The sequence below is a fragment of the Methylocystis sp. sgz306128 genome, from assembly GCF_056032725.1.
Map to the genome: position 1 here is coordinate 1 of NZ_JBVYWO010000006.1, position 57,513 is coordinate 57,513.

General features: G+C 61.0%; 51 protein-coding genes, 1 tRNA gene and 1 other RNA gene (1 of these 53 only partly in view). 9 read left to right on the plus strand and 44 right to left on the minus strand.

The genetic code is table 11. From position 1 onward, the window contains the following. A partial coding sequence (locus AC0N03_RS10765) for a hypothetical protein (protein WP_474288748.1) occupies positions 1-264 on the plus strand: 264 nt, incomplete at its 5' end. A gap of 230 nt (positions 265-494) precedes the next feature. On the opposite strand, the gene AC0N03_RS10770 is transcribed toward AC0N03_RS10765, so the two are convergent. Continuing rightward, positions 495-570: transfer RNA gene (locus AC0N03_RS10770), tRNA-Lys, on the minus strand. Positions 571-851: 281 nt separating this feature from the next. Next, complete coding sequence (locus tag AC0N03_RS10775) at positions 852-2,420, minus strand: 2-isopropylmalate synthase (protein WP_474288750.1); 1,569 nt, start codon at positions 2,418-2,420, stop codon at positions 852-854. A 307-nt stretch (positions 2,421-2,727) separates the two neighbouring features. Here AC0N03_RS10775 and AC0N03_RS10780 point away from each other — a divergent pair, with 307 nt between their 5' ends. Then, positions 2,728-3,078: a hypothetical protein gene (locus AC0N03_RS10780; RefSeq protein ID WP_474288751.1), complete on the plus strand. Its 351-nt coding sequence runs from the start codon at positions 2,728-2,730 to the stop codon at positions 3,076-3,078. Here the strand turns inward: AC0N03_RS10780 and AC0N03_RS10785 are convergent. From AC0N03_RS10785 to AC0N03_RS10800, 4 genes are all read right to left on the minus strand, one after another. Then, a complete protein-coding gene (locus tag AC0N03_RS10785; protein ID WP_474288752.1) occupies positions 3,066-3,986 on the minus strand; it encodes a PhzF family phenazine biosynthesis protein in 921 nt (306 codons plus the stop codon). The two genes, AC0N03_RS10780 and AC0N03_RS10785, sit on opposite strands and share 13 nt — an antisense overlap. Positions 3,987-4,191: 205 nt before the next feature. Continuing rightward, complete coding sequence (gene ilvC, locus AC0N03_RS10790) at positions 4,192-5,211, minus strand: ketol-acid reductoisomerase (protein ID WP_474288754.1); 1,020 nt, start codon at positions 5,209-5,211, stop codon at positions 4,192-4,194. A 169-nt stretch (positions 5,212-5,380) separates the two neighbouring features. Continuing rightward, the gene (gene ilvN / locus AC0N03_RS10795; protein ID WP_474288755.1) at positions 5,381-5,932 is read right to left on the minus strand and encodes an acetolactate synthase small subunit; all 552 of its coding nucleotides are present in this window, start codon (positions 5,930-5,932) and stop codon (positions 5,381-5,383) included. A 146-nt stretch (positions 5,933-6,078) separates the two neighbouring features. Continuing rightward, complete coding sequence (locus AC0N03_RS10800; protein WP_474288756.1) at positions 6,079-7,833, minus strand: acetolactate synthase 3 large subunit; 1,755 nt, start codon at positions 7,831-7,833, stop codon at positions 6,079-6,081. Positions 7,834-8,455: 622 nt separating this feature from the next. Between AC0N03_RS10800 and AC0N03_RS10805 the strand changes: the two genes are divergently transcribed. Further along, complete coding sequence (locus AC0N03_RS10805; protein WP_474288956.1) at positions 8,456-9,313, plus strand: RMD1 family protein; 858 nt, start codon at positions 8,456-8,458, stop codon at positions 9,311-9,313. A gap of 6 nt (positions 9,314-9,319) precedes the next feature. Here the strand turns inward: AC0N03_RS10805 and miaA are convergent, their stop codons facing one another. Further along, entirely contained in the window at positions 9,320-10,231 is a 912-nt protein-coding gene (miaA, locus tag AC0N03_RS10810) for a tRNA (adenosine(37)-N6)-dimethylallyltransferase MiaA (RefSeq protein ID WP_474288757.1), read from the minus strand. Positions 10,232-10,254: 23 nt separating this feature from the next. Between miaA and serB the strand changes: the two genes are divergently transcribed. Next, positions 10,255-11,136 (plus strand): phosphoserine phosphatase SerB, encoded by an 882-nt coding sequence (serB, locus tag AC0N03_RS10815; RefSeq protein WP_474288759.1) that lies wholly within the window; start codon positions 10,255-10,257, stop codon positions 11,134-11,136. On the opposite strand, the gene AC0N03_RS10820 is transcribed toward serB, so the two are convergent. From AC0N03_RS10820 to AC0N03_RS10860, 9 genes are all read right to left on the minus strand, one after another. Further along, positions 11,133-12,602 (minus strand): DegQ family serine endoprotease, encoded by a 1,470-nt coding sequence (locus AC0N03_RS10820; protein WP_474288760.1) that lies wholly within the window; start codon positions 12,600-12,602, stop codon positions 11,133-11,135. The genes serB and AC0N03_RS10820 overlap by 4 nt on opposite strands. An 86-nt stretch (positions 12,603-12,688) precedes the next feature. Next, positions 12,689-13,600, minus strand: a complete 912-nt coding sequence (gene hflC, locus AC0N03_RS10825) for a protease modulator HflC (RefSeq protein ID WP_474288761.1) — start codon at positions 13,598-13,600, stop codon at positions 12,689-12,691. Beyond that, positions 13,597-14,655, minus strand: coding sequence for an FtsH protease activity modulator HflK (gene hflK / locus AC0N03_RS10830; protein WP_474288762.1), 1,059 nt, complete (start codon positions 14,653-14,655; stop codon positions 13,597-13,599). The genes hflC and hflK overlap by 4 nt, the downstream gene beginning before the upstream one ends. A gap of 96 nt (positions 14,656-14,751) precedes the next feature. Then, positions 14,752-15,258 (minus strand): dihydrofolate reductase, encoded by a 507-nt coding sequence (locus AC0N03_RS10835; RefSeq protein ID WP_474288763.1) that lies wholly within the window; start codon positions 15,256-15,258, stop codon positions 14,752-14,754. Continuing rightward, positions 15,258-15,809 carry a sarcosine oxidase subunit gamma gene (locus tag AC0N03_RS10840; RefSeq protein ID WP_474288765.1) on the minus strand — a complete coding sequence of 184 codons (552 nt, stop codon included), beginning with the start codon at positions 15,807-15,809 and terminating at the stop codon, positions 15,258-15,260. Before AC0N03_RS10840 ends, AC0N03_RS10835 begins: the two co-directional genes overlap by 1 nt. Then, the gene (locus AC0N03_RS10845; protein WP_474288957.1) at positions 15,802-18,780 is read right to left on the minus strand and encodes a sarcosine oxidase subunit alpha family protein; all 2,979 of its coding nucleotides are present in this window, start codon (positions 18,778-18,780) and stop codon (positions 15,802-15,804) included. Before AC0N03_RS10845 ends, AC0N03_RS10840 begins: the two co-directional genes overlap by 8 nt. Next, positions 18,777-19,076: a sarcosine oxidase subunit delta gene (locus AC0N03_RS10850; RefSeq protein ID WP_474288767.1), complete on the minus strand. Its 300-nt coding sequence runs from the start codon at positions 19,074-19,076 to the stop codon at positions 18,777-18,779. The genes AC0N03_RS10845 and AC0N03_RS10850 overlap by 4 nt, the downstream gene beginning before the upstream one ends. Before the next feature lie 266 nt (positions 19,077-19,342). Beyond that, a complete protein-coding gene (locus AC0N03_RS10855) occupies positions 19,343-20,596 on the minus strand; it encodes a sarcosine oxidase subunit beta family protein (RefSeq protein ID WP_474288958.1) in 1,254 nt (417 codons plus the stop codon). Positions 20,597-20,707: 111 nt separating this feature from the next. Further along, entirely contained in the window at positions 20,708-21,499 is a 792-nt protein-coding gene (locus AC0N03_RS10860) for a thymidylate synthase (protein WP_474288768.1), read from the minus strand. Between the two features lie 244 nt (positions 21,500-21,743). Here AC0N03_RS10860 and AC0N03_RS10865 point away from each other — a divergent pair, with 244 nt between their 5' ends. Further along, a complete protein-coding gene (locus tag AC0N03_RS10865) occupies positions 21,744-22,664 on the plus strand; it encodes a carbohydrate kinase family protein (RefSeq protein ID WP_474288770.1) in 921 nt (306 codons plus the stop codon). Positions 22,665-22,694: 30 nt separating this feature from the next. Here AC0N03_RS10865 and AC0N03_RS10870 read toward each other — a convergent pair whose 3' ends face one another. From AC0N03_RS10870 to AC0N03_RS10975, 22 genes are all read right to left on the minus strand, one after another. Then, positions 22,695-23,138 (minus strand): VOC family protein, encoded by a 444-nt coding sequence (locus AC0N03_RS10870; protein ID WP_474288772.1) that lies wholly within the window; start codon positions 23,136-23,138, stop codon positions 22,695-22,697. A gap of 88 nt (positions 23,139-23,226) precedes the next feature. Further along, entirely contained in the window at positions 23,227-25,305 is a 2,079-nt protein-coding gene (ligA, locus tag AC0N03_RS10875) for an NAD-dependent DNA ligase LigA (RefSeq protein WP_474288773.1), read from the minus strand. Next, positions 25,305-26,966 carry a DNA repair protein RecN gene (gene recN / locus AC0N03_RS10880; protein WP_474288774.1) on the minus strand — a complete coding sequence of 554 codons (1,662 nt, stop codon included), beginning with the start codon at positions 26,964-26,966 and terminating at the stop codon, positions 25,305-25,307. The genes ligA and recN overlap by 1 nt, the downstream gene beginning before the upstream one ends. A gap of 15 nt (positions 26,967-26,981) precedes the next feature. Further along, the gene (locus AC0N03_RS10885; RefSeq protein WP_474288775.1) at positions 26,982-27,887 is read right to left on the minus strand and encodes an outer membrane protein assembly factor BamD; all 906 of its coding nucleotides are present in this window, start codon (positions 27,885-27,887) and stop codon (positions 26,982-26,984) included. Between the two features lie 175 nt (positions 27,888-28,062). Continuing rightward, positions 28,063-28,986 carry a UDP-3-O-acyl-N-acetylglucosamine deacetylase gene (gene lpxC / locus AC0N03_RS10890; protein WP_474288777.1) on the minus strand — a complete coding sequence of 308 codons (924 nt, stop codon included), beginning with the start codon at positions 28,984-28,986 and terminating at the stop codon, positions 28,063-28,065. A gap of 241 nt (positions 28,987-29,227) precedes the next feature. After that, positions 29,228-30,946 (minus strand): cell division protein FtsZ, encoded by a 1,719-nt coding sequence (gene ftsZ / locus AC0N03_RS10895; protein ID WP_474288778.1) that lies wholly within the window; start codon positions 30,944-30,946, stop codon positions 29,228-29,230. Between the two features lie 100 nt (positions 30,947-31,046). Next, positions 31,047-32,363: a cell division protein FtsA gene (gene ftsA / locus AC0N03_RS10900; protein WP_474288779.1), complete on the minus strand. Its 1,317-nt coding sequence runs from the start codon at positions 32,361-32,363 to the stop codon at positions 31,047-31,049. Further along, positions 32,360-33,343 (minus strand): cell division protein FtsQ/DivIB, encoded by a 984-nt coding sequence (locus AC0N03_RS10905; protein ID WP_474288780.1) that lies wholly within the window; start codon positions 33,341-33,343, stop codon positions 32,360-32,362. The genes ftsA and AC0N03_RS10905 overlap by 4 nt, the downstream gene beginning before the upstream one ends. Next, positions 33,310-34,227, minus strand: a complete 918-nt coding sequence (locus AC0N03_RS10910) for a D-alanine--D-alanine ligase (protein ID WP_474288781.1) — start codon at positions 34,225-34,227, stop codon at positions 33,310-33,312. The genes AC0N03_RS10905 and AC0N03_RS10910 overlap by 34 nt, the downstream gene beginning before the upstream one ends. Before the next feature lie 61 nt (positions 34,228-34,288). Then, positions 34,289-35,209, minus strand: coding sequence for a UDP-N-acetylmuramate dehydrogenase (gene murB / locus AC0N03_RS10915; protein WP_474288782.1), 921 nt, complete (start codon positions 35,207-35,209; stop codon positions 34,289-34,291). After that, positions 35,206-36,618 (minus strand): UDP-N-acetylmuramate--L-alanine ligase, encoded by a 1,413-nt coding sequence (gene murC, locus AC0N03_RS10920; protein ID WP_474288784.1) that lies wholly within the window; start codon positions 36,616-36,618, stop codon positions 35,206-35,208. Before murC ends, murB begins: the two co-directional genes overlap by 4 nt. Positions 36,619-36,631: 13 nt before the next feature. Continuing rightward, positions 36,632-37,729 carry an undecaprenyldiphospho-muramoylpentapeptide beta-N-acetylglucosaminyltransferase gene (gene murG, locus AC0N03_RS10925; RefSeq protein WP_474288785.1) on the minus strand — a complete coding sequence of 366 codons (1,098 nt, stop codon included), beginning with the start codon at positions 37,727-37,729 and terminating at the stop codon, positions 36,632-36,634. Continuing rightward, positions 37,726-38,862: a putative lipid II flippase FtsW gene (gene ftsW / locus AC0N03_RS10930; RefSeq protein ID WP_474288786.1), complete on the minus strand. Its 1,137-nt coding sequence runs from the start codon at positions 38,860-38,862 to the stop codon at positions 37,726-37,728. Before ftsW ends, murG begins: the two co-directional genes overlap by 4 nt. Next, entirely contained in the window at positions 38,859-40,229 is a 1,371-nt protein-coding gene (gene murD / locus AC0N03_RS10935) for a UDP-N-acetylmuramoyl-L-alanine--D-glutamate ligase (protein ID WP_474288787.1), read from the minus strand. The genes ftsW and murD overlap by 4 nt, the downstream gene beginning before the upstream one ends. A 2-nt stretch (positions 40,230-40,231) precedes the next feature. Then, the gene (gene mraY / locus AC0N03_RS10940; protein WP_474288788.1) at positions 40,232-41,329 is read right to left on the minus strand and encodes a phospho-N-acetylmuramoyl-pentapeptide-transferase; all 1,098 of its coding nucleotides are present in this window, start codon (positions 41,327-41,329) and stop codon (positions 40,232-40,234) included. A gap of 22 nt (positions 41,330-41,351) precedes the next feature. Further along, positions 41,352-42,767 carry a UDP-N-acetylmuramoylalanyl-D-glutamyl-2,6-diaminopimelate--D-alanyl-D-alanine ligase gene (locus tag AC0N03_RS10945; protein WP_474288789.1) on the minus strand — a complete coding sequence of 472 codons (1,416 nt, stop codon included), beginning with the start codon at positions 42,765-42,767 and terminating at the stop codon, positions 41,352-41,354. Next, positions 42,768-44,201, minus strand: coding sequence for a UDP-N-acetylmuramoyl-L-alanyl-D-glutamate--2,6-diaminopimelate ligase (locus tag AC0N03_RS10950; RefSeq protein WP_474288790.1), 1,434 nt, complete (start codon positions 44,199-44,201; stop codon positions 42,768-42,770). It lies immediately after the preceding gene. Further along, positions 44,198-45,976, minus strand: a complete 1,779-nt coding sequence (locus tag AC0N03_RS10955) for a peptidoglycan D,D-transpeptidase FtsI family protein (RefSeq protein WP_474288791.1) — start codon at positions 45,974-45,976, stop codon at positions 44,198-44,200. Before AC0N03_RS10955 ends, AC0N03_RS10950 begins: the two co-directional genes overlap by 4 nt. Before the next feature lie 9 nt (positions 45,977-45,985). After that, positions 45,986-46,408 carry a cell division protein FtsL gene (gene ftsL, locus AC0N03_RS10960; RefSeq protein ID WP_474288792.1) on the minus strand — a complete coding sequence of 141 codons (423 nt, stop codon included), beginning with the start codon at positions 46,406-46,408 and terminating at the stop codon, positions 45,986-45,988. Continuing rightward, positions 46,408-47,388, minus strand: a complete 981-nt coding sequence (gene rsmH / locus AC0N03_RS10965; protein ID WP_474288793.1) for a 16S rRNA (cytosine(1402)-N(4))-methyltransferase RsmH — start codon at positions 47,386-47,388, stop codon at positions 46,408-46,410. Before rsmH ends, ftsL begins: the two co-directional genes overlap by 1 nt. A 272-nt stretch (positions 47,389-47,660) precedes the next feature. Next, positions 47,661-49,466 (minus strand): aminopeptidase P family protein, encoded by a 1,806-nt coding sequence (locus AC0N03_RS10970; RefSeq protein ID WP_474288794.1) that lies wholly within the window; start codon positions 49,464-49,466, stop codon positions 47,661-47,663. After that, positions 49,466-50,401 carry a 50S ribosomal protein L11 methyltransferase gene (locus AC0N03_RS10975; protein ID WP_474288795.1) on the minus strand — a complete coding sequence of 312 codons (936 nt, stop codon included), beginning with the start codon at positions 50,399-50,401 and terminating at the stop codon, positions 49,466-49,468. Before AC0N03_RS10975 ends, AC0N03_RS10970 begins: the two co-directional genes overlap by 1 nt. Before the next feature lie 115 nt (positions 50,402-50,516). Between AC0N03_RS10975 and AC0N03_RS10980 the strand changes: the two genes are divergently transcribed. Together AC0N03_RS10980 and AC0N03_RS10985 are read left to right on the plus strand one after the other, a co-directional pair. Beyond that, the gene (locus AC0N03_RS10980; RefSeq protein ID WP_474288796.1) at positions 50,517-51,383 is read left to right on the plus strand and encodes a hypothetical protein; all 867 of its coding nucleotides are present in this window, start codon (positions 50,517-50,519) and stop codon (positions 51,381-51,383) included. A 15-nt stretch (positions 51,384-51,398) separates the two neighbouring features. Further along, positions 51,399-52,379, plus strand: coding sequence for a glycosyltransferase family 2 protein (locus AC0N03_RS10985; protein ID WP_474288798.1), 981 nt, complete (start codon positions 51,399-51,401; stop codon positions 52,377-52,379). Between the two features lie 56 nt (positions 52,380-52,435). Here the strand turns inward: AC0N03_RS10985 and rnpB are convergent. Together rnpB and AC0N03_RS10995 are read right to left on the minus strand one after the other, a co-directional pair. Continuing rightward, positions 52,436-52,809, minus strand: an RNA gene (gene rnpB, locus AC0N03_RS10990) — RNase P RNA component class A. A gap of 41 nt (positions 52,810-52,850) precedes the next feature. Beyond that, complete coding sequence (locus AC0N03_RS10995) at positions 52,851-53,375, minus strand: lytic transglycosylase domain-containing protein (protein WP_474288799.1); 525 nt, start codon at positions 53,373-53,375, stop codon at positions 52,851-52,853. A gap of 361 nt (positions 53,376-53,736) precedes the next feature. Here AC0N03_RS10995 and AC0N03_RS11000 point away from each other — a divergent pair, with 361 nt between their 5' ends. Both AC0N03_RS11000 and AC0N03_RS11005 read left to right on the plus strand, forming a co-directional pair. After that, on the plus strand, positions 53,737-54,030 hold the full coding sequence (locus tag AC0N03_RS11000) for a hypothetical protein (RefSeq protein WP_474288800.1): 294 nt from the start codon (positions 53,737-53,739) through the stop codon (positions 54,028-54,030). A gap of 3 nt (positions 54,031-54,033) precedes the next feature. Then, complete coding sequence (locus tag AC0N03_RS11005; RefSeq protein ID WP_474288801.1) at positions 54,034-54,780, plus strand: N-acetylmuramoyl-L-alanine amidase; 747 nt, start codon at positions 54,034-54,036, stop codon at positions 54,778-54,780. On the opposite strand, the gene metF is transcribed toward AC0N03_RS11005, so the two are convergent. The 4 genes from metF to AC0N03_RS11025 form a co-directional block, all read right to left on the minus strand. Then, positions 54,781-55,686: a methylenetetrahydrofolate reductase [NAD(P)H] gene (metF, locus tag AC0N03_RS11010; protein ID WP_474288803.1), complete on the minus strand. Its 906-nt coding sequence runs from the start codon at positions 55,684-55,686 to the stop codon at positions 54,781-54,783. Further along, entirely contained in the window at positions 55,686-56,690 is a 1,005-nt protein-coding gene (locus tag AC0N03_RS11015; protein ID WP_474288804.1) for an ArsR/SmtB family transcription factor, read from the minus strand. The genes metF and AC0N03_RS11015 overlap by 1 nt, the downstream gene beginning before the upstream one ends. 162 nt (positions 56,691-56,852) lie before the next feature. After that, complete coding sequence (locus AC0N03_RS11020) at positions 56,853-57,293, minus strand: MaoC family dehydratase (RefSeq protein WP_474288805.1); 441 nt, start codon at positions 57,291-57,293, stop codon at positions 56,853-56,855. An 81-nt stretch (positions 57,294-57,374) separates the two neighbouring features. After that, a protein-coding gene (locus AC0N03_RS11025; protein WP_474288807.1) for a TIGR01459 family HAD-type hydrolase crosses the window boundary here: on the minus strand, positions 57,375-57,513 show its final stretch. The gene runs 767 nt beyond the window's last position; only the last 139 of its 906 coding nucleotides appear in the window; its start codon lies beyond the right edge, outside the window — the gene reads right to left on this strand; its stop codon occupies positions 57,375-57,377.

The following is a 57,513-nucleotide window of genomic DNA, read 5'->3' on the forward strand; positions in this document are numbered from 1 at the left end:
TTTAACCGCGTCCTGTTTGAATTCTTCTGTGAAATTGGCATTACCCATGACGATCTCCTTGCCTCATTTTTAAGGGACAAGGTGTCTACAATTCTAGGGGCTATTCAGCTCGACCCGCGCCTTGCGCGCGAAAAACTGCGCATCGCAGCACGAGAGGCCAAGAAATTTCCAGAGCTGGCGAAGGCGCACAGGCCGCGATCGGCGTGGGAATGGGTGAAGGGCTCAGAGGCGGAGATTCAAGCGCGGGCAGCGCTGTCTGCGTAGCCCCCTTGCCCATCAACAGCGAACAGGCGGGACCAGAGAGATTACCGGGGCGAAGAGAAATCCTCGCCCTTTTTGTTGGGCACGGTATCAGCTTGATCCTGGCAAGCTTCACCATTCCGCTTCAAAGCCTTTCAAATCAGCACAGGTTTTGTGAAACCCATATGACACCCAGGACAAGAACTTACCCCGAAGGGGTGAGCTTTCAAGATTTTGATTTTCAAAGGAGAAAATGGTGGGTGATCACAGGCTCGAACTGTGGACCCGCTGATTAAGAGTCAGCTGCTCTACCAACTGAGCTAATCACCCACGCCCTGTTTCATCAGGGTGCCGCTAGTTAGCAAAGCTGGAATCAGATGTCCAGCACAAAGCGCCAAAAAATCAGGCGCAAACAAAAATATCTTTCATAAATCCGGAATAAATTTTTTAAATCAATACATTGGAGACAAAATCAAAAAATGCCGCCCGGGCACATGCTCCGGGCGGCGAAATCCTTAAATTCCCCGAGAGAGCGCGAGGCTCCGTCGTCAAGCGCCCTCATCCTTCGACGAGCTCAGGATGAAGTTGCAGAGCGTGGCCCTTCGACGGGATCAGGGCTTCAGGCGCGCGGTGATCGGCTGCGGCGCGCCCTTCTGCCCGCGCGCCAGCAGCTTGTTGAGCGCGGAAATATAAGCGCGGGCGCTGGCCACCAGCGTGTCCGGATCGGCGCCCTTGCCGGTGACGGAATGGCCATTCTGCGACAGGCGCACCGAGACTTCCGCCTGCGCATCCGTGCCTGCCGTCACCGCATGCACCTGATAGAGCTCCAATGTCGCCTCATGCGGCACGGCTGTATGAATGGCCTTGAAAATCGCGTCGATCGGCCCGTTGCCAGTAGCCTGATGCGTAATGTGCTGACCGTCGATATCAAGCGTCAGGGTTGCCGATTGCGGGCCCATGGTGCCGGCCACGACCATCAGGGCGAGAACTTTGATACGGTCATGCGCCGAGACGATCTCGTCATCGACAATGGCCTCCAGATCCTCATCGTAAATGTGCTTCTTGCGGTCGGCCAGATCCTTGAAGCGGGTGAAGGCCACTTCCAGCGCATTGGGGCCCAGATCATAGCCCAGTTCCTTGAGCTTATCGCGGAAGGCATGGCGGCCCGAATGCTTGCCCATGACGAGCGAGGTCTTGGACACGCCCACCGATTCCGGAGTCATGATCTCATAGGTCTGGGCATTCTTGAGCATGCCGTCCTGATGGATGCCGCTCTCATGCGCAAAGGCGTTCCGCCCGACAATGGCCTTGTTATATTGCACCGGAAAGGACGTAACCGCCGAAACCAGCTTGGACGCGCGGGTCAGCATGGTTGTCTCAATGCGGTTATGATAGGGCAGCTTGTCGCGCCGCGTGCGGATGGCCATGACGACTTCTTCCAGCGCCGCATTGCCCGCCCGCTCGCCGATGCCGTTGATGGTGCATTCCACCTGCCGCGCGCCCCCTTCCAGCCCCGCCAGCGTATTGGCGACGGCCAGGCCGAGGTCGTTATGGCAATGCACCGAGAAGATGGCCTTGTCAGAATTGGGCACGCGCTCGCGCACCGTGCGGAACATGGCGCCATATTCCTCCGGCACTGTATAGCCGACCGTATCCGGCAGGTTGATGGTGGTGGCTCCGGCCTTGATCGCGGCCTCGACGCAGCGGCACAGGAAATCCATTTCCGTGCGCGTGCCATCCTCTGCGGACCACTCGACATCCTCAACGAGATTGCGCGCCCGCGTGACGGAGGCCGTCACCATGTCCAGCACCTGTCCCGGCTCCATCTGCAATTTATATTTCATGTGCAGCGGCGAAGTGGAAATGAACGTGTGAATGCGTGGGCGTCGCGCATGTTTCACCGCTTCGCCGGCACGGTCGATATCCTTGAACTGGGCGCGGGCAAGCCCGGCCACGGTCGCCGTCTTGACGCGGCGGGCAATCTCGCTCACCGCCTCGAAATCGCCGTTGGACGCAATGGGAAAGCCCGCCTCGATCACATCGACGCCCAGCGCGTCGAGCAGATCGGCCACCTCGAGCTTTTCCTCGAACGTCATGGACGCGCCGGGGCATTGCTCGCCGTCGCGCAAGGTGGTGTCAAAAATGATGATGCGGTTATTATCGCTTGGTGCCTGAGCCATCTGGCTCTCCTGAAAATTGGGATGAAGAGGGAAAACTGCTTGTCAAACCCCTGAGTGCCCAGGCAAAGCCCAGCCGACGCTCAGGGGCGGCTAAGAAGCAGGCCAGATAGCGAGAGGGCGGCAGCAGAAACCGGGGCGTAAACACCCTGATCGTTCTGAACAATAGCTGCCTGCTGCCTCAAAGGCCGGTTCCTTGCATATGACTATATCCGCTTATAGCGCAATATCGGCAAAGCTGACAAGCGCCAGTTGATTATAACGGCAGAAAGTCTATGCCTGACAGGGTTTGACGTCCATGGAGTTGACAATGCGTGCTTCCCCCCTGTTTCTGTCCGCAACTATTCTCGCCGGTGCCCTGCTGATCGCCGGGTGCAATGCTCAGGCGCCCGGCCCTTCGACGTCGTCCGGCGGCAATGCCGGGGCCAGCGTCGCTGTCAACAGCCTGAAACTGCCCGAAGGCGCTGGCTGCACCGGCGCGATTGCGCGGTATCAGGCCATTGTCGACAACGACCATCAGACCGGAAATGTCGAGGACGTGGTCTATAATGCCATCATGAAAGAGCTGGCACCTGCACGCAAAGCCTGCGCCGCCGGAAATGGCGGCGAAGCCGAAGCCATTGTCGAATCATCGAAAAAGCGGCACGGCTACCCCGGCTGAACCTCGAGATAGCCCTCGCCAACGAGAACAGCGCCGCCGCCGATGGTGGCGCTGCTCAGCCTGCCGCCATTCACCTCGAGCCCCAGCACGATCAGGCTTGGCCGGCCCATTTCGAAGCCCTGTTCGATGACGAACAGATGTTCGCCCTCGCCCGGCGGCTCAAACATCATGATCGCCCCGGCAAAAGCCGCCGCTGCCGAACCCGTGGCGGGATCCTCGGCAATGCCCATGTCTGGCGCAAACATCCGGGCGCGGAAATGATGCCCCTCACCTTCCGGCTCCGCGCAATAGAGATAGACGGGCTCCCGGCCAGCGCCGCCGAAAGCGGCGGCCCATGCGGAATAATCCAGCGTGACACGGGCCAGCGCGGCGCGCGAGCGCAGCGGCACAAATGCGAAGGGCACACCGGCCGAAAACCGCATGGGCTGGTGCACTCCAAATCCGATATCGTCCTGGCTGAGGCCCAATGCGCGGGCAATATCCGCGCCAGCGCCCAGAACGCCGGCAGGAGCCGGCAGTCTGGGAAGGGTAAAGCTGGCGCGCAGCCCGCGCCCCGGCCGCTGGCGCACCACGCAATCAATATCGCCGATGGTCTCCTCCAGCGAGAAATTCACGTCCTGCCGCGCCAGCATGGCCTGTGCATGCAGACGTGCCAGCAACACCGCCGTACCTACCGTCGGATGTCCGGCAAAAGGAAGCTCCCGCCCCGGCGTGAAAATACGCAACGCCGCAAGATTGATCGGATTTCGCGCCGGCAGCACGAAAACCGTCTCCGGCAGATTGAATTCGCGCGCTATGGCCTGCATCTGGCCAGAATCCAGCCCTTCGCAATCGACCACGACAGCAAGCTGGTTGCCGCTGAACGGCTTTTCCGTGAAGACATCAAGCAGGTGATATTTGCGGCGCATGAGAAATCCGAATCTCTTCTGTTGTCGGAGCCTGAATCTAACGCGCAAAGGTCAGCTGAGCTCAATAAAAAACCGGCGCAGGAAACCTGCACCGGCTTGAAGAGCGATGAAGCTGCACGTCCTCATTGCGAGGAGGCATAGCTTACGAAGCAATCCATCCTGTGGATGGCTTCGCTGCGCTCGCAATGGGGAGCGCGCCTCTTGTTTAGTTCTTGGCCTTGTCGACCATCTTGTTCTTGCCGATCCAGGGCATCATGGCGCGCAGCTTCTCACCGACCTCTTCGATCTGATGGGCATTGTTGCGGGCGCGCACGGCCTTGAACGACGTCTGGTTGACCTTGTTTTCCAGCATCCAGTCGCGGGTGAACTTGCCGCTCTGGATGTCATCCAGAACACGCTTCATCTCGGCCTTGGTTTCAGAGGTGATGATGCGCGGACCGGTGACATATTCGCCATATTCAGCGGTGTTGGAAATCGAATAATTCATGTTGGCGATGCCGCCTTCATAGATCAGGTCGACAATCAGCTTCACTTCGTGCAGGCACTCGAAATAGGCCATTTCCGGCGCGTAGCCAGCTTCCACCAGCGTTTCGAAGCCAGCGCGGATCAGCTCGACAAGGCCGCCGCACAGCACGACCTGCTCGCCGAAGAGATCGGTTTCGCACTCTTCCTTGAAGGTGGTTTCGATAATACCGGCGCGGCCGCCGCCAATGGCCGAGGCATAGGACAGGCCGATGTCATGGGCATTGCCCGAAGCGTCCTGAGCGATGGCGATGAGGCAGGGCACGCCGCCGCCCTTCTTGTATTCGGAACGCACGGTGTGGCCGGGACCCTTCGGAGCAACCATCAGCACGTCAATGTCCTTGCGCGGCTCGATCAGGTTGAAGTGCACGTTGAGACCATGCGCGAACAGAAGCGCCGAGCCTGCCTTCATGTTGGGCGCAAGATCGGCGCGGTAGATATCGGCCTGCAGTTCGTCGGGGGTGAGCATCATCACCACGTCGGCCCATTTAGCGGCATCGGCCACTTCCATGACCTTCAGGCCTTCGCCTTCGGCCTTGGCTACCGAGGGGGAGCCTTTGCGCAGAGCGACAACCACGTCCTTGACGCCGGAATCGCGCATGTTGAGCACATGGGCATGGCCTTGCGAGCCATAGCCGACCACTGCCACTTTCTTGCCCTTGATCAGGCCGATATCTGCATCCGAATCATAATAAACGCGCATATGTCTTTTCCTTAAACTGCGACCGTTTCAGGCCATTTCAACGACAATGTCCCGCGATGTTCTAGTGATGTTGCGCACGCGGGGCAAGCCCATGTTGCGGGGGTTTTGGCGGAATTTCACCCCGGCGCTGCAATGAAAAGCCTGAATCCAGGCCGGTGAGCACGCCCGGTTACATCTGGTCCGGACCGCGCGAAATGGCGGCGACGCCGGTGCGCGAAACCTCGACAAGCCCTATGGGCCGCATCAGTTCGACAAAATCGTCGATCTTGGATGGCTTGCCGGTCAGTTCGAACACGAAGCTCTCGGTCGTGGCATCGATGACACGGGCGCGGAAGGCTTCGGCAAGGCGCAGCGCCTCGGAGCGGTTCTCGCCCTTGCCGCGCACCTTGATCATGGCCAGTTCGCGCTCGATGAACTTGCCGGAAACGGTCAGGTCGGTGACCTTATGCACAGGCACGAGCCGCTCAAGCTGATGGCGGATCTGCTCGATCGTTTCGGGCGCGCCCAGTGTGACTATGGTGATGCGCGAGAGATGCTCGGCATGGGCCACTTCTGCCACGGTGAGACTTTCGATATTATAGCCCCGGCCTGAAAACAGGCCCACCACGCGGGCGAGCACGCCGGGTTCATTGTCCACCAGCACCGAAAGCGTATGGCTCTCGACGTTGGATTTGAACGAGGCGGATGAATAGGGCGAGGGAGGTGAAACAGGAGCGTTCATCGTTTAAATCCTTGAAACATAGCCATATTTTATGCCCTTCCCCTTCATCCTTCGAGAGCCTCAGGATGAGGGGAAGGAGAGCGGTGCATGCTGTCGTGCTTGCCTCACCCTGAGGTTCTCGAAGGGTGGGGCAAGAAGAAAGCGCTTCACACCAGCATCTTGCCCTTGGAATCGATGGCGCTGCCGATATCCTCATCCGCATCGCCGAGCAGCATCTCATTATGCGCCTTGCCCGACGGGATCATCGGGAAGCAGTTTTCCATCTTGTCGACAATACAATCGAAGATCACCGGCTTGGGCGTCTCGATCATCTCCATGATTGCCTCATCGAGCTTGGCTGGGTCGGAGCAGCGGATTCCGTGTCCGCCATAGGCTTCAGCCAGCTTGACGAAATCCGGCAGCGCCTCCGAATAGCTCTCCGAATAACGCCCGCCATGCAGCAGTTCCTGCCACTGACGCACCATGCCCATATATTCATTGTTGAGGATGAATATCTTGACCGGCAGGCGATATTGCAGCGCCGTCGACATTTCCTGCATGTTCATGAGGATGGAAGCCTCGCCGGCAATATCGATGACCAAGGCCTTCGGATGCGCCATCTGCACGCCGATGGCGGCTGGCAGGCCGTATCCCATCGTTCCCAGACCGCCCGATGTCATCCAGCGGTTCGGCTCCTCGAAATGATAGTGCTGCGCTGCCCACATCTGGTGCTGACCCACTTCGGTGGTGATGTAGGTATCGCGGCCCTTCGTCAGTTCATAGAGACGCTGAATGGCATATTGCGGCTTGATCGTGCTGGACGAGTTGCGGAAAGCCAGCGATTTGCGCGCCCGCCATTGGTCAATCTGCGCCCACCAGCCGTGCAGGCTGGGCTTTGTTTCGGTATTGGCCCGCCAGAGCCGCGCCATATCTTCGAGAACATGGGCGCAATCGCCGACAATGGCGATATCCACCTTCACGTTCTTGTTGATGCTGCTGGGATCGATATCGACATGGATCTTCTTCGAATTCGGAGAAAATGCGTCAAGACGCCCGGTGATACGGTCGTCGAAGCGCGCGCCGATACAGATCATCAGGTCGCAATCATGCATCGCATTATTGGCCTCATAAGTGCCGTGCATGCCCAGCATGCCCAGCCATTGCTTGTCCGAGGCAGGAAAACAGCCAAGGCCCATCAGGGTCGACGTGACGGGAAATCCGGTCATGCGCACCAGTTCACGCAGCAGCACGGAGGCTTGCGGGCCGGAATTGACCACGCCGCCGCCGGTGTAAAAGATCGGCTTCTTGGCCTTGATCATCAGGTCGACGGCATGCCTGATCTTGGCCAGATCGCCCTTGACCTGCGGCTGGTAGGTCTTGTGATGGACATTCTTCGGCCCCGTATAAGTGCCGGTGGCAAACTGGACGTCCTTTGGAATGTCGATCAGCACCGGCCCCGGACGACCGGAGCGCGCCACATAAAAAGCCTCATGCAGAATACGCGGCAGATCGTTGATCGAGCGCACCAGATAATTGTGCTTGGTGCAGGAGCGCGTGATGCCGGTGGTGTCGCATTCCTGGAATGCGTCCGAGCCGATCAGATGCGTCGGCACCTGTCCGGTAATGCAGACCAGCGGAATGGAGTCCATCAGGGCATCGGTGAGGGCCGTTACGGCATTGGTCGCGCCCGGGCCTGAAGTGACGAGCAGAACGCCGACCTTGCCGGAGGAACGGGCATAGCCTTCAGCCGAATGGCCGGCGCCCTGCTCATGCCGCACAAGCACGTGCTTCACATAGTTCTGCTGGAAGATGGCGTCATAAATCGGCAGGACAGCACCGCCGGGATAGCCGAAAATCGTATCGATACCCTGGTCTTTCAAGGCGGCAACCACCATTTCCGCGCCGGTCATCTGTTTCGACATTGAACTCGTCCTTAACTGGTTTCGCTTGGTCTAACTCTTCCATGGAATTCAGACAATAAAAAAGGCCCCGTGTGGGACCTGATATGCGCCAACAGCTGGATCAGGATTAATCCTGTCCACCTCCCGGCGCGCTGCATACGAGAATGATCTGCTTCATATTCTCACCAAATTAGACTTGACCACGTTAGCGCAGGAGAATGGGCAGGTCAAGCCAGATGGACATATGTCGGCAAAGTGCGAAGAAAGATCGCTGCGCTTTTGCTAGTGACAATATCCTTATTGATTTGCGGATGTTCTGCGCCGGGAGTGCAAAACGCATAAGGCTGTAAGGCTTCGTCATGCGCGGGCTTGACCCGCGTATCCACGCGGATGGCCGTATCAGGCGCAGCCGCGACGAGCTTTGATATTTGTTGCGTTCACATCGTTCTCTCCCCGCAATGCGGGCCGAGGGCACGCGAGCGCCTGTTTCCGCTCAACGCAAAAAAATCCGAAGAAGCGGCATGTTTCATTATCATAGCCTCAACACGGCACGTTACCCGCATGACCGGATACTTTTCATCCCTGTAATATTTTCGCTGCAGCAATCTGTCTCGACTTGAGTCATACTGATCTATAAATGGATATGAACTCAACAGATCCTCAAAGTATTGCTGCCGCTTCGCCCGCAGCCGCGCCAGCGACTGCCTCGCCGCCAGCGCGTCTGACTGCCCGCGCCCTGCTGCTCGGCGAGCGTATCGATGCCAGCGGGCTTGAGCGTCCGGACATGATCTCGGCCAATCCCCTCGCCTATCATGTCGGCACGACGGGCCTTGTCGCCATTTATCGCTTCGGCGTCGCGGTGCTTGTTGGCCTCTCTCCGCATGAAGAGGAGGATTTTCTCGACAAGATCCGCTCCCGCGTAACCGGAAAACGCGCGAGGATCGATGATGAGATCGCGTATCTGGCGATTGCGCCGGAGCATGAGGACAAAATCCCGCCGGGCGGGCCGATTCAGGCCAAGGATCTCTCCGAAGCCCGCTTTCTCGTCGTGGCCGACGCGCTGGCCAAGAGCGTGTCGCTGACGCGCGACGAACGGGAGGTCAATGCCGTTTTCGACGTGATCGAGCCTTTCGCCGCGCAACTTGCCGAAAATGGCCGCCCGCCATGGAAGCGCCGCGCCATGCTGCGCATGATCGGCCAGGCACTGCTGGCGCAGCATCGCGTTTCCGGCCGTGTCGCCATCGAGGAAAAGCCGGATATCCTGTGGGACAGGCCCGATCTTGAACGTCTCTATGCCCGCCTTGAGGATGAATATGAACTCAAGGAGCGCGCCGCTACCCTCAAGCTCAAACTCGAAGTCATTGTCGAGACGGCAAGGGCCCTTACCGATATCATCGACGCCGACCGGGCCACGCGGCTCGAAGCCACCATCGTCGTGCTGATCGTCGCCGAAATTCTGATCACCTTCTACCAGATGTTCTTTTTCCACGGCGGACGCTAGCCGATTTCAGAGCATTGCCGCTCCCAGCCGCGGCGCGGCCGCCGCATCCGGCAGCCAGATAAAATCAGACAATTGATGCCTCGCGAACGTGAACTGGCGCTTGGCATATTGGCGCGTATCGGTCTGCCCGCGTGCGATCGCGGCCTCCCGCGTGCTTCGCCCGCGGATATAGTCAAGCAGTCCCGGCACGCCATGCGCGCGCATAACCGGCAGCATCGGATCAAGTCCGCGCGCGCCAAGCCGTTCAGCTTCCTCCACGGCGCCGCTGCGCATCATTACCTCGAAACGCGTGTCGATCCGCGCCATGAGCGCTTCACGCGGCGGCGCCAGAAACCAGCCCGCATAATGCGTGAGCAGCGGCGGGCTGCGCCGGCCCTGCCAATAGCCCAGAGAGCGGCCCGTTGCGGCAAGCACTTCCAGCGCCCGCAAAATCCGCTGCGGATCGGACGGGCGAAGCCGCTCCGCCATCTGCGGATCGAGCGCGGCAAGGCGCGCATGAAGCTCCGGCGCGGACAACCCTTCGGCGCTGGCCCGCACCTGCGCCCGCACCTCCTCCGGTACGGGCGGTATATCGGAAAGACCCTGCGTCAGGGCCTTGAAATACATACCGGTGCCGCCGACGAAAATCGGCAAGCGGCCTGCGGCGCGCGCCGTTTCCAGCGCGAACCGGGCATCCTCCAGCCATTTTCCGACCGAATAATTGACCGCTCCGTCGACATGGCCGAACAGCAGATGCGTAATGCCCGCCTGTTCTTCGGCGTCCGGGCGCGCGGACAGCACGAATAAATCGTCATAGACCTGCATTGAATCTGTATTTATGACGACGCCATCATATATATGAGCCATGGCAATGGCCAAGGCCGTCTTGCCGCTGGCTGTAGGGCCGGCAATGAGAAGGGCCTGAGGAAGTTGCGTCAAAATCGAATCCAGGTTGTCTGAAGATGCCAGAGTTTAACACTGTTGCCACGCTCGTTTCAAACCCGGCAAAGCCGGGCCTCTCCCCCGCCCTGATCGACAAGGCGGGCAAGGCTCTCGGCGCGCCGAGCCAAACCGACGTGCTGGCCGAAGGGATTGCGGCCGACCTGCATTTCAATGCGGGCGCGGAAGACTTGCGCCGGGCGCTGAAGGACGAACCGGTCGACATCATCATCCAGCCGGCGGCCCAGCGCCGCAAGAAGCTGTTTCTTGCAGATATGGATTCGACGATGATCGGACAGGAATGCATCGATGAACTGGCTGATCTCGTCGGAGTGAAAGAGCATGTCGCCGCGATCACCGAGCGCGCCATGCGCGGCGAAATCGCATTCGAGCCGGCGCTGCGCGAACGCGTCGCGCTGCTCAAAGGCCTGCGGGCCGATGTGGTGGACAAGGTTATCGCTGAACGCATCACCCTCACGCCGGGCGGCACGGCGCTTGTAAAAACCATGCGCAAGTTCGGCGCCTACACTGCGCTGGTCTCAGGCGGCTTTACGTTGTTCACGGGCAAGATCGGCCCGATGATCGGCTTTCATGAGCATCGCTCGAATGAATTGCAGGTGGAAAACGGCCATTTCCTTGGCCGCGTCGCGGAGCCCATTCTCGGACGCGAGGCCAAACTGGCGACATTGAAGGAACTGCGCGAAAAATTTGCCCTCGCACCGCATGAAACAATGGCGGTCGGCGATGGCGCCAACGACCTTGCGATGCTCAGCGAAGCCGGCCTTGGCGTCGCCTTTCACGCCAAGCCCAAGGTGGCCGAAGCGGCACATGCCCGCATCGACCACAGCGATCTTACCGCCCTGCTCTATGCACAGGGCTACCGCCGCGAAGACTTCGCCGCCTAGTCCAGCGACAGCGTCACGAACTGCGAACCGCCCTGCATATCGCTGACCAGCAGCAGGGCGTTTTTCTTGCCCTCCGCTTTCAGGGCGTCGATTTTCTTCGCGACATCAGCGGGCGTCTTCACGCTTTCCTGCGCCACTTCCAATATGACGAAGCCCGGCGCAAGACGCTTGTCCGCCGCTGCGGAATCCGGATTGACATCGACGATGAGAACGCCGCTGACATCGGCCTTGATATTGAACTTCTGACGCAAATCGTCGGTCAATGTCGAAAGGTTCATGCCGAGCACCAGCCGGGTCTTGGGTTCGGGCTTGACAGGAACGCTGTTATCCTTGCCCGCTTTCTTTTCACCGTCCTCAAGCCGCGCCAGAGTGACGCTCTTGGTCAGTTCCTTGCCCTTGCGCATGATGACAACATCGACAACCTTGCCGACCGGCGTTGCGGCCACCATTCCCGGCAATTCGCGCGATTCCTTCACGTCCTTGCCGTCGAACCTGATAATCACGTCTCCGGGTTCCAGACCGGCAGGCTTAGAAGGGCCACGCTCGTCAACGCTGGCGACGAGGGCGCCGCGCGCCGTGCCAAGGCCAAGCGCTTCGGCAACGGAATCATCAACCGGCTGGATCTTGACGCCCAGCCAGCCGCGGCGCGTCTCGTGAAACTGCTTGAGCTGCTCGATCACCGGCATGACCGTGGCCGAGGGCGTGGCAAAACCAATACCCACAGAGCCGCCGGAGGGCGAGAGAATGGCTGTGTTGATGCCGATCACCTCGCCATCCATATTGAACAGCGGCCCGCCGGAATTGCCCTTGTTGATCGCGGCATCTGTCTGGATGTAATTGTCGTAGGGTCCGCTTTCGATATTGCGGTTGCGCGCCGAGATGATGCCGGCCGTCACCGAACCGCCCAGCCCGAACGGATTGCCGACGGCAACGACCCAGTCGCCGACGCGCATCTTTTCGCTGTCGCCGAATTTAACGGCCTTCAGAGGCTTGTCCGGCTTGACGCGCAGCACGGCCACGTCGACTTTGGGGTCAGTGCCGACAATCTCGGCCTTCAACTTTGTGCCATCGGTCAGAATAACCGTGACATCATTGGCATCGGCGATCACATGATTGTTGGTGATCACGATGCCTGCCGGATCGATGATGAAGCCCGAGCCCAGCGACGTGGATTTGCGCTGCATCGGCTCGCCATTGCGCTGGCCGTTGAATTTCTTGAACAATTCGTCGAACATTTCGTCGGGCGTGCCCTGCCCCAACCCGGATTTGGCTTCCGGCAAGGTTTGCGAGGCCGAGATGTTCACGACAGCATCCGTAACGCTGGCGGCAAGATCGGCAAAGGAATTGGGTCCGTGAGCCGGAACCGCCGACGCGGCCCATACAGGCCCCGACGCCAGAACAAGACCTCCGATGGTGGCCACAGCCAGCATCATGCGCCGCACGGGTTTCATATTCGCCTGGTTCATGGGTTCAGTGCTCCAACGAAATGCTATCGATCACGAATAAAGAGAGCAGAATTAGGGCGGCGTCCGAAAAGGCGCCGCCCTTGCATTCACTTTGCCGGCATATCCGCAACATGCGGCTGGGCGGCCGGTTTGGCGCCGTTGAAATAACGGAAAAAATCGGAGTCCGGCGACAGGATAAGGCGGGTATTGCCCGGCTTGAACGCATGGTCATAGGCCTGCATCGACCGGTAGAAAGCGAAGAAATCAGGATCCTTGCTGAAAGCCTCGGCAAAAATCCGGTTACGTTCCGAATCGCCCTGGCCACGCAGAACATCTGACTGCTGCTGTGCCGTGGCGATGATGACGGTCACGTCACGATCTGCCTTCGAGGTAATGATCTGCGCTTCCTCGTTGCCCTTTGCCCGGTTTTCGGCAGCCTCGCGCTGGCGCTCGGACTGCATGCGGCTGAAGACTTTCTCGGAAATTTCCTTGGGCAGGTCGGCGCGGCGGATGCGGACATCAACCACCTGAACCCCAAGGCGATCCGCCTCGCGGTTGACCAGCGTCTTGATGCTGACCATTAGGTCGGCACGATGTGTGCGGATGATGTCGGAAACCGGCACTTCGCCCAGCACCCGGCGCACGGCAGAATTGAGAATGGAGTTGAGCTGGTTATCCGCCAGCCGTCCTGTGCCGACGGATTGATAGAATTTCAGAGGATCGACAATCGAATAACGCATGAACGCATCGACGACGAGGCGCTGATTGTCGGAAGCCAGCACTTCCTGCTGCGAGCTCTCAAGATCAAGTATCCGGCGGTCAAGGTGCACGACCCCCTCGATGAACGGAATCTTGAAATGCAGGCCCGGCTCCGTCACGATGCCGCGGCCCGGCACCGGCTCGCCAAAGCGCAGCACTAGCGCCTGTTGCGTCTGCCCGACCGTGAACACCGAGCTGAAGCCGACAATGGCAATCACCGCAAGAACGATCAGCGGGAAAATATTGTTGGAACGGTTCATTTGCCGGCTCCCGAGGCCTTGAGGTCATTGAGCGGCAGATAGGGCACAACCCCGCTTGAATTCTTGTCGAGGATCACTTTGTCCGCGCCGCCGAGTATGCGCTCCATGGTTTCGAGATAGATGCGCTCCCGGGTCACGTCAGGCGCCTTGACATATTGCTCGTAGATTTGCAGGAACCGCGAAACCTGCCCCTTGGCTTCCGCCACTGTCTGCTGACGATAGGCCTCCGCTTCCTGCAGGATGCGGGCGGCTCGCCCGCGCGCTTCCGGCACAACCTTGTTGGCGTAGGATTGCGCCTCATTCGCCAGACGCTGTTCATCCTGCTGGGAAGCCGTTACGTCCTTGAAGGCGGCAATGACCTGCGGCGGCGGATCCACCGGCAGCAACTGCACCTGCAGAATGAGAATGCCCGCATGGTAGCTGTTAAGCACGCGCTGCATCAGATCCTGCGTGGCAGGCTCGATATTCTTGCGGTCGGCGGTGATGATCTTCTGGAAATCGGTGCGGCCCACCAGTTCGCGCATCGCGCTTTCGGCAACGGCCCGAACCGTTTCGTCAGGATGGCGCAGATTGAAAGCATAATCTTCCGGATGAGCCGGATCGATCTGCCAGTTCACGCGGAATTTGACGTCGGCGATATTCTCGTCGCCGGTCAGCATCAGGCTTTCTTCGGGCGTAACGCCGATATCGATGCTGTTGCTGTCCGTCACGGCCGGCTTGACCACAGAGCCGATCGGATAAGGCAGGTTATAATTGAGGCCGGCCTGCGTCTTGCCGGTATAGCGGCCAAAAATCATGTTCAGGCCGACCTGATTGGTCTGCACCGTATAAAAGCCGGTCAGCAGCCAGACTACGATGCCCAGCGCAATCAAGGCCAGAATATTGCGCAGAGGCCAGGCCCCATTGCCGCCAAAACCGCCCATCATGCCTTTCAGCCTGCGGGCGAGATCGTCTCCCTTGATCGGCCCGCCGGGGCCTTGCCCCCAAGGGCTTGGTGTCTGAGGTTTCCATGGCCCGCCGCCAGAATCACCACCGTCATTATTGCTCCAGGGCATGAACACCTCATTCTTTGACCACAAGCTATATAGGTCACGGCGGGCGGCGTTGCAATGCGGCAAGGCGCGGCCATTGCGCCGTTCAGACGCGTACGGTCAGATTCGTTCGTAATCGACGAAAGCAAAGGCCGCATCGTCCTGCGGCCCCGCATCGTGGCTGATGCGCCGCACCTCCCGCCAGACGCGGACATCGGGCTGCGGGTAGAACGTGTCCCCCTGCGGCGCAAGGTCAACTTCGGTGACATAAAGGCGCGCCGCCGGTTCGAAGGTCTGGGCGTAAATTTCGCCGCCGCCGATAATGGCAATGGCCCCGGCGTTCATTTCGCGCCCGAGGGCATCGGCCTTGGCCAGCGCCGCTGGCAGATCATGCGCCACATGCACCCCCGGCGCGGCAAAGCCGCGGTCGCGCGTCACCACGATGGTCTCCCGGCCGGGAAGGGCCCTGCCGATCGATGCGAAGGTCTTGCGCCCCATGATCATCGGCTTGCCCATGGTCAGGGCCTTGAACCGCTGCAGATCTGAGCGGATATGCCAGAGGAGGCGGTTGTCGCCGCCGATAACGCCGTTGCGCGCGACGGCCACCACATGCCAGAGCGGCAGCATCACAGCCCCAGACTGGCTTGGGAGAGGAACCGATGAACATAGGGCGCGAAAGAGCGCCAGACCTCAATATGGAACGCGGTGGCCTGTCTGCGCCAGAGCACAACCTCGGCCTTGCCAAGCAGCGTCCGGGCGCACATCCCGACAGGAAAGGCGGACAGACGCAGGTCGAGCATGATACCGGCATTGAGCAGCGCTTCGGCACGCGTTCCGGAAACCTCCAGCGCGGTCTGACGATGCGAAATATCGACAAGACTATGCGGTATTGCCGCTAGCGCAGCCTCGAGCGTTGCGAAGGCCGGATCGTTTTCCGGCGCGAGGAGAAGCCATTCGTCCGGCCCGAGCGCGAGCGCGGCGCGGCCCTCGCCTTCGGCGGCACGACAAGGGGCGGAAGGCAGAGTCAGGCCAAGGGCCTTCCCCGCGGGCTCCAGCCCCCCTGCGCCGATGCGCAGGCTGCGCCGGGTCATGCGCGGTGCCGCTGTCATTTTCAGGGTAGAGCGGGTCTTGAGGTCCGGCAGGCCATCAAGCACGCAGATCATCTTCATCTCAGCCATTCAGCCGCTCCCCGGATTTATCGTAGAAAACAGGTTCCACCACCTGCACGGCATGAGATATGCCCGGCATCGGCACATGCAGCGTGCTGCCCATGCGGGCGCGCCCGTCGGCGACCAGCGCAAGCGCGATGGAGCGCCCCAGCGTCTCGCTCCAGTAAGCCGAAGTGACGTGGCCGAGCGCCGATGTGCCGGACGCGGGCTGCGCCTCCAGTGTGATCTGCGCCCCCTCCTCCAGCACCACATTGGGGTCGCTGGTCAGAAGTCCGACAAGCTGCTTACGCTTCGGCGCAACCAGATCGGGCATGGAAAGGCCGCGCTTGCCGACAAAATCCGGCTTTGCTTTGGCGATCATGCCGCCAAGGCCGAGATCGTCCGGCGTCACGGTGCCGTCAGTTTCCTGACCAACAATGATATAGCCCTTTTCGGCGCGCAGAATATGCATGGTCTCTGTGCCATAGGCGCAGGCGCCATGCTTCTGCCCCTCGGCCCAGATCGCCTCCCAGACAGCGCGGCCATAATCAGCCGGTACATTGACCTCATAGCCAAGTTCACCCGTGAAACTGACCCGGAACAACCGTGTCGGCACGCCGCAGATCCGGCCCTCGCCCACCGACATATGCGGCATGGCCAGATCAACCCCTTCGACAAGCGGCGCCAGAATGTCGCGCGCCCGCGGCCCCTGCACCGCGATCACCGCATATTGCTCGGTGATCGATGTCAGCCAGAGCGTGAGATCGGTGAATTCGGTCTGGAGATAATCCTCCATCATATTGAGCACGCGCGCCGCGCCGCCCGTTGTCGTCGTCACATGGAAACGATCTTCGGCCAGACGCGCCACAATGCCATCATCGATGACATAGCCCGCCTCATTCAGTAGCAGCGCATAGCGGCAGCGCCCCACGGCGAGCTTTTCAAAAGCGCCGGTATACATGCGGCCGAGGAATCTGGCCGCATCCGGCCCCACCACCTCGATCTTGCCGAGCGTTGAGGCATCGAACAGTCCCGCCTTGGAACGTACTGTCCGCACTTCAGCCTTGGTTGCAGCATGAATCTCGCTGCCAAAATACCAGGCGCGCTTCCATTGGCCGACATCCTCGAACGGCGCGCCATTTTCGGCAGCCCAGTCGTGAATAGCGGTCTTGCGCGTCGGATCGAACAGGTCGCCGCGCGAGAGCCCGGCAAAGGCGCCGAAAGTTACCGGCGTGTAGGGCGGACGGAATGTTGTCAGGCCCACCTGCGGCACGTCTGCGCCCAGAGCCTGCGCCGCAATGCCAAGCGCGTTCATGTTGGAGGTCTTGCCCTGATCGCTCGCCATGCCGGTGGTGGTGTAGCGCTTGACATGCTCGATCGAGCGCATGCCCTCGCGCGTTGCCAGCCGGATGTCGCGTGCGGTGACGTCGTTCTGGAAGTCGACGAAGGCCTTGAAGCTCTTCGGATCGCGGTTTGATGGCACAGCACCGCTGATGCCGGCGGACAGCGCCACATCGCCATCGGCATCGAAGGTTTTGAGCGTTCCTGCCTTGCAGCCGCAGGCCACAGCCGCCGCCGCACCCGCCGCATAGCCCTCGTTCAGGCAGGCGGAAAGCTCGAATGTGCCGTTGCAGGCACCGGCGGAAAACTGCTCCTGCGCCGCAACGCCCGGCACATAAATGCCGCGCGGATCGAATTTAAGCTTGCCGCGAGATTGCGAAAACAGATGCACGGACGGCGTCCAGCCGCCTGACATGGCCACGAAATCGCAATCCAGTTCGCCCGCAGGCGTCACGTCGCCGTCCCGCACTCTGCCCCAGGACACGCCGCTTACCCGCAGCCGGCCCTTTGTTCCGGTCAGGACAGCGCCGGTTTCAACGCGTATGCCCGCAGCGCGCGCCCTTTCCGTCAGCGCGCCGCCATCGGGCCGCAGATCGATAATGGCAGCAATCTGCGCCCCTGCGGCATGAAGCTCCAGCGCGGTGACATAGGCATCGTCGGTCGCCGTGAACAGCACGCCCTTCGTGCCGGGCCTGACGCCGTAGCGGTTCAGCAGCGTGCGCGCCGCGCTGGCCTGCATGATGCCGGGCCGGTCGTTATCGGCAAAAACCAGCGGACGCTCGATCGCCCCCGTGGCCAGCACGACCTGTCTGGCCCGCACCTGCCAGAGACGCTCGCGCGGCGCCTTGCCGTCTGCCTGCGGCAGATGGTCGGTCAGGCGTTCGGACAAGGCGACAAAGTTCTGCTGGTAGTAGCCGAAGGCCGTTGTGCGCGGCAGCGCGCGGATGCGCTCATGCATCGCCACAACCATCAGCATGTCGAGCGGCCATTGATACGCCTCGCGCCCGTCGATTGTCTCGCCATGGGCCGAGAGCAGCGAACCGCCGAATTCGGCCTGCTCGTCGCAGATGATCACATCCGCACCGGCCTCTGCCGCCGCCAGCGCCGCCGTCAGGCCCGCCGGCCCGGCGCCCACCACCAGCACGTCGCAATGCGCATAGATATTGGCATAATGGTCCGGATCGGCCTCGCGCGACGCAACGCCGAGACCCGCTGCAGCGCGGATCACCGGCTCGTAGAGCTTGTGCCAGAAGCTTCTGGGCCACATGAAGGTCTTGTAGTAAAAGCCCGCCGAAAATACCGGCGAGAGCAGGTTGTTGATCTCACCGACATCGAGGCCAAGCGAGGGCCAGCGGTTCTGGCTCGTGGCCACGAGACCGTCATAAAGCTCAACCTGACTGGCGCGCAGGTTTGGCGTTGCGCGCCCGCCGCCGCGGCTCACATTCACCAATGCGTTGGGCTCGTCCGCACCCATCGAGAGCAGGCCGCGCGGGCGATGATATTTGAACGAGCGGCCCATGAGCTGGACACCATTGGCAAGCAGCGCCGAAGCCAGCGTATCGCCGCGCAAGCCCGTGTAGGCCACGCCGTCAAAGGTGAAATGCACCGGCTTGGCGCGGTCGACGCGCCCCCCGGCGCTCGTGCGAAACGCCGCCATCAGGCAAGCTCCCTTGTAAATCTGGCCAGATCCGGCATGGGCTCCCCGGCTTTATAGGTCATCACGAATTTGTCGGTCACCGTATGGCGCACAGCATTGAAAAAGCGCCCGCAGCCGATGTGACGCCAGCGCTCGGCATGCAGCCCCTTCGGATTGGCGCGGAAATACATGAACTCGGCCCATTCCCCGTCGCTCAGCACAGACGGGTCGTGGGGGCGCGCGATATGCGCCTGCCCGCCATAGCGGAATTCGAGTTCCGGACGTTCCATCCCGCAATAGGGACAATGAATGAGCAGCATGTTGACTTTACCTCACGTCGACTTCAGTCGAATTGAATGTTCCAGAACCCCAAACAAAACGGCGACATGTTTCATATGCCGTGCGCGTCCCTTCTCCCCGTTTTCACGGGGAGAAGGACAGGATGAGGGGCATTCGAAAAGCCTCATCCCTGCACCGCATCACACACCCCTCACCCCAACCTTCTCCCCGCTTGCGGGGCGAGGGAGAAAACCCTCATACTTTAGCAGCCTTCACCCCTTCGGCGGGCTCAGCATTTGTCCGCCCCCTAATGCGCCACGGCCGCCGCGGCCGCCTCATCGATCAGCCGCCCCGTGCGGAACCGGTCCAGCGTGAAGCCGGCATTGATCTTGTGCGGCTCGCCGGTGGCCACCGTATGGGCAAACACATGCCCCGAGCCCGGCGTCGCCTTGAACCCGCCCGTGCCCCAGCCGCAATTGACAAACAGGCCCGGCACCGGCGTCTTGCCGATAATCGGCGAACGGTCGGGCGTCACATCGACAATTCCGCCCCAGTTGCGCAGCATCTTCATGCGCCGCACATTCGGAAACAATTCGCAGATCGCATCCAGCGTGTGCGAGGCAATATGCAGGCCCCCGGTCTGGCTGTAGGAGGTGTAGGCATCCGTCCCCGCGCCGATCACCAGTTCGCCCTTGTCCGATTGGCTCATATAGGCATGGATCGTATTCGACATCACCACGCAGGGCATCATCGGCTTGATCGGCTCGGAGACCAGCGCCTGCAGAGGGTAGCTCTCCAGCGGCATGCGCACCCCGGCCATGCCCATGATCACCGAAGTATGGCCCGCAGCAACCACACCCACCTTTTTTGTGCGGATCGTGCCGCGGGTCGTCTCGACTCCCGTCACCGCGCCGTCCGGCCCGCGCAAAATGCCGGTGACCTCGCAGTTCTGGATGATATCGACCCCAAGATTCGAGGCCGCCCGCGCATAGCCCCAGGCCACCGCATCATGGCGCGCCGTGCCGCCGCGCCGCTGCAGCGCCGCCCCGATGATCGGATAGCGGATGTTGGGATCGATGTTCAGAATCGGGCAGAATTCCTTGGCCTGCTCGGCGGTGAGCCATTCATTGTCAATCCCCGCCAGACGGTTGGCATGGACATGGCGCTTGAACACCTGCACATCATGGATGTTATGCGCCAGCATCATCACGCCGCGCGGGCTGTACATCACATTGTAGTTGAGCTCCTGGGAGAGCCCTTCCCACAGCTTCACCGCATGTTCGTATATGCCCTCGCTCTCCTCCCAGAGATAATTCGAGCGGATGATCGTCGTGTTGCGGCCGGTATTGCCGCCGCCAAGCCAGCCCTTCTCCAGCACCGCAATATTGCGCATGCCGTGCTCCTTGGCCATATAATAGGCCGTCGCCAGACCATGCCCGCCGGCGCCGATGATGATCGCGTCATACGCGCTTTTCGGCTCAGGAAACCGCCACTGCTCAGGCCAGCCCAGATGCCCCGAAAAACTCTGCTGAATCAGGTTGAATAATGAAAAGCGCACGATCTCACCCCTGGGATGCCTGATTGGAATTTAGAGACAAAGCCTGCAAAAACCAGCATCAGAACGACATTTAAGCGACAATAACCGACAGGAACCCGGCTTGGCCCCGACTGTTCACACCGCCACCGGCGCCTTGATCGCTGCATCGGGATTATAACCCTCGATGATGAAATCCTCGAAACGATAATCGGACAGGCTGTCGTGCTTGGGCAATATCAGCCGTGGCAACGGTCTGGGCGTGCGGCTTAACTGCAGCTTCGCCTGCTCGATATGATTGAGATAGAGGTGCACATCGCCAAAACTATGGACAAAATCCCCTGCTTCCAGCCCGCAGACCTGCGCCATCATATGCGTGAGCAGAGCGTAGGAGGCAATATTGAACGGCACGCCAAGAAAAATATCCGCCGAACGCTGATAAAGCTGACAGGACAGCTTGCCGTCCGACACATAGAACTGGAACAGACAATGGCAGGGCGCGAGTTTCATCTTTGGAATATCCGGCACATTCCAGGCCGAGACAATCAGACGGCGCGAATCCGGATTGCGCCTGATTTCGGCCAGAACCTGCGCGATCTGATCAACAACAACCCCATCGGCCCCGCGCCATGAGCGCCACTGCTGGCCATAGACCGGCCCAAGTTCGCCATTCTCATCCGCCCATTCGTCCCAGATGGACACGCCATGCGCCTTGAGATAGGCGATATTGGTCTCGCCCCTCAGGAACCACAGAAGCTCGTGAATGATGGACCTGAGATGCAGCCTCTTGGTGGTGACCAGCGGAAATCCGGCGGCAAGGTCAAACCGCATCTGCGCGCCGAACAACGACAGCGTACCCGTGCCGGTACGGTCGGTTTTGCGGCTGCCGTGCTCCAGCACATGGCGCATGAGATCAAGATATTGCTGCATTCACTTCAAAGTCCCGAATGCCCCATGCCGGAGCGCCGGCAAGCCAGCGCCCCGGAATATGGGGCAGATAAAATAGCCCGTCTGCCGAAACAGCGCCGCAATCTTCGCCGCAAAGGAATTTGCCGCGGCGCCCTTTATATTTGCAAAAAATCTCTGGCTTGCAAAATGCAAATTTATCGTTCTCCCCACTTCAAAAATGCGCTCTAATAGGGCAAAAGAGAATAAATCAATCGGGTGGATTAATATGCTTCTGGCTTGCGGCGACGCTCTCATCGACTTTGTTCCCACCAAATCCGTTGACGGCCGCGACGCCTATGTGCCGGCAGTGGGCGGCTCCTGCCTCAATGTCGCCACCGCCATGTCGCGTCTCGGCGCGTCCACCGGCTTTGTCGGCGGCATATCGACCGACCTTTTCGGCGAAGCCATCGCCGAACATCTCACCGCCTCGAACGTCTCGCTGGAATTCTGCCGGCGTCCGGAATTGGAGACCACCTGCGCCTTCGTCAGGATGATCGGCAATGACGCACATTATGCATTCTACGACGAAGGCACGGCCTCGCGCACATGGACCTATGCGCCCGGCTCCATCCCGTTCAGCAAGATCGACGCGCTGCACATCGGCTCGACCACGCTGATCAACGACCCCTCGGCCAGCGCCTATGAAGCACTTGTCGCCGATGCGCGCGACAAAGTGATGATTTCATTTGATCCCAATGTGCGCCCCACCCTCACCAAGGATATCCTTACCTACAGAGCCCGGATGAACCGCCTTGCCGCCATGGCTGATATCGTGCGCATGTCGGACGAAGATTTCAAATATCTCTTCGAGCACAGCGATTATGATACTGCCGCAGCCAACTGGCTGAAGAATGGCGCAAGCCTTGTGCTGATCACACGCGGCGGCGAGGGCGTGCTGGCCTATTCCAGAGCCGGAAAAACGCAGGCATCCGCCGTCAATGTGAAACTGGTGGACACGATCGGCGCGGGCGATACATTTCAGGGCGCAATGCTGGTTGCGCTGCTGGAAGCCGGCCTGCTCGCCAAGGACAAGCTTCCTGCCATTTCGCTGGCGCAGATGGACGCGGCGCTGGCTTTCGCCACCAGAGCCGCCAGCATTACGGTCTCGCGCGCCGGGGCCAACCCGCCCTGGCGTCACGAAATGTGAAAGGCAGTCAGGCCCGCCGGACGGGAATGCTCACGCCGCAGGCCCGGCCGCGCAATTCACCATCCAGCATACGCCGAACTTGTCGGTCAGGCTGCCGAAATAGGCGCCCCAGAACATATCCTGCAACGGCATCGACACGACGCCGCCCTGCGAGAGCGCGCCGAACAGCCGCTCAGCTTCGGCGCGCGTGTCCGGTTCAAGATTGATATGGATATTATTGCCCATGGTCAGACTGAACCCCATGGATTCAGGCGCATCGGTTCCCATCAGCACATGTCCTCCGGGCAAGGCCAGTTCGACATGCATGACAAGTTTCTTGTCCGCGGCGCTCAGCGGCGGTTGTCCCGGCGCAGCGGGCGCCTCGCCAAACCGGTGCACCGGCCCCAGAAAGTCGCCGCCGAAAACGGACCGATAGAACACGAACGCCTCTTCGGTCTGGCCATTGAAATTGAGATAAGTGCTGGTGCGCGCCATGCCCGCCTCCCCTGTTCGAGACCGATAATTTACACCGCCCGCCCCGCCTGTGCCAGACCGGAACGGCGGCGGGAATGCTGGCCGGATGTCACCCGCCGACCAGCTTCAGCCATTCCTCTTCCGAAATCACCTCGATGCCAAGATCGCGCGCCTGCGTCAGCTTGGAACCGGCGCCGGGGCCGGCGACGACAAGATTGGTTTTTTTCGAAACCGAACCGGCAACTTTTGCGCCGAGCCGCTCAGCCATGGCTTTCGCCTCGTCGCGGCTCATGCGCTCCAGCGCGCCGGTGAAGACCACCGTCTTGCCGGAGACGGGACTTTCCGCCACCGCCTCCATGGGAATGAGCTCCAATTGCGGCAACAGAGCTGCCAGAACCTCCTCATTATGCGGCTCATGAAAGAAATCGGCCAGCGCTTCGGCCACCACGGGGCCGATGCCCTCGATAGAAATCAGCTCCTGCCGCCCCTCGGAGCCCTCGTCCTGCGCGGCAAGCGCCGCCTTGTGCAGCGCCTCGAACGAGCCGAAATGGCGCGCAAGGCGCTTGGCGTTCGTCTCGCCGATATGCCGGATGCCCAGTGCAAAGATGAAACGGTTAACGGCGATCTGGCGCCGGGCATTGATGGCCGCAAAGAGATTGCGCACCGAAACCTCGCCAAACCCCTCGAAATTCTTGATTTTTGTGAGACTGCGTGCATCGCGCTCTTCCAGCGTGAATATGTCCGCCGGCGAACGGATCAGCCCCTTGGCGTAAAAGAATTCGATCTGCTTGTCGCCAAGCCCCTCAATGTCAAAAGCGAGGCGCGAGGCAAAGTGCCGGAGCCGCTCCACGGCCTGCGCCGGGCAAATGAGCCCGCCGGTGCAGCGCCATGCGACATCGGCCTTGCCGCTTTCGTCCATCTCCCGCACCGCCGCCGAACCGCAGGCCGGGCAGACATGCGGGAAGGCAAAGGGCTTTGCATCAGCCGGACGCTCGGTCTCGATGACACCGGTAATCTGCGGAATGACGTCCCCGGCCCGCTGCACCACCACCATATCGCCGATGCGAATGTCCTTGCGGCGGATCTCATCCTCATTGTGCAGGGTGGCGTTGGAGACCATCACCCCGCCCACATTGACCGGCGCGAGCTTGGCCACCGGCGTCAGCACGCCCGTGCGCCCCACCTGAATTTCAATATCGAGCAGGCGCGTGCGGGCTTTTTCAGCCGGAAACTTATGGGCTGTCGCCCAGCGCGGCGAGCGCGAAACAAAGCCAAGGCGCTGCTGCAAGGCCAGATCGTCCACCTTGTAGACTACGCCGTCGATATCATAGCCAAGCTGCGCACGGCGCGCCTCGATGGCGTGGAAAACCGCCAGCATTTCGTCGAGGCTCTGGCAGCGCTGCATCAGCGGGTTGACCGGCAGACCCGCGGCGCCAAACCATTGCACCATGTCGAACTGCGTCTGCGCCGGGCGCGGCTCAAGCTCGCCCCAGGCATAGGCAAAAAAGCCCAGCGTGCGCGAAGCGGTGACGGCGGGATCAAGCTGGCGCAAGGAACCGGCCGCGGCATTGCGCGGATTGGCAAAAGTCTTGTCGCCTGCGGCCAGCTGCCGCGCGTTGAGGGCGGCGAATTCGGCATGGCTCATATAGACCTCGCCGCGCACCTCGCAGACAGCCGGAACATGCGCGCCCCGCAGGCGGTGAGGAATGGCCCGGATCGTCCGCACATTGGCGGTCACGTCCTCGCCCTCGAACCCGTCGCCGCGCGTGGCGGCGGACACAAGCTCGCCGCCCTCGTAGCGCAGCGCGCAGGACAGGCCGTCGATTTTCGGCTCGGCGGTCAGAACGACGCGGGCGTCGTCGTCCAGTCCCAGAAAGCGGCGGATACGGGCAAGAAAATCCGTCACGTCCTCGTCGCTGAACACATTGGCCAGCGAAAGCATGGGCACGGCATGCCTGATCTTGCCAAATTTGGCGACAGGCGGCGCACCCACCCGCAACGAGGCCGAATCGGGCGCGCGCAATTGCGGAAACCGGGCCTCCAGCGCCTCGTAGCGACGGCGCAGTTCGTCATATTCGGCATCCGAAATGACGGGCGCATCTTCCTGATAATAGGCCCGGTCATGGCGGGCCAGTTCCTCGCCAAGTTTTTTATGCTCGGCTTCAGCCTCGGCGAATGTCCCGGCCATCAGACCCCTTCCAGCAATCTCGTTGCGGCGGCGCGCGCCTCATCGGTAATCTCTGCGCCGGACAGCATCCGCGCAATTTCCTCGCGGCGCGCGGCTGTATCCAGCGCAATGACATGGGTAGCGAAGCGCGTCTCGCGTTCGGCCTTGGTAATGCGGAAATGATGCCGGGCACGCGCCGCAACCTGCGGGGCATGCGTGACCGCCAGCACCTGATTCTTGCGCGCGAGGCGCGACAATCTCTGGCCGATGGCATCCGCGACCGCGCCGCCCGCGCCGGTGTCGATCTCATCGAAAATGAGCGTCGGAGCCGAGCCGCGATCCGCCAGAACCACCTTGAGCGCCAGCATGAACCGCGCCAGTTCGCCGCCCGAGGCCACCTTCATCAGGGGGCCGGGCTTGGAGCCGGGATTTGTCTCTACCCAGAATTCCATGCGGTCGATGCCTTCGGGCGACATATTCTCGGCGTCGGACTGGATATGGGTCATGAATTTTGCCCGCTCCAGCTTGAGCGGCGGCAGTTCAATATTGACGGCCTTGTCGAGGGCGGCGGCCGCTGCCGCGCGCTTGCGCGAAAGTTCATGCGCCAGCTTCACATAAGCGTCCTTGAGGCGGCGCGCGTCATCGCCCAATCGGGCAAGGCGCGTCTCTCCGGCATCGAGCGCGGCCAGATCGGCGGAAAACTTCTCCGCAAGGGCGGCCAGCTCGTCCACCGGCACGGCATATTTTCGCGAGGCGGCCCGCAACGCAAACAGGCGCTCCTCCAGCAATTCAAGCTCGCGCGGATCGAAATCCGCATCGCGCAGAGCCTGCGACAGCACCGATTCGGCTGCATCCAGCGCCAGAATCACATCATTGAGCGCGCTGACCGAGGGCTCTATCAGTTCGGCGGCCAGCGCCGCGCGGCGCTCGAGCCGCCGCATATGGCTCGCCATGGTCGATATGGGGCCGCCATCACCGGCGACCGCCTCAAAGGCATCGCGCAGATCGGCGGTCACCTTCTCGGCCTGCTGCATAGCCGTGCGCCTGACCGAGAGACGCTCCTCCTCGCCCGGCTCGGGCCGCAGCGCCGAAAGTTCCTCATGCGCATGCCGGAGAAAATCGGCCTCCTTGCGCGCCTCGGCGATACGCGTCTCCTCGGCGGCAAGTTGCTGCTCGGCCTCGCGCCAGGCGGCATGGGCTCTTCGTGTCGCCTCGACATCGGGCTCAAGCCCACCATGCGCATCGACGAGCACGCGGTGCAGGCGCGGATCGGCAAGGGCGCGGTCGTCGTGTTGGCCGTGAATTTCCACGAGGGTCGCGCCCAGCGCCTTGAGCGCCTGCGCGCTCGCCGCCTGATCATTGACGAAGCCGCGCGTGCGGCCGTCCTGCATCTGAATGCGCCGGAGGATAAGATCGCCGTCGATCTCAAGGCCCAGATCGCGGGCCATGGCCAGTGCGGGATGCGCCTGCGCCAGCCGGAATACTGCCGTCACCTGCCCTTGCGGCTGTCCGGCGCGCACCATGCCGCCATCTCCGCGTCCGCCCAGCGCCAGTGTCACGGCGTCAAGCAGAATGGATTTGCCCGCGCCGGTTTCGCCGGTCAGCACCGTCATGCCCTGACTGAGGTCAAGCTCCAGCCTATCAATAATGACTATATCGCGGATGGCGAGCGCAGTGAGCATGCACACGCCGCTCCGTTAAAGGCCAACAGTCTTGAAGGCCTTGGAAATCCACGAGCCGGTGTCCTCGCGCGGTTCCGTTCCGCCGGACTGGAGCAGGTCATAGGCATTTTTATACCACGGGCTGTCCGGGAAGTTATGTCCGAGCACCGCAGCGGCCGTCTGGGCTTCATTGACGATGCCAAGCCCCATATAGGCCTCGGTCAGACGTTCCAGAGCCTCAGGCGTATGGCGCGATGTCTGATATTGCGAGAGCACGACACGGAAACGGTTGATCGCCGCGACATAATTCTTGCGCTTCAGATAGAAGCGGCCAACCGACATCTCCTTGCCGGCAAGCTGGTCATGCGCCACCTGAATCTTGAACTTGGCGTCGGAGACATATTCTGAACTGGGATATTTGGTGATCAGCTCGTTGAAGCCCTGCAAAGCCTTCTCAGCCTGATCCTGATCGCGGGAAATATCCGGGATCTGCTCATATTGCGATTCGGCGACGAGATATTGCGCATAGGCCGCATCCGGCGATGTCGGATAAAGCGACACATACCGCTTGCCATTGGCCACGGCATCGTCGAACTGGCCGTCGCGGTAATTGGAATAGGTGGCCATCAGCAGGCCTTTTTCCGACCAGCTCGAGAATGGCGACTGCTTTTCAATTTCCAGGAATTTCTTGGCGGCTTCGCGGTAATTGCCCGCATTCATCTTGGCCAGGCCGAGATTATAGAGCTTTTCAGCCGGAATATCGGGCAGGATTTCCTGTTTGTATTTCTCGCCGCCGAATGGGTTGAAGCCATCCAGCGAGGAACAGCCCGCCAGTGGCAAAAGCACCAGAAGCGCCGCCGCCAACCTGAGCGACGTGAAACGGACGGAAGAGCGTGCGACGTGAACCGGACGGGAAGAAACTTCGGAAATTGCTGCAGACATGCTTGAGAACTCTGATCTGAGGATGCGACCTCTTAGCCTATTTTTATCTTTCGGGCCAGTCTTCATCAAAAGATTGACGCGTCAGATTTTCATGTTCCTGCCGATCTGTGAAGAGGCCGCGCGAAGTTTAATTGCGGGCGGCCTCTGTCCCCGGCAGGAAGCCGGTCCGGAAAGGTCAGGACGCAGCGGCGATGGTCATGGCCGCAGAATGCCCCGCAGGCTGCGCGCGGCGCGGCGCCTCAACATAGGCATAGGCCGTTTCATCCCTGAACAGCGCTTCCAGCACCAGATAATTCATCTTGTGCCCGCCGCAATAGGAGCGATAGGTGCCGATGATCGGCGCACCGGCAAGCGAAAGATCGCCGATGGCATCCAGCATCTTGTGCCGGACGAATTCATCGCGGTAGCGCAGACCTTCTGGGTTCAGGATCTTGTCGCCATCGAGCGCCACCGAATTTTCCAGCGAGGAACCGAGCGCAAAACCCGCTTTCCACAGATGTTCCACATCGCGCAGAAAGCCGAAGGTGCGCGCCGCCTGAATTTCTTCACGGAAAATTTCTGGCGACAATTCAACAACCTTGCGCTGGCGTCCGATGACGGGCGCGGAAAAATCTATTTCGACGTCAAGATGAAATCCCTGTGCTGCCGGGCGCAGTTCCGAAAAGCCCCGGCCATGCTCGATCCGGATCGGCTTGAGCACTTTTACGAAGGTCTTCGGCTTGGCGCTGACGGCAAGCCCTGTCCGGTCGATCAATTCAACGAATTCGCGCGCGGAACCATCAAGGATGGGCACTTCCGGCCCGTCGATCTCGATGTCGAGATTGTCAATGCCAAGCGCATAGAGTGCGCTCATCAGATGTTCGATGGTGGAGACGGAGCCAAGCTTCATATCGCCTATGACGGTGCACAGTTCCGTCATGCACACATTCGACCAGAGCGCCGGGATTGCCCGGCTCTCGCCCGTTTCGCTGATGCGGTGAAAAACGATGCCATGATCGACATCTGCTGGCTTGAGAGTGAGGCAGACGGGAGCATTGGAATGGACGCCCTTGCCACAAATTCTGGCGGGTGCCTTCAGGGTAGTTTGTCGACTTTGCATTCGTCCCCACTTGAACCGGCATGAACCGGGCGCGTCTCACGCTTTCCTGACGGAAAATACGCGCGCCGCGGTCTTTCACAAAATCACGGTTTTTTACGCCGTGTTACATTTTCAAGACGGCCAGGCCGGCAGTCCGTGCCTTGTCACGAAAAAGCCCGGGACATGCCCGGGCTTTTTGCTTTAAACCATTTTGCTGTTCGATTTCATCACCTTATTTGCGACGAAACCAGATCTCCACACTTCAGGAGCGGCGCAGGAAGGCCGGAATCTCCAGCTGGTCGTCTTCCTGCAGGCGTGCCTGCTGCGCGGCACGACCATGAACATCGAGGCCGGGCTGGGTTGCGCGCAGCATCGGCGCAGCGGTGCGCTTGGCATAATCTGCATGGACCTGAGACGGTGCAGCCTGGCGCTGCGGCACTGCTGCCGGGCGCGGAGCCTCAACACGGGCCGGCTGGGCTGCGCCGCGGTTCATACCAAACGAGGTCAGCTTTTCAATCAGGCCCACGCGGCGCGATTCGGCCGAAACCGGCTGCGGCGCGGGTTCCTGTGCACGGGCGATCTGCTCGCGCACCGGACGGGGCCATTCGTCGATGGTTGGCATCCGCGCCGGACGCACCGGCTGCTCGGCATAGTCGACTTCCGGAATGATCGGCTTGGCGACCGGGGCCATCACGGGAGCGGGCGCCTCGCGCACGGCCTCAACGGCGGGGGCCGGCGTATAGACGGCCTGCGGGGCGGGTTCAACCATTGCAGGCGCGACGCTCGAAAAAGCGGCTTCAGCCTGCATCACGGGAGAGGGGGCGGAGGGGGCCTCCATCTGCTCAGCCTGAACGGGTTCGGAGCGGAACTGCACGGCAGGCTCCTGCGCGGCCATGACGCGCGGCTCGATCACGGGGCGCTGCGCCTGATCAAGGGCGCGGGCAGCCTGCGTGCGCAGGCGCTGTGCCGTCTCCTGAATGCGGCTCTCGATGCTGGGCAGATCGCGGGCGCCGTCGACCATGTCGATGCCGGTTGCAACCACCGACACGCGCACTATGCCTTCAAGGCTGGAATCGAAGGTGGCGCCCAGAATGATGTTGGCGTCTTCGTCCACTTCCTGACGGATGCGGCTTGCCGCTTCGTCCACTTCATAGAGCGTCAGATCATTGCCGCCCGTGATCGAGATGAGCAGGCCCTTGGCGCCGCGCATCGAAGTCTCGTCGAGCAGCGGATTGGCAATGGCAGCCTCGGCAGCCATGACGGCGCGCTTGTCGCCCGTGGCCTCGCCTGTGCCCATCATGGCCTTGCCCATATCGCGCATGATGGCGCGCACATCGGCGAAATCGAGGTTGATGAGGCCTTCCTTGACCATGAGGTCGGTGATGCAGGCCACGCCCGAATAGAGCACCTGATCGGCCATGGAGAAGGCGTCAGCGAAGGTGGTGCGCTCGTTGGCGACACGGAACAGGTTCTGGTTGGGGATGACGATCAGAGTATCCACAGCTTTTTGCAGCTCGGAAATTCCCGACTCGGCAATGCGCATCCGGCGCACGCCCTCAAACTGGAACGGCTTGGTCACCACGCCGACAGTCAGGATGCCCATGTCGCGGGCAAGACGGGCGATGACCGGCGCAGCGCCGGTGCCGGTGCCGCCGCCCATGCCGGCGGTGACAAACACCATATGCGCGCCAGCAAGGTGATCACGGATCTCCTCGATGGCTTCTTCCGCAGCGGCACGGCCGATTTCCGGCTGGGAACCGGCGCCAAGACCTTCCGTCACCTGCAGGCCCATCTGAATGATACGCTCAGCGCGCGAAGAGGTCAGCGCCTGTGCATCGGTGTTGGCGCAGATGAAATCCACGCCATTGAGGCCCGAGACGATCATGTTGTTGACAGCATTACCGCCAGCACCACCTACGCCGCAAACCATGATCCGGGGCTTCAACTCCCGCAGTTCCGGAGCTTTCAAATTGATCGTCATTATAAGGCCTCTTTTCTTCGATGCTTGACAGCATCAGTTTCATGTCACTTGATTCGTCGCCTTTTGTGAATCCCTGTTGATTCGCAAAAGCAAATTTTTTTCAAAAACTTTCTTTAAGCCACCGTCCCACCCGGGCGACATAGCCGTCCGTTGTTGTCGACCTCGACAGCGTCAAACCGCTTGAGGCGTGATGCTCGCCGCCCGCAATCTGCGGGTAGACAAGCAGGCCGGCTGCCGCTGCATAAGCAGGGCTTTTGGCCGATTCCGGCATCGCCTGCATTCCCAGAGCACGGCCAATCCGGACCGAGCTGGAAAAGGTTGTGCGGGCAATATCGGCAATTCCGTTAAGCTGGCTGCCGCCCCCCGTGAGGATGAGCCGGCGGCCGGCCTGCGCCGCAAAGCCCGAAGCCTTGAGGCGATCGCGCACCAGTTCGAGAATTTCCTCGACGCGCGGACGGATGATGCGCACCAGCTGCGTCTTGGGCAGGGCGCTCGTCTGTTCGCCATCGTCTCCCGGCGTCACGACGGAGATCGTCTCGCGCACATCGGAAGGCGAGGAAACGCAGGAGCCATAAACGATCTTGAGCCGCTCGGCGTCGCTCACACGGGTGGTGAGCCCACGCGCTATATCCATGGTGATATGATTGCCGCCCACGGCGATCGCATCCGCATGGGTGAGGCGGCCCGCGCTGAACACGCTGACAGAGGTGGTGCCGCCGCCAAGATCGATGACCGCAGCGCCCATGTCGGCTTCGTCATCGGCCATAACCGCAAGAGCGCTGGCATAGGGCGTGGCAACGATCGCTTCGACCTCTATGTGGCAGCGCTCGATCGCCAGCATCAGGTTGCGGGCTGCAGAGGCCTCCACCGAGATTGTGTGAAGATCAGCGGCAAGCGCATCGCCGATCATGCCTTTCGGGTCGCGGATGCCGGCCATATTGTCGAGCTGGAAACCAACAGGCAGCGAATGCAGCACGGCCCGCCCTGCTCTGTTGTCCTGTGCATGGGCGCGGTCAAGGCAGTGCTGGATATCGTGGCCGGTAACGGCGCGCCCGCCCACGGAATATCCGGCGCGATGCTGCTGCGAGCCGATGCGCCCGCCCGTCATATTCACGATGACGCTTTCCACCTCGACGCCAGCCATGCGTTCGGCGGCATCGACGGCAAGGCGGATGGCCTTCTCGGCATCTTCCATGTCAATGACGACGCCGCTCTTGATGCCGTGCGAGCGCTGGTGGCCTATGCCGAGAATCTTGCACCGGTGCGTGCGCCCGCGCATCGTATCCGAAGGCTCGGCGGGCAGCAGCTTGGCGATCAGGCAAACAATCTTCGAAGTGCCGACATCCAGCACGGAGAGGATCGTGCTGCGGCGGGATGGCAGAGGCTTGAGGCGAGGCGTTAACAAATGACGGCTCATATGTCGCTCCCCAGCTTTTTCTTCTGCGGCGGATGCTGCGCCAGCAGCGTCGCCATGCCTGAATCTGTCAGTTGCACTTCCACCTTGCCCGGAACGCGCAGATCTACGGCCACGACATCCTTTTCAAGAATGCGGTATTGCCGCTCGAGTTCGGCAAAGGTCTTGACCGCATCCTGCGGATTGTCTTCCGGCAGGCGCACCTCGATATCGTTGGTGCTCTGCAGGTTCCAGCGACGGTTGCCGACATAGACGCCGGCGCGGAATTTCGACTTCTGGTCGCCAAGAGCGTCGAGCAAAGCCAGATATTGCGGCAGATGCTGATTGGCGCCCTCGCCGGCCACGAAGGGCAGACCGGCATATTGTGCGTCGGTCAGCGGCCCGAAGGCGATGCCGTTCTGCGAAACCATGCTCACTTCGCCGTCCTTCTGCCACAGGGCATAAGGCTGGCGCTGCGTGATATTGATGACCAGACGATCGGGATAGAGTTTGCGCACCTGCGCATCCGCGACGATGGGCAGGCTCATCAGGCGGTCGCGCACGGCCTGCGCATCAAGGAAGGGCAAGGAAGAATTAGGGTTAATACCGGCAGTTTTAAGAATTTGCGTCTCGGCAATGCCGCCCTGGCTGGTGATCGTCACAGCCGAAATGCCAAAGCCGAGGAGCCGCGCGCCGGCATCGGCGAGCGAGCCGTTGCTGGCGATGAAATCCTGATATTGGCCGCCGCGCACCGCGCCATAAAGACCGGCGGAGCCGACAAGCATCAGCGAGAGAAAAAGACCAAGGCCGTTGTGCCAGCGCTCGGCCCAGCGCTCGAGGCGGCGCAGCCAGAGCGGGGTTTCGCGCTCGGCGCGGTAAGGCGCCGCGGGAAAGCGGATGATTTGGGCTTGTCTGGGAAGCGATGCCGGATAGCCGGCATCCTTGGCGCGCCGGGCACCTGAAACGCCGTTTACCGATCGCAGGAGGCGTCTGCCACCATCCATTTTACCAACTCACCAAAGTTCAGCCCAGCATGGGCGGCCAACTCCGGCACCAGCGAGGTCTCGGTCATGCCGGGCTGCGTGTTGACCTCCAGACAGACGATGTCGCCCGTGCCTCCGGGCGTATCGTCGTAACGGAAGTCCGCTCGGCTTACGCCGCGGCACCCAAGCGCTCGATGCGCCTTCAAAGCCAACTCTTGAACATTGTGGTAAATATTTGGTTTAATTTCTGCCGGAAGAACGTGAATTGATCCGCCCTTCGCATATTTTGCATCATAATCGTAAAACACGCCGGACGCGGTCTTGATTTCGATGACGCCGAGAGGCTCATCCCCCATGACGGCGCAGGTGAGTTCCCGCCCCGGAATGAAGGTTTCCGCCAGCATCATATCGCCATAGGGCCAGTCGGCGCGAGCCAGCTCCTGCGGCGGCGGGCGATTTTCTTTAACGATTACAACACCTACGCTGGAGCCTTCATTGACTGGCTTAAGAACATAGGGCGGCGGGAGCACATGCTCCTGCGCGGCGGTGAAGCGGTGAACCGTCAGGCCATGCGCAACTTTGACGCCATTGGCGGCCATGATGATCTTGGCCATGTCTTTCTGCATGGCCAGCGCGGAAGCCAGCACGCCGGAATGGGTATAGGGAATGCGCAACGTCTCCAGTATGCCCTGAATCGTACCATCTTCGCCAACCCGGCCATGCAGGGCGTTAAAGGCGACATCCGGCTTGATTCGCGTAAGGACATCGGCAATGTCGCGCTTCACGTCGACCGGCGTCACACGGAAACCAACACTCTCCAGCGCCCTGGCGCAAGCCGCGCCCGAGCGCAGCGACACTTCCCGTTCGGCAGACCAGCCACCCATGAGCACGGCAATATGTTGCATGTTCATTCCTTTTCAACCTGTGTTTCATCGGGCAATGCCGGGCGCGGGGCCGCGCCGCAGTTCATGCCACGCCGATCCGCTTGATTTCCCAGTCCAGTGCGATGCCGGACTGCGCCAGTACGCGGGCCCGCACGGTTTCACCCAATGTCTCGATCTCGGCGGCTGAAGCGTTGCCGCGGTTGATGAGAAAATTGCAATGCATCGGCGACACCTGCGCATCGCCGATCGTCAGGCCGCGGCATCCGGCAGCATCGATCAATTGCCAGGCCTTGTGACCGGGCGGATTCTTGAAAGTAGAGCCGCCGGTGCGCTCGCGGACGGGCTGGCTTGCCTCGCGCGCAGAGGTGATTCGCTCCATCTCGGCAAGAATGGCGGCGGGCTCGCCCTCGCGGCCCTGAAACAGCGCCTGCGTGAAAATAAAATCCTCCGGTGCGCGGGAATGACGGTAAGTATAGCCGAAATCCGCATTGGCCAGCACATGAATCCGACCCTTGCGGTCGACGGCGCGCGCCTCGATCAGTACGTCTTTTGTTTCGCCGCCATGAGCCCCGGCATTCATGCGCAGGGCGCCGCCGACGCCGCCCGGAATGCCGCGAAAGAACGCCAGTCCGTCAATTCCGGCTTCCGCAGCGGCGCGCGCCAGCTTGACATCCGGCACGGCCGCCCCGGCTCTGATCCGGCATCCGGCCTCTATTTCAATTCCGGCGAAAGGCGGCTTGCTCAGGCGGATGACGACCCCCGCCATTCCGCCGTCGCGAATCAGCATGTTTGAGCCAAGGCCAAGCACATAGACCGGAACATGCCCCGGCAGGCGGGCGAGGAAATAGGCAAGATCGGCTTCATCGGCCGGCACAAAGAACAGCTGCGCCGGTCCGCCCACGCGAAACCATGTGATGTCGCCAAGGCGGAAATTCGCCTGAAGGCGCCCGCGAAGGTCGGGCATATGCCGGGTAAGATCGGGTGCAAGATCGGGGAAATTCACTTGCCGGCGTCCAGAGCTTCGAGTTCGCCGGGCAGCGCATAAGCCCAGCCAGTGATGCTGCCCGCGCCCAGACAGACGATATAATCTCCTGGTCTGGCAATGTCGCGGATCATCGGCGCCAGTTCGGCGGGCGAACTCAGCGGCGCGACATTGCGATGGCCATGCGCCTTGATGGCCGCAACCAGACTGTCGCGGTTGACGCCTTCGATGGCTGATTCGCCTGCAGCATAGACATCGGCGACAATCACATGGTCGGCATCGTTGAAGCAGGTTGCAAAATCGTTGAACAAAGATTGCAGGCGGGTGAACCGATGCGGCTGCACGACGGCAATCACCTGCCCCTTGGTGGAGGCCCGCGCCGCGCGCAGCACGGCGGCGATTTCGACAGGATGGTGGCCATAATCATCAAAGATCGCCGCGCCGTTCCAGGTGCCTGTCCGGGTGAAGCGGCGTTTGACCCCGCCAAAGCCCGCCAGCGCCGAGCGGATCTTATCGGGTGTCATGCCCAGCTCATAAGCAACCGCAATGGCCGCCGTGGCGTTGAGCGCATTGTGATGTCCCGGCATCGGCATCACCAGATTTTCAAGATAGGTGGCTGTTCCGGTCTTGCGGTCGCGGATCAGCACATTGAACCGGCTCTGCCCGCCGGTGAGATCAATATCGAGCAGACGCACATCCGCCTGAGGATTGACGCCATAGGTGATGACACGGCGATCCTCGATCTTGCCCACAAGCTCCTGCACGGTGGGATGGTCAAGGCACATCACCGCAAAGCCATAAAATGGCAGGTTTTCGACCAGCGCATAAAATGCTGCCTTGATCGCATCGAATGTCTTGAAATGATCGAGATGCTCCGGGTCGATATTGGTGACGATAGCAACATCGGCAGGCAATTTGAGGAACGTGCCGTCGCTCTCGTCGGCCTCGACCACCATCCAGTCGCCCGCGCCAAGGCGCGCATTGGTGCCATAGGCATTGATGATGCCGCCGTTGATGACGGTAGGGTCAAAGCCGCCCGCATCCAGCAAGGTCGCCACCAGCGATGTCGTCGTCGTTTTGCCATGCGTGCCGGCAATGGCCACACATTGCTTGAGGCGCATGAGTTCGCCCAGCATCTCGGCGCGGCGCACTACCGGAATACGCCGCTCGCGCGCAGCGGAAAGCTCGGGATTATCGCGCTGGATGGCCGTCGAGACCACCACCACTTCGGCATCGCCAAGGTTTTGCGCCGCATGGCCAACAAACACATGCGCGCCCTTGTCGCGCAGTCGCTTGACATTGGCATTGTCGGAGGCATCCGATCCCTGCACACGATAGCCCAGATTGAGCAGCACTTCGGCTATGCCGGACATGCCGATGCCGCCAATGCCGACAAAGTGAATGGGGCCCAGTTCGCGAGGCAGTTTCATGGTGTTCTCCGGTTCATTTCAAGGCGATCGACAGCACGAGATCGGCCAGTCGTTCGGCGGCGTCAAGGCGGGCGGCGCTTCTGGCGGCGGCGGCGCGCGCGAGCAGGTGCTGCGGCGCCCGGATCATCTGCGACAAACGCTCCGCCAAAGTCTGCGGCGTGAAATCGGGTTGACGGATCACCTCGGCCGAGCCGTCCCGTGCCAGAATGGCGGCATTGGCCGCCTGATCCTGATCGATTGCGCCGGGCAACGGCACCAGAACCGACGGACGACCGATCGCGGCCAGTTCGCTGACCGTACTCGCACCCGAGCGGCCGATGACAAGGTGACTGCGCGCCATGCGTTGCGGCAGGTCGCTGAAAAAGGGCGCAACCTCGGCATTCACGCCCATTGCGGCATAGGCCACACGCACGCGCGCCTCATCCTCACCGCGCGCCTGCTGCACGATGCGCAGCACCGCCTGTTCGGCCTTAGGCAACAGCGCGATGGCGGCGGGCACAATATCCGAAAAGACCCGCGCGCCCTGTGATCCGCCGGTGATCAGCACATGCAATGCGCCGTCAAATTCCGGATAAGGCAGCCGGGCCGCCTCCAGCACATTGGGGCGGAGCGGATTGCCGACAAACCGCACCTTTTCCCGCAGGGCGGCATCAAGGCCGCCGACATCGGGAAAGCCGGTGCCGATCAGCGTCGCGCTTCCGGCCAGAAAGCGGTTGGCCCGCCCGATCACGGCATTCTGCTCGTGCAGCAGCGTCGGAATGCCAAGTTGCTGCGCTGCCAGCATCGGCGGCACCGTGGGATAACCGCCAAAGCCCACCACGCACAGCGGCCGGATTTTCTTCAGCAGGCCACGGGCAACCCAGACGCCGTGCGCAATGGCGATGGCTGCCCGGGCCTTGCCGATGAGCGAGCCGCCGGTCGGCGTCCCGGCAGGCACCGCATGCACGGCACGGGCAGGAAATGTTCCGCTGAACCTGATCGCACGGGTATCGGTGGCAAGCTCAACCACCGCGCCCCTTTGCTGCAGGGCGTGGCTCAGGGCCTCGGCGGGAAAAAGGTGGCCGCCCGTACCGCCGGCGCACAGAAGTATCGGCCGCACCGCACCTGTCATTCGTCCCCTCCGCCCACATCGGCCATGATTTCCGAGCGTGGACGCTTGCGCGTCACGGCCAGCAGGAAACCCATTGTAATCGCCAGCGAGATCATGGATGAACCGCCATAGGAAATGAATGGCAGGGTCATGCCCTTGGCCGGCATGAGATGCAGGTTCACCGCCATATTGATGCAGGCCTGAACGCCGAAAAGAATGATCAGCCCGGCAGCCGCGAACCGCGCAAAAGGGTCCTCGTTGCGCGCCGCCAGCAGCAGGCCGCGCAGGACAATGAAAGCGAATATGGCCATGACGACACTCGCGCCGATAACGCCGAATTCCTCTCCGGTCACCGCAAAGATGAAATCGGTGTGGCTGTCCGGCAGGATGCGCTTGACCGTGCCTTCGCCCGGCCCCTTGCCAAACCAGCCGCCGTTCACGAAGGATTCAATTGCCGTATCGACCTGAAAACTGTCGCCGCCCGGGCCCTGCCCCGGATCCATGAATTTCAGGATACGCGCCCGCACATGCGGAACAAACCTGTAGGCGGCCAGCACGCTCACCACGCCGCCGCCCATAAGGCCCAGCACCCAGAAATAATGCAGCCCCGCCATGAAGAACAAGGCGGCCCAGACAATGCAGATCAGCATGGTCTGGCCATAATCGGGCTGGAGGAGCAGCGGCACGACGGTCAGCGGCAACAACAGGAACCCGATGGTCACCCCCGGCACATCCCGGCGGCGGGCGCCTTCCGAAAAGGCCCAGGCTGCCACCACGGCAAAGGCGGGCTTGACAAACTCCGACGGCTGGACACCAAAAATCCAGCGGCTTGCACCCTTGATTTCAACCCGGTGAATGATGGTGACGAGAATCAGGGCATAAGCAAACGCAAAGAGCGCCAGCGCGGCTCGGCGCACCAGACGCGGCGGCAGAAACGAGACCCCCAGCAGCACCGGCATGGACACCGCGGCATACATGACCTGACGATGGACGAAATAAAACGTCGGCAGGTTGAGACGTTCCGCGACGGCCGGACTGCCGGCCATGGCCAGCATGACGCCCATCAGCACCAGAACCAGCAAGGAGGTGAGCAGCCAGCGGTCGATTGTCCACCACCAGTTGCCGATGACCGAATTTTCCGCGCGCGATATCATGAGACCGTCAGATCCTTGACGAGCGAGCGAAAAACATCGCCGCGTTGTTCAAAATTGGCAAACTGATCGTAAGACGCGCAAGCCGGCGACAGCAGCACCGTGGCAGGTTTGCCGCTCTGCGCGGCATCCGCCGCCGCTTTGCGCGTGGCCACATCCAGCGTGACGCAAAGCTCATAGGGCACCCGGCCTTCGAGCGTGCGGGCAAAATCGGCGCTGGCCGCGCCGATGAGATAGGCCTTGGCGATACGCCCAAATAATGGCGCAAGCGGCTCGATGCCGCCTTCCTTGGCTTTGCCGCCTGCAATCCAGTAGATGGGATCGAAGGTGAGCAGCGCCTTTTCGGCTGCATCGGCGTTGGTGGCCTTGGAATCATTGATGAACAGGACATTGCCCTTGCGCCCCACCTGCTCCATGCGGTGCGCGAGCCCCGGATACGAGAGCAAAGCCGCCGCAATGGTTTGCGCAGCAACACCCAGCGCGCGGCAGGCGGCAAAGGCGCAGACGGCATTCTGGCCGTTGTGGCGGCCGCGCAGCGTCTGGGCCGCAGCAAGATCGGCGCATTTTACCGGGCCGCTCGCGGTATTGTGCCAGATAGCCGCATCGGAATAAAAATAATCGGCCTGCCCGCTCGTGCTCACACGCACAAGCCCGCGCCCTGCCCCGGCCAGCCGGGCCGTAATGGCGCTGGTATATTCGTCGTCGCCCGCGACAACGGCCATATCGCTGTGCGCCACCAGCCTTTCCTTGATGGCGGCATAATTTTCCATCGTGCCGTGACGGTCGATATGGTCGGGCGTGAGATTGAGCAAGACGCCGACGGAAGGGTGCAGCGACGGCGTCAGATCGATCTGAAAGGTCGAGCATTCGATGACATGCACGCGGCCGTGCGAAGGCGGCGCAAGATCAAGAATAGCGGTGCCGATATTGCCGCCCATCTGCACGTCCCGGCCCGCCTCGCGCAGAATATGCGCGATCAAGGTCGTGGTGGTGGATTTGCCGTTGGTGCCGGTGATGGCGACGAAGGGCGCATCGGGCGCGCGGCTTGCCCGCTCCCGGCAGAACAATTCTATGTCGCCGATGATCTCCACTCCGGCAGCCTTGGCCAGCCTGACCGTCCAGTGCGGTTCAGGATGCGTCAGCGGCACGCCGGGTGAGAGAATCAGCGCTGAAAAATGCCGCCAGTCCGCCGTTGCAAGATCCGCCACAGGCACGCCCGCAGCCGCGGCTCTGGCGCGCGCGGCCTCGGAATCGTCCCATGCCGCAACTGTTGCGCCGCCTGCCTTGAGCGCGAGGGCCGTGGCAAATCCCGAGCCGCCAAGACCGAACAAGGCAACGGTTTTTCCCGCGAATGTAACGACCGGCGTCATGCTCACCTCAGTTTCAGCGAAGCAAGGCCAACGAGCGCCAGCACCACGGCGACGATCCAGAACCGGACAACCACCTGGCTCTCCGACCAGCCAAGCTGCTCGAAGTGATGATGAATCGGTGCCATGCGGAACACGCGCTTGCCGGTCATTTTGAAGGACGCCACCTGCACGATGACGCTCAACGCCTCAAGCACGAACAAACCGCCCACAACGGCCAGCACGATCTCGTGTTTGACAGCAACCGCGATGGTGCCAATGAGGCCGCCCAGAGCGAGCGAGCCGGTATCGCCCATGAATATCTGCGCCGGCGGCGCATTGAACCACAGGAAGCCCAGCCCCGCACCGATCACCGCGCCGCAGACAATGGACAGTTCACCCGCGCCATTGACAAAATCAATCCCCAGATAATTGGCATAGATGAAATTGCCGGAGAGATAGGCGATCAAGCCGAAGGTCGCTGCGGCAATCATCACCGGCACGATGGCAAGCCCGTCCAGACCGTCGGTCAGATTGACGGCATTGCCCGCCGCGACAATCACCAGCGCGCCAAAAAGCGGGAAAAACACACCAAGATCGAGCACCGGCCCCTTGATGAAAGGCAGATAGAGCGATGTGGTGGCAGAAGATGGGTCGATGCGCGTCATCAGCCAGCAGGCCAGCGCCGCGATCACGGCCTCGATCGCCAGTCTGGCCCGGCCCGACAGACCATTATGCGTCTGTTTGGTGACCTTGAGATAATCGTCATAAAAGCCGATGAGCCCAAAACCGAGCGTAACCAGCAGAACCACCCAGATATAGCCGCCGCCACGCGCCAGAAAATCAAGGTTGCCCCAAAGAAGCGTCGCAACGAAAAGGCCGGAGAGAATCATCAGCCCGCCCATGGTGGGCGTACCGCGCTTGGCCAGATGTGTCTGCGGCCCGTCGGTGCGGATAGGCTGCCCCTTGCCTTGCTTTATGCGCAGGGCCGCTATCGTGCGCGGACCGAAGAAGAACACAAAAAACAACGCCGTGGCCATAGCGCAGCCTGTCCGGAACGTCAGGTAACGAAACAGATTCAGCGGGCCGAAAACCGTATGAAAATCGTAGAGCCAGGCTAGCATTTAACGTCCTCAGCGGGGCATGTCATAGCGGCGACATTTCAAAAGCAGATTTGAACTGGGCAATGATTGCCCCCATTTTGCTCCCATTCGAACCCTTGATCATCACCACATCGCCCGCCGTCAACATATATTTGAGCGGCTCTGCCAGATCGGGACCAAAGGGAGCATAGGCGCCGCGCTGCGCCTCCGGCAGGACGTCGTAAAGATTGCGCATGAGCGGGCCGCCGCAAAAAACCAGATCAATCCCCGCCTCGGCGATGGCCTCCTTGAGTTCGGCATGAAGCGAAGGCCCGGCATCGCCCAGTTCCAGCATATCGCCCAGAACCGCGACACGCCGTCCCTTGCGCGCCGGCTTTGTCTGGCCAAGCAGCGCGATGGCCGCCCGCATGGATGCCGGATTGGCATTATAGCTCTCATCGATCAGGGTTATCGTGCCTTGCGGCATGGCCACGCGCTGCTGCTGGCCGCGCCCGCTCGCCGGCTGAATCAGGTCCATTTCCGGCAGGATCTGCGCAATATCGATCCCACAGCCCTGAGCAGCGAGAATCACCGCAAGCGAATTGACGGCCAGATGCCGGCCCGGAGCGCCCAGCCTGTATTCAACCGGCGCACCCAGAATCGTGGCGCGGATGATGCTCGAGTCGGGAAGCAGTTCAATATGATCGAGGCGCGCGTCTGCGCCTTCGGCAAGCCCGAAGGTCAGTATCCGAGCTGGATTTGCCGCCTTTGCCGCTTCGATCAGCATGGGCGTCTGGGGCACATCGGCATGAATAATCGCCAGCCCGCCCGGCACCAGCCCGCTGAAAATTTCCGCCTTGGCGGCGGCTATGCCGTCCACGGACTCGAAATGCGCCAGATGCACAGGCGCGATCGTGGTGATGATGACGATATGCGGCCGCACCATGTCGACGAGCGGGGTTATTTCGCCCGCATGGCTCATGCCGATCTCAAATATGCCGAAATCCGCCTGCTCGGGCAGCCGCGCGAGCGTCAGCGGCACACCCCAATGATTATTGTAGGACGCCTGCGAGGCATGGGTTTCACCAAACCGGCCCAGAATCGTGCGCAGCGCCTCTTTCGTGCTGGTCTTGCCGACAGAGCCGGTCACGGCGATCACCTGCGCATTGGTGCGCGCACGCGCCGCCCGGCCAAGCGACTCGAGCGCGTTGAGCACATCGCGCACGATATAGACAGGAATATCGGCCGATATGCGCGGCGCCCAGTCCTCGGATATCACGGCCGCGGCTGCGCCCTTCTCAAAAGCATTGGCGATATAGTCGTGTCCGTCACTATTTTCGCCCTTGATGGCGAAAAACAGGTCTCCTGGCTGCAAACTGCGCGTATCGATCGAAATGCCGCCGACATCAAGCGGCAGATGTCCGCGCACCCGCGCCCGCAATGGCGCCACCAGACCCAGACCAGACCACAACGAATTCATTCACTCAATCTCCCGCAAGGCGGCCTGAACCGCCTCATGATCCGAAAAATGGACCGTGACTTCTCCGATGATTTGGCCCGTTTCATGGCCCTTCCCGGCAATCAACAGAATATCGCCTGCTTTTAGCAGGCCGACAGCATGGTTAACAGCGCTTTGTCGATCGCCTATTTCGATGGCCTGCGGCGCTTGCGCCAGAATTTCCGCCCGGATCACCGCCGGATTCTCGCTGCGCGGATTATCGTCGGTCACGATGACTATATCGGCAAGGCGGGCCGCAATGCCTCCCATGATGGGCCTCTTGCCCTTGTCCCTGTCGCCGCCGCAGCCAAAAACCACCACAAGGCGGCCTTGCGTCAGGGGGCGCAATGTCGTGAGCACCTTTTCCAGCGCATCCGGCTTATGGGCATAATCGATGAAGATGGGCGCGCCGTTACGGCTGCCGACGCGCTCCAGCCGTCCCGGCGCACCGGAGAGATTTTCGAGCGCACCAACAATCGGCTCCCAAGCACCCCCGGTCGCCAGACACAACCCCGCCGCAAGCAGCGCGTTGGATACCTGAAAATCTCCCAGCAAGGGCAGATTTACCGGGAAAACACGGCCCTGAAAGGCAATTTCAAGCCGGGTGGACATGCCGTCCGCCTGCGCGCTGCGCAATTCCAGACCCGTTCCCGCGCTCCCGGTGGTGAACACGGCAAGCCCGCGCTGGCGGCATGCCGCAATCACCGCCTCAGCCACAGAAGAATCCGCATCGACCACAGCGGTCTGTCCCGGCTGGAGCAAAGTGTCGAACAGGCGCAGCTTAGCCTTGAGATAATCTTCCAGCGTGGCGTGATAATCGAGATGATCGCGCGAGAGATTGCTGAAAGCCGCCGCCTTGAGCCGGACGCCGTCCAGACGCTTCTGATCAAGGCCGTGCGAAGAGGCCTCCATGGCCAGATGCGTCACGCCCTGCCCGGCCAGCCTGTCGAGCGTCTCATGCAGGGTGATCGGATCAGGTGTCGTCAGCGACCCGTAGACCGCGCCATCGGGCGCGACAACGCCGATCGTGCCGAGCGAGGCAGCCTTGTGGCCAAGATGCAGCCAGATCTGGCGCACGAAGGCCGCGATGGACGTCTTGCCGCTGGTACCGGTGATCGCGACAATCGTCTCCGGCTGCCGCGGATAGAATCTGGCGGCGGCTTCGGACAAGGCCGCACGCATGTCCGCAACTTCGATCCAGCTTGTGCGCGCATCGGGCGCAGGCTGTTCGGATATGACGGCGCGCGCGCCCGCCTTCAGCGCCTGAGGCACATAGGCAAGGCCATCCGCATGAGTTCCGGGCACCGCGAAAAAGGCATCGCCCGGCCGCACCTTGCGGCTGTCGCTGGCAAGGCCGGTAATGTCGCAGTCAGGTCCGCTCAGGCGATGTCCGGCAAGGAGCGCGCTCAGTTTCATCTCGGTGTCGTCCCCGGGGCCTGCGGTCTCACGCCAATGCCCAGATGCGCCAGCAGCGGGAAGGGCTGTGTCGGCAGTTCTAGGCGCGGCGCAAGCCCGAGAATGGGCGAAACCCGCTCGATAATACGGCCCGTGACATTGCCCGCATTCCAGGCGGCGGTGCTGAAGCCATGCGTTTCGGGCAGGCCCTGCGGCTCGTCATACACAACAAGAAACAGATATTTCGGCTTGTCCGAGGGTTCGATCGCCATGAATGTCGTGAACACCTTGTTCTTGTCATAACGGCCATTGACGACCTTTTCCGCCGTTCCGGTCTTGCCGCCGACGAAATAGCCCGGAATGTCGGCCTTTTTCGCGGAGCCGATCTCGGCGTTCAGGCGCATGATGTAGCGCAGCGAGGCGGAGGTTTCGGGCTTGATGATGTTGGGCGCGCCCTTCTTGGCCTCCGCTTCGTCCCGCGCCAGAAATGTGGGCCGGATCAGCGTGCCGCCGTTCACCAGCGCCGCAACGGCCATTGCCGCCTGCAGCGGCGCTACCGCTATGCCGTGGCCGAAGGCGATGGTGATGGTGTTCAGTTCGCCCCAGTTCTTCGGCACGATCGGCTCGGCGCTCTCGGGCAGTTCCGTGCGCATGCGGTCAAGCTGGCCAGCCTTCCGGAGAAAGGCCTTGTGTCCGTCGACACCAACCATCAGCGCAAGGCGCGCCGTGCCGATGTTGGAGGAATAGGTAAACACCTCCGGCAGCGTCAGCACGCGGTTCTGCGCATGATAATCGTGAATGCGGAAGCGGCCGTATCTCAGCTGGCTCTTGGCGTCGACACGCGTGTTGATATCCGCCTTGCCCGAATCGATGGCCATAGCCAGCGTCAGTGCCTTGAAGGTCGAGCCCATCTCATAAACGCCGACGACCGCACGGTTGATGCGGTCGGGATCAAGCGCATCCACGGGATTGTTGGGGTCAAAATCCGGCAGCGAGGCAAGAGCAATGACTTCCCCCGTATTGACATCCAGAATGGCTGCCGCGCCTGATTTGGCCTTGTAATGCACCAGACCGGCCTCAAGCTCGTCGCGCAGGACATGGGTCGCCTTGATATCGAGCGAAAGCTTCACAGGCGCGAGATTTTCCGGCGTCAGGCGGAAGCCTGCGCCGTGCAGGTCGGCCAGCCCCTGGCTGTCGATCCATTTCTCCATGCCGGCAATGCCGTTATTGTCGATATTGGTGAAGCCGATGACATGCGCGCCCAGCGGGCCGTTAGGATAGATACGCTTGTTTTCGGGCAGGAAGCCGATGCCGGGCAGGCCGAGATGGAACACCTCCTGCTGCTCTTTCGGCGTGACAGCGCGCTTGACCCACACGAAACCTTTTTTGGAATCGATGCGGTCGCGCAATTCCTTCGCGTTCACATCCGGCAGGACGGCCGTCAGCAATTCGACAGCCTCGTCCTTGTCGATGATGCGCTTCGGCTCAGCGAAAATGGACATCACCTTAACGTCTGTCGCCAGAACTTCACCGTTGCGGTCAACAATGTCGGGCCGGGCGCTGGCTATGGCTTCCGAGGCGGCGCTTTTCAGCGTCTGGGCTGAATCCGGGCGCAGGCCAAGATAAACCAGCTTGCCGTCGATAGTTGCGAAGACACACAAAAACGTCAGCGCCAGCAGCCGGATACGGAAGGAGCTGCTGGCCAGCCGCATCGAGAACAGACCAAAAAAGCGCGGCTTGCGGCGCGGGTTCTGCTGCGCGGCGGGCTCATCGGGGCGAAAGGGATCAGCATTCATGATCAGAACTCACGGATGTGCCGATTGCGGCGTAAGAGGCGCGGAAACGGGCGGAACCCCGGAACCCGTGGTCGATGCCGACGAACTCGCCGGCGTTGTCGGGGTTGGCGCGGCGATCAGCGCATCGATCTTGTTGCCGATGACGTCGATCCGCGGCGCGATTTCCGGCAGATCCTTGGCGCGCACGATCTGCGCCAGATTGAGCGGCTTGAGATCGAGATAGCGGTCGGCGAGGTCCTGAATGCGATCCGGCCGCGCAAGGCTGGCCCATTCCGCCCGCAGCCGGCTGATGGCATCGTGCTCTTTGGCAATGGCATTGCGGGTCACAACAACCTGCTCGGCCTCATACATGGTTTCATATTTGATCGAATAGGCATAGCCCGCACTGCCTATGAGGGCGGCTATCGCAAGAACGTGCAGAAGACGCCACATCACCGCCTCCCTGAGGGCAATTGGGCAAGACGCATCAGCTCGGCATCCGGCTTGCGCGCCGCTGCCCCGAGACGCGTTGCAAAACGCAGTTTCGCCGAGCGGGCGCGCGGATTGGCGGCGATTTCCGCCTCGGAAGGAACCACCGGCTGCCGGCCTGACATCGCAAAGGTGGCCGGCTCAGACACCGGCGCCCCCGGCATGTGCCGCGAAAGCGCCGCGCCGCGGCCTGAACGACGGGCAAAAAACTGCTTCACGATGCGGTCTTCCAGTGAATGAAATGTCACGACACTCAGCACGCCGCCAGGCGCCAGAAGGCGCTCTGCCGCTTCCAGCGCCTGCACCAGCTCAGCCAGTTCGTCATTGACCGCGATGCGCAGGGCCTGAAACGTGCGCGTTGCCGGATGCATTTCATGCGGCTTGCCCGGCATGATGCGGGAAATGAGCCCGGCAAGTTGCAGCGTTGTGGTGAATGGCGTGGTCTGCCGGTCATGGACAATGGCCCGGGCTATGCGCCGCGAGGCCCGCTCTTCGCCAAAATAATAAAGGATATTGGCAATTTCCTCTTCGGATGCGCCGTTGATAATATCTGCGGCGCTGCGCCCCTCCTGCTCCATGCGCATGTCGAGCGGCCCGTCGAACCGCAGCGAAAAGCCGCGGTTCTCCTCGTCGATCTGCATCGACGACACGCCGATATCGAGCACGATGCCGTCGAGCGGCGCTGCGGCAACCTGATCCATGCGGCTGAAACGGCACCGGATCAGGCTGAGGCGATCGGGAAATTCCGCCACAAGCGCCTGCCCGTTGCGGATGGCGTCCGGATCCCGGTCGAGCGCAATGACCCGCGTGCCGGGAACCTTGAGAATCTCGCGCGTATAGCCGCCTGCACCGAAGGTGCCGTCAAGATAAACGCCGCCCGCCCGCACGTTCAGGGCGGCAATCGCTTCTTCGCGCAGCACGGGAATATGGCGCGGCCCGCTCATGCGCAAGCCCCGCCCCGGCAGAGGCATTGGCGCGCAGGATCACCGGCAATACGGCAATGAACAGCGACTCTGGCCTGCAACATTTCAAATCCAACAATCATGACAACACGCGCCGGGACCAGCCGGTGACTCAGCGGCGGCCCTGATCCATTTAGCACTGGTTAATGTTAACGAAGTGTTGAGACAGGTTGATAATCTGCTATCAAGCAGCGTTAACAAATGGTGACGGCCCGCAAAAACGCGGTCCGGCACGCTGGCAGGCCGATGACGGGCTAGATCGGCCGCGTCGCACGCTCCAGCCAGGCCTGTTCGGCGGGCTCAAGATGCGCGTGAACCAAATCGCGCACCCGCGCATGATAGGCGTTGAGCCAGTCCGTTTCGCCCTGCGTCAGCAGGGCTGGCTCGATGAGGCGCAGATCGATCGGCGCGAAGGAAATGGTCTCGAAGCCGAACATTTCGCGTTCGGCGCCCCTGATCCGGCGCTTTTCAACCACGATGAGGTTCTCGATGCGGATGCCCCAGTGGCCCGCCTTGTAATAGCCGGGTTCGTTCGAGAGAATCATGCCTTCAATCAGCGGCACGGTGCCAAGCTTTGAAATGCGCTGCGGCCCCTCATGCACCGAAAGATAGACCCCGACGCCGTGACCGGTGCCGTGGTCAAAATCAAGGCCGGCCTCCCACAGGCTCTGGCGCGCCAGCACATCGAGCTGCGCGCCGGACGTCCCCTTCGGAAAAACCGCGCGCGCGATGGCAATGTGGCCCTTCAGCACCCGGGTAAAACGGTCGCGCATCTCGGCGCCGGGCGACCCCACAGCAAGCGTGCGCGTGATGTCCGTGGTGCCGTCAAGATATTGCGCACCCGAATCGATGAGAAATATGCCCTTGCCGATCCGCCGGTTTGACGCCGAACTGACCCGGTAATGCGGAATGGCCGCATTCGGGCCGAACCCGGCGATACTGGGAAAGGACACATCCCTGAGTTTGCCGGTGGCGCGGCGGAAACTTTCCAGCGCCTCAACCGCACTGATCTCGCTCTCGCCGCCGCGGGGCGCGGCCTGATCGAACCAGCACAGGAACTTGGCCAGAGCCACGGCATCGCGCAGATGCGCCTTGCGCGCGCCCTTGAGTTCCTGCGCGTTTTTTGCGGCCTTCATCAGGGTGATGGGATCGGCGCCCGCCTCCGCCGCCGCGCCAAGCACCTGCCGGAATTTTGCCGGGGCGGTCGAGGCCTCGATGCGCACTTTGCGCACGCTGCGGGCAAGATCGTCGAGCGCAGCGCCGATATCCTCCGGCGCGCGGAACTCCACCACGCCGGAGAGGGCGGCGCGCAGCTCGGCGTCGGTTTTGCGCTGGTCAATGTAAAGCTGAACCTTGCCCTGCGCCGGCACCAGCGCAAAGGCGAGCGGCAGCGGCGTATGCGTCACATCCGCGCCGCGTATATTGAGCAGCCAGGCGACATTATGCGCATCCGACACGACAAGGGCGTCGCACCGGTCCTTGAGCAGCGCGCTCTGGACGCGGGCAAGCTTGGCGGCGGCGCTCTCGCCGGCCAATTGCTCAGGGTAGAGCGCGACTTTGCCCAGAGGCGCGTCCGGCTTGTTCCAGACGCGGTCGACAAGATTGACGGAGGGCACAAGCTCACCCCCTGCCCGCGCAACGGCGGCGGCCAGACGATCCGCCGCGCCCGGCGTCAGCAGCCAGGGATCATAGGCAATTTTCTGGCCCGGCCGCACATGTTCGGCCAGCCAGCTTTCGGGCGGGGCGTCAATAAGATGCAGCGGCTCGAACACGGCCTCGTCCACCTGCTCGCGCACCTGCACCGTATAGCGGCCGTCGACAAAAATGGCGGCCCTGTCCGCCAGTACGATGGCAAGACCCGCCGAACCGGAAAAACCGGTGAGCCATTTGAGGCGCTCGGAGCCCGGCGCGACATATTCGTTCTGGTGCTCGTCGGCGCGCGGCACAATAAAGCCGTCATAGCGCTGGCGCTTCATCTCGCCGCGCAGCAGCGCGGCGCGGGCCGCGCCTTCGGCCTTGGAGGATTCGTCTTCAAAGGATTGAAACAGCGCCTTGAACATCACAGCTCCCACTTATGTCTTGGTGCCGCGCCGCCCCGCGCCAGCAGCAGGGTGGCCCAGCCTTCGATCATCAACTGCCGCCGGAGATGAAACCCCTGCGCCGCATAGGCCGAAAGCACCCCGGCGACATCCCCCGCCAGCAGGCCGGAGAGGATAAGCTCGGCCTGCGCCGCCGCGACGCGCGCCAGCGAGGGCGCCAGCAGCCGCAATGGCCGCGCCAGAATATTGGCAAAGATGAGATCATAATAGCCGGGACGATCCAGCGCCGGATGACGCACGCCCACAGCCGTGACGGGCCTGAGCCATGGCCCGGCGTTATTGAGAACGGCATTGCCGCGCGCCGCCTCAACAGAAATCGGATCAATATCGCCGCTCGCCACAAATTGCCGGAGCGCTCTTGCCGCGGCCAGCGCCAATACGCCGGTTCCGGTGCCGACATCCAGCACATGACGCGGGCGGCGCTGCCTGAGCACGGCGTCCAGCATGGTGAGGCAACCGCGCGTCGTGCCGTGATGGCCCGTGCCGAAGGCCAGCGCCGCCGGAATCTCGAGGCCGATCTCATGCACCCGCACCCGCGCCCGGTCATGCGCGCCATGCACGACGAAACGTCCCACCCGCACCGGCGCCAGCCCCTCGAGCGAGGCCGCAACCCAGTCCTTCTGTTCGATGTCGCCAAAAACAAGGCTTTGCGCCAGCGCCGCGCCCAGATTGGCAGCGATCACGTCGCGCAGGCCCGCCTCATCGGGCGCATGATCGAAGAATACCTCAACCATCCAGTCCTTAGAGACCCATGCAGCGGCATTGGGCTCCACCTCGAAAGCCGAGACGGCGGTCTCGTTCTCGTCGAAGAGTTCGAGCAGAAGATTGGAAAGCGCCTGCGCCGTCTGCTCGTCGCAGGCCAGACGCATCATGCGGGAGGAATAATTCTGAGCCATGCGCCTTTATGCAAAGCGGACAGGGAAATGTCTAGACGGGCAATCATCGAATAACCTAACCTGATTTCAATTCAGTTGATCGATTTGACCAAAAAATTCTTTCGTCGGACAAAAGATGATTTACGATTGCTTCACCTTTTTCAATGAACTCGACATTCTTGCCATCCGGCTGAACGAACATGATCCCGTTGTTGACAAGTTCGTCATCGTCGAAGCAACGAAAACGTTTCAGGGCCAGCCAAAGCCGCTGATTTACGATCAGAATAAACATCTCTTTGCAAAATACAGTGACAAGATCATTCATGTTGTCGTAGATTTTCCAAATCAGATAAAAAATGAAAATACAACGAATATGTCAAAAGCCTGGGGACGCGAACAATATCAGCGCGACCAGATCGCCCAAGGGTTAGTTTCTGCAAAGCCGGACGATCTTGTCATCATATCTGATGTCGACGAAATCCTGTCGGCAACCAAACTGAAAGACGCAGTGCTGACCCGCCCCAGATCGAGTCTGACGATTTTCATGATGCCCATGTTCTGCGGCTATTATAACCGCCGTTCCACCGATCCGACCCTGACGCGTGGTGAATGGGGATTGGGACCACGCATGGTTGAAATGGCCAATTTCACCACGGCGCAAAAAATCCGCAATACCAAGGCCATGCAGTCAAACCGCCTGAATGGAACTTGGATCGGGACAATGCTGACACGCAACTGGAATTATTCACATTGCGGAATCGGCGGAAAAATCGTCGTCATACACAATGCAGGCTGGCATTTTTCTTCCATCGGAGATTGGGCCAATTACCGGGAAAAAGTCTCCTCATTCTCCCATGAAGAGTGCAAGACGCTCGAACAATTCCAGCGTGAGGATGCATATATGAGCCACATAATGGCAACGACCGAGCCTTATCCGATAGCCAGTTTGCCAGATTATATTTCCAAAAATGCATCAAGATTTCAAAACTCTTTATGGTCTTGAGACATGACAGCGATAATGCCACATCCTTCTTCGCCCCAGCCGCGTCTCTCCATTATTATCGTGCATTTCAACACAGCGGAATTGACCTCAAAATGTTTGAGATCGCTGCTCCGTGTGCTTGAAACATCACCCCTCGCCGAAGATTTTGAAATTGCAGTGCTGGATAATCGCTCGGAAAGACAGGAATACAGACAACTGAAGGCGGAGATCGTTGCCCTCGACAACGACAGGATAATTCTTGGCCGCAATGGATTCAACGCCGGCTTTGGACTTGGCTGTATGCTCGGCCTCAATTTCTCGGCGGGCAAATATATCGCGTTCGTCAACAGCGACACCGAATTTGACGAAGACTGCTTTTCTCCGCTAATCGCGCATTGCGAAGCCAATTCCGATATTGGCGTGATTGCACCGCAGCACAGAGATATTGACGGAACTCCGACACGCTCCTTTGGTCTTTTTTATTCGATACGCTCGCTCATCCTAGGTAAAAAACTCGATCTTAAACTATCGCCGTCGAAAGCCGATCCGGGCAGATTTTACCAGCATCCCCGGGATGTTGACTTTCTGTACGGCAGCTTTCTCATGTTCCCCCGCGATGCATTTGAACGGGTAGGCGGTTTTGATCCCACCATTTTTCTTTATTATGAAGAGATGGATATCAGCTATCGTCTGAAAAAGATGGCCTACCGCTCTGTGCATTTTCCAAGTGTTTCATTTCGCCATGTCGGCGGCGCGAGCGGACAATACCAGAATGAAATACGCCTTGAGGGTATTCTGTCCCAGCTATATGTCCTGCGAAAAAATCAGGGATATCTCACATTTGCCGCTTTTCATTACGCGCGTTTGGCGCGCTGGCTAATCCGCATTCCATTCAGCCGCTATTACCGAGACCTGTTTTTCAAGCTTCTGACGTTAGGACCGCCACAGGCCCATTCGCTCCGCCTGCGTCAGAAATGTGATTTCGCGCCATTGGATGACGTGCCGTTCCAAGACTGAGCGTCCAACTGCAAAGCCGAAGGCGTATCGCGCTCAAATGTAGTCAGCAGCAAAATATTTCCAGTCGGCCTGTAAGCCGGGTTCTGTAGGGCGGCAGTTGCCTGCCGCGCGGCGACCATTCATCTTGGAGAACCCTTACGGATCCCCTCTAGCAACCTACCCGGACAGCGCCCCACAGACGGGGCTGGAGCTTGCGCTCCGGCTGTCCCTATTTGGTCTTGCTCCTGGTGGGGTTTACCCTGCCATCGCCGTTACCGGAAATGCGGTGCGCTCTTACCGCACCTTTTCACCCTTGCCCGCCGTTTCCGGCTGGCGGTATGTTTTCTGTGGCACTTTCCCTGAGGTCACCCTCGCCGGACGTTATCCGGCACCATATCTGCGTGGAGCCCGGACTTTCCTCTTTAAAAAAAGCGGCCGCCCGGCCGACTGGAGAGTTTCCAATAAGCAAGGGCGGCCGAAAGGTCAAGCAAATCAGCTCATCAAGGCCTTGGCCCTGGCGCAATATTGCCGGTTGGCGTGCGACATGCGCCGCGCGCCGATGCCCGACTGATAATACATCACCGTCGCGCAGGTATCGCCGCCGGCCATGCGGTAGGCCCGCGCAAGATAGCGTATCCCGTAGGTCAGATTGACCTCCGGAATGAAGAGCGCCGTCGCAGGGCCGTCAAAACCGACGCTGCGCGCGGTCTGCGGCTTGATCTGCATCAGCCCCAGCGCGCCGTGATTACGCACTTTCGGGTTGAAGCGGCTCTCAATCTGGACAACAGCCCGCGCCAGATCCACCGGCACGGCATTCTCATGAGCATGGCGAGCAATAATTTCGGCATAAGGCCCTGCATTTCTGCTCTTTTTCGGCAATGAAGCCGGCGCATCCGACGTGGCTGGCTGGGCAGTCGAGGCGATTTTAAGGCCGTCGCTGGCAAAGCTGTCTACGGGGGAGCCCGTCAGGAAAATTCCCGATAAGCATAGTGACGCCACATGACAAAATTTCCTCATTAACACCTCAATATATTGTTGCTATCGTCAAGTAGCATACGCAATAATGAGGCGACAAAAGGTCCAAGATATGGGCCGTTACTTTCAAATATTCATTATTTTATATTTATTTAGACTGGCGCGGCTTTTACTTTATATTTAAATATAAACCTTCCATGACAAATAAAACGCAAATTTGCGATTCGCGGCAAATTAAGGCAAAATTATGGTAAAAATGTCTGGTTTATGGCGAAATTTCCGACAAGATTCAGTCATCCGCTGTTCAGAAAATGCCCTATATATGGAAAAGGGCTCGCACGGGGACGGACACGAGACTCCGGCTCTGTCTCCCGACCTGAGAAAAGCGATACAGGAGTTCAAAATGAGAAAAATTCTTCTGACCACTCTGGCTCTGGGAAGCGTTCTTGCGCTTGCGGGATGCAATACCCCGCAGGACCGGGCCGTCGGCGGCGCCCTGATCGGCGGCGCCGCGGGCACGGCCATCGGCGCGGCAGCATCGCACAAGGCGGGCGGCGCCATCGCCGGCGGCGTTATCGGCGCGGCGACGGGCGCCATCATCGGCGGCGCAACAGCCCCGCAGCCGCAGCCGCGCTGCGCCCGCTGGGGTTATGATTATTACGGCAATTCCGTCTGCCTGCAATATTACAACTATTGAGACGTGACGCTTAAACCCGACACGAAACTGGCTGACGCGTGCCTGCCTTCGCCCAATTTCGGCGAGCGCAAGGCGCGCGTCGACACGCTGGTGCTGCATTACACGGGCATGGAAACGGACGAGGCCGCGCTGGCGCGTCTCACCGATCCGGCAGCCGAGGTCTCCTGCCATTATCTGATCCGCGAAAACGGCCATGTCACGCAGCTCGTCAGCGAGGCGCACCGGGCCTGGCACGCGGGCAAGAGCTTCTGGCGCGGCGTCACGGATATCAATTCGTCGTCCATCGGGATCGAACTTGTCAGCCCCGGCCACGGCCCTGATGCGCCCAGCTTCGCGCAGGCTCAGATCGAGGCCTGCAAGGCGCTCTGCCTTGACATTCTCGGCCGCCACGCCATTGCGCCCAGCCAGATCCTCGCCCATTCGGATATAGCGCCGGGACGAAAGCTTGACCCGGGCGAGAACTTCCCCTGGCAGGACTTTCACGAGGCTGGCATCGGCCATTGGACGATGCCCGAGCCGGTCACTTCAGGGCGCTTCTTCAGCCGCGGCGATGCCGGCCGGCCTATTGAGGCGCTGCAGACCCTGTTCGCCGATTACGGCTATGGTCTGGAGATCAACGGGCGGTTTGACGCGCCGACGCAGGCCGTGGTCGCCGCGTTCCAGCGCCATTTCCGGCCCGCCCGCGTCGATGGCGTGGCTGACGCCTCCACCATCACCACGCTGCACCGGCTTGCGGCCGGGCTTGTCTGATCAGGCGGCGATGCGCAGCGACCCGGGCCGCAGGCCCAGCAGGTGGCAGATCGCATAGACAAGGTCGGCCCGGTTCATCGTATAGAAATGGAATTCCTCCACGCCGCGGTCAACCAGATCGATCACCTGCTCCGCCGCCACCGCAGCGGCGATGAGGCGGCGCGTCGCCGGATCGTCGTCCAGCCCCTCGAAGCGGTCGGCCAGCCATTGCGGCACCGAAGCCCCGGTCTTGCGGGCAAAATTGGCCGTCTGCCGGAAATTCTGCACCGGCACGATGCCCGGAATGATCGGAATATTGATGCCGCGCGCCCGCACTTTATCGAGATAGCGGAAATAGAGCTCGTTCTCGAAAAAAAACTGGGTGATGGCCATGTCCGCGCCCGCATCGACCTTGGCCTTCAGCACATCGATATCGGCCTCCAGCGTGGAGCTTTCGGGGTGCTTTTCCGGATAGGCCGAAACCGCGACCTGAAAATCGCCGATCCGCTTGATCCCGGCCACGAGTTCCGCGGTGCTCTGATAGCCGCCCGGATGCGGCTCATAGCGCGAGCCGACTCCGCCCGGCGGATCGCCGCGCAGGGCCACGATCTTGCGCACGCCCGCGGCCCAGAAATCACGGATGATGGCGTCGACTTCCTCACGCGGCGCGCCGACGCAGGTCAGATGCGCCGCAGGCAGGACCGCCGTCTCCCGCGCCAGACGCGCCACCATGGCATGCGTGCGCTCGCGCGTGGAGCCGCCTGCGCCATAGGTCACCGAGACAAATTGCGGCGCATAGGGAATGAGGCGATGAATCGCTTCCCAGAGCGCCGGCTCGGCATCCTCCGTCTTGGCCGGGAAAAACTCGAACGAAACCCTGATGCGGCCATTGGAAGACCGGCTCGGGCGCAACTGAAATGCCGACATCACGCCACCTCCCTTTCCTGCACGGGAACATCCGAAACAATGCGCGGGTCACGGCCCGCCCAGATGGAGACTGTCAGGTGGCCCTGACGCCGGGCTGGAACGAGATCCTGATGACGGGTGAAATCGAGACCCGCATCGCGCATGAAGCCCGCAATCTCCTCGCGCGCGAAGCCAAGACGACGATGCGCATGGTCCTTGCGCAGGAATTCTTCCTCATGCGGGGCGAAATCGACCACGATCAGCCGCCCGCCAGCCTTGAGCGTACGCGCCGCCTCGCGCACGGCCCGCGCCGGATCATCGAGATAGTGCAGCACCTGATGCACGATCACGAGATCATAGCCATCGCGCTCGACCGGCAGGGAATAGAGATCGCCCTGCAGCAGTTGCACATTGCGCAGACCGGCGCGCTCGAGATTGACACGCGCCACAGAAAGCATGGCCGGAGATTGGTCAACCCCAACAACACGGCCCGCGAAGGGCGCGAGCAGTTCGATCATCCGGCCCGTTCCGGTGCCAAGATCGAGCACAGATTGAAACGGCCCCTCGCCGATAATGTGCAGCAGGGCTGTCTCGACCTCGCCTTCCGGCACGTGCAGGCGGCGTAACTCGTCCCAGTCGGCGGCATGGGCGGCAAAATAGGCCTCGGCCTGCTCGGCCCGCGCGCGGCGCACATCGGCAAGGCGCGCATGGTCGCCGGCCAGGACGAGATCTCGCGGGTTCAGGCGGGCAAGAACATCATGCGCCAGCCGCGCGCCGACGCCGCGCTCGCACAGGCGGAAAAAGGCCCATGCGCCTTCGCGGTGGCGCTCGATCAGCCCCGCGTCAAACAATAATTTCAGGTGGCGGGACACACGCGGCTGCGACTGGCCCAGAATGGTGACCAGTTCGCTCACCGTCAGTTCCGCCTCGGCCAGCAGATGCAGCAGGCGCAGGCGCGTCACCTCGCCCGCCGCTTCCAGCGCGGCCAAGACCTGATCCGTGGACCCTAAAAGTTGCGATGCCATTGCAAAACCTCAAAACGATATAAAGATATGTTTATATCAATTATCGGTCTCGTGCAAGGCAGTTATGCCGCTATCAGAAAATAAGATCGAATAAGTTCGCACAGGCAAAAACAGCGGGGCCGAGCTCCCCGCCCGGAAGGCCGGGCCGCCCGCTGCACGGTTTCAGCCGGTTTTCTTGCGTCCCGGCACCATGACGACCGCCTCGCCGTCCAGAACCACTTTTCCATCGACAGAGCACTCGCAATACAGCTTGCAGCGCCGCCCCTCGGGCGCAAGCTCCACCACCTCGACACGGATAGTCACAACGTCGCCGATTTTCACCGGCCCCCTGAAATTAAGCGTCTGCGACAGATAGACCGCCCCCGGCCCCGGCAGGCGCATGCCGAGCACCGCCGAAATCAGGCTTGCCGTATAAAGCCCATGGGCGATTCGCTCGCCAAAGCGCGTCTTGCGGGCAAAATGGTCGGAAAGATGGATGGGATTGTGATCGCCCGAAAGATTGGCAAAACCAACCACGTCGTCGGCCATCACCGTCTTCATGAGACTCTCGGACATGCCGAGCGACAATTCATCAAAATAATAGCTTTTGAAATCCGGAACCATGTCAAACGCCCCTCTGGAAGGAGCAGCATCGCCCAGATCATGCTGCGCCGCAACAGGCCCGGCTCTCAGCCCTTGGTCGGATCACCAGCGCAAGGCATCCATCAGCGCGATGGGCCTGTGCGGCGTCTGCTCCAGAAAGGCCAGCGCCTTTTCGACATCAATCCGCCCCGTATCGCCATGCATCTCATCCCGGTGAATGCCGCCGGTGATCATCAGCACG

Excerpts from the sequence above, each read along its gene's own strand:
- AC0N03_RS10775 (WP_474288750.1), bottom strand. The coding sequence starts at position 2,420 with ATGGCTCAGGCACCAAGCGATAATAACCGCATCATCATTTTTGACACC.
- AC0N03_RS10780 (WP_474288751.1), top strand. The coding sequence starts at position 2,728 with ATGCGTGCTTCCCCCCTGTTTCTGTCCGCAACTATTCTCGCCGGTGCC.
- AC0N03_RS10785 (WP_474288752.1), bottom strand. The coding sequence starts at position 3,986 with ATGCGCCGCAAATATCACCTGCTTGATGTCTTCACGGAAAAGCCGTTC.
- ilvC (WP_474288754.1), bottom strand. The coding sequence starts at position 5,211 with ATGCGCGTTTATTATGATTCGGATGCAGATATCGGCCTGATCAAGGGC.
- ilvN (WP_474288755.1), bottom strand. The coding sequence starts at position 5,932 with ATGAACGCTCCTGTTTCACCTCCCTCGCCCTATTCATCCGCCTCGTTC.
- AC0N03_RS10800 (WP_474288756.1), bottom strand. The coding sequence starts at position 7,833 with ATGTCGAAACAGATGACCGGCGCGGAAATGGTGGTTGCCGCCTTGAAA.
- AC0N03_RS10805 (WP_474288956.1), top strand. The coding sequence starts at position 8,456 with ATGAACTCAACAGATCCTCAAAGTATTGCTGCCGCTTCGCCCGCAGCC.
- serB (WP_474288759.1), top strand. The coding sequence starts at position 10,255 with ATGCCAGAGTTTAACACTGTTGCCACGCTCGTTTCAAACCCGGCAAAG.
- AC0N03_RS10820 (WP_474288760.1), bottom strand. The coding sequence starts at position 12,602 with ATGAACCAGGCGAATATGAAACCCGTGCGGCGCATGATGCTGGCTGTG.
- hflC (WP_474288761.1), bottom strand. The coding sequence starts at position 13,600 with ATGAACCGTTCCAACAATATTTTCCCGCTGATCGTTCTTGCGGTGATT.
- hflK (WP_474288762.1), bottom strand. The coding sequence starts at position 14,655 with ATGCCCTGGAGCAATAATGACGGTGGTGATTCTGGCGGCGGGCCATGG.
- AC0N03_RS10835 (WP_474288763.1), bottom strand. The coding sequence starts at position 15,258 with ATGCTGCCGCTCTGGCATGTGGTGGCCGTCGCGCGCAACGGCGTTATC.
- AC0N03_RS10840 (WP_474288765.1), bottom strand. The coding sequence starts at position 15,809 with ATGGCTGAGATGAAGATGATCTGCGTGCTTGATGGCCTGCCGGACCTC.
- AC0N03_RS10850 (WP_474288767.1), bottom strand. The coding sequence starts at position 19,076 with ATGCTGCTCATTCATTGTCCCTATTGCGGGATGGAACGTCCGGAACTC.
- AC0N03_RS10860 (WP_474288768.1), bottom strand. The coding sequence starts at position 21,499 with ATGCAGCAATATCTTGATCTCATGCGCCATGTGCTGGAGCACGGCAGC.
- AC0N03_RS10865 (WP_474288770.1), top strand. The coding sequence starts at position 21,744 with ATGCTTCTGGCTTGCGGCGACGCTCTCATCGACTTTGTTCCCACCAAA.
- AC0N03_RS10870 (WP_474288772.1), bottom strand. The coding sequence starts at position 23,138 with ATGGCGCGCACCAGCACTTATCTCAATTTCAATGGCCAGACCGAAGAG.
- ligA (WP_474288773.1), bottom strand. The coding sequence starts at position 25,305 with ATGGCCGGGACATTCGCCGAGGCTGAAGCCGAGCATAAAAAACTTGGC.
- recN (WP_474288774.1), bottom strand. The coding sequence starts at position 26,966 with ATGCTCACTGCGCTCGCCATCCGCGATATAGTCATTATTGATAGGCTG.
- AC0N03_RS10885 (WP_474288775.1), bottom strand. The coding sequence starts at position 27,887 with ATGTCTGCAGCAATTTCCGAAGTTTCTTCCCGTCCGGTTCACGTCGCA.
- lpxC (WP_474288777.1), bottom strand. The coding sequence starts at position 28,986 with ATGCAAAGTCGACAAACTACCCTGAAGGCACCCGCCAGAATTTGTGGC.
- ftsZ (WP_474288778.1), bottom strand. The coding sequence starts at position 30,946 with ATGACGATCAATTTGAAAGCTCCGGAACTGCGGGAGTTGAAGCCCCGG.
- ftsA (WP_474288779.1), bottom strand. The coding sequence starts at position 32,363 with ATGAGCCGTCATTTGTTAACGCCTCGCCTCAAGCCTCTGCCATCCCGC.
- AC0N03_RS10905 (WP_474288780.1), bottom strand. The coding sequence starts at position 33,343 with ATGGATGGTGGCAGACGCCTCCTGCGATCGGTAAACGGCGTTTCAGGT.
- AC0N03_RS10910 (WP_474288781.1), bottom strand. The coding sequence starts at position 34,227 with ATGCAACATATTGCCGTGCTCATGGGTGGCTGGTCTGCCGAACGGGAA.
- murC (WP_474288784.1), bottom strand. The coding sequence starts at position 36,618 with ATGAAACTGCCTCGCGAACTGGGCCCCATTCACTTTGTCGGCATTGGC.
- murG (WP_474288785.1), bottom strand. The coding sequence starts at position 37,729 with ATGACAGGTGCGGTGCGGCCGATACTTCTGTGCGCCGGCGGTACGGGC.
- ftsW (WP_474288786.1), bottom strand. The coding sequence starts at position 38,862 with ATGATATCGCGCGCGGAAAATTCGGTCATCGGCAACTGGTGGTGGACA.
- murD (WP_474288787.1), bottom strand. The coding sequence starts at position 40,229 with ATGACGCCGGTCGTTACATTCGCGGGAAAAACCGTTGCCTTGTTCGGT.
- mraY (WP_474288788.1), bottom strand. The coding sequence starts at position 41,329 with ATGCTAGCCTGGCTCTACGATTTTCATACGGTTTTCGGCCCGCTGAAT.
- AC0N03_RS10945 (WP_474288789.1), bottom strand. The coding sequence starts at position 42,767 with ATGAATTCGTTGTGGTCTGGTCTGGGTCTGGTGGCGCCATTGCGGGCG.
- AC0N03_RS10950 (WP_474288790.1), bottom strand. The coding sequence starts at position 44,201 with ATGAAACTGAGCGCGCTCCTTGCCGGACATCGCCTGAGCGGACCTGAC.
- AC0N03_RS10955 (WP_474288791.1), bottom strand. The coding sequence starts at position 45,976 with ATGAATGCTGATCCCTTTCGCCCCGATGAGCCCGCCGCGCAGCAGAAC.
- ftsL (WP_474288792.1), bottom strand. The coding sequence starts at position 46,408 with ATGTGGCGTCTTCTGCACGTTCTTGCGATAGCCGCCCTCATAGGCAGT.
- rsmH (WP_474288793.1), bottom strand. The coding sequence starts at position 47,388 with ATGAGCGGGCCGCGCCATATTCCCGTGCTGCGCGAAGAAGCGATTGCC.
- AC0N03_RS10970 (WP_474288794.1), bottom strand. The coding sequence starts at position 49,466 with ATGTTCAAGGCGCTGTTTCAATCCTTTGAAGACGAATCCTCCAAGGCC.
- AC0N03_RS10975 (WP_474288795.1), bottom strand. The coding sequence starts at position 50,401 with ATGGCTCAGAATTATTCCTCCCGCATGATGCGTCTGGCCTGCGACGAG.
- AC0N03_RS10980 (WP_474288796.1), top strand. The coding sequence starts at position 50,517 with ATGATTTACGATTGCTTCACCTTTTTCAATGAACTCGACATTCTTGCC.
- AC0N03_RS10985 (WP_474288798.1), top strand. The coding sequence starts at position 51,399 with ATGCCACATCCTTCTTCGCCCCAGCCGCGTCTCTCCATTATTATCGTG.
- AC0N03_RS10995 (WP_474288799.1), bottom strand. The coding sequence starts at position 53,375 with ATGAGGAAATTTTGTCATGTGGCGTCACTATGCTTATCGGGAATTTTC.
- AC0N03_RS11000 (WP_474288800.1), top strand. The coding sequence starts at position 53,737 with ATGAGAAAAATTCTTCTGACCACTCTGGCTCTGGGAAGCGTTCTTGCG.
- metF (WP_474288803.1), bottom strand. The coding sequence starts at position 55,686 with ATGTCGGCATTTCAGTTGCGCCCGAGCCGGTCTTCCAATGGCCGCATC.
- AC0N03_RS11015 (WP_474288804.1), bottom strand. The coding sequence starts at position 56,690 with ATGGCATCGCAACTTTTAGGGTCCACGGATCAGGTCTTGGCCGCGCTG.
- AC0N03_RS11020 (WP_474288805.1), bottom strand. The coding sequence starts at position 57,293 with ATGGTTCCGGATTTCAAAAGCTATTATTTTGATGAATTGTCGCTCGGC.